40 protein-coding genes, 1 tRNA gene and 2 rRNA genes (2 of these 43 cut by a window edge) are annotated in these 52,772 nt (G+C 54.0%); 25 read left to right on the plus strand and 18 right to left on the minus strand.

All coding sequences use genetic code 11. The features are described 5' to 3' along the window. Window positions 1-23: the beginning of a pyridoxamine 5'-phosphate oxidase gene (gene pdxH / locus WJU22_RS03915; protein ID WP_341841966.1), read on the minus strand. It extends 625 nt beyond the left edge of the window; 23 of the gene's 648 nt are visible here — the first part of the coding sequence; it begins with the start codon at window positions 21-23; its stop codon lies off the left edge, out of view. A gap of 100 nt (window positions 24-123) precedes the next feature. Here pdxH and WJU22_RS03920 point away from each other — a divergent pair, with 100 nt between their 5' ends. The 9 genes from WJU22_RS03920 to WJU22_RS03960 all read left to right on the plus strand — a co-directional run bounded on the left by WJU22_RS03920 (window position 124) and on the right by WJU22_RS03960 (window position 12,919). Next, window positions 124-1,233, plus strand: a complete 1,110-nt coding sequence (locus WJU22_RS03920; RefSeq protein WP_341841967.1) for a DUF3298 and DUF4163 domain-containing protein — start codon at window positions 124-126, stop codon at window positions 1,231-1,233. Window positions 1,234-1,281: 48 nt separating this feature from the next. Further along, window positions 1,282-2,424 (plus strand): DUF3298 and DUF4163 domain-containing protein, encoded by a 1,143-nt coding sequence (locus tag WJU22_RS03925; RefSeq protein ID WP_341841968.1) that lies wholly within the window; start codon window positions 1,282-1,284, stop codon window positions 2,422-2,424. Beyond that, window positions 2,421-5,579 (plus strand): ATP-dependent DNA helicase, encoded by a 3,159-nt coding sequence (locus tag WJU22_RS03930; protein ID WP_341841969.1) that lies wholly within the window; start codon window positions 2,421-2,423, stop codon window positions 5,577-5,579. The genes WJU22_RS03925 and WJU22_RS03930 overlap by 4 nt, the downstream gene beginning before the upstream one ends. A gap of 56 nt (window positions 5,580-5,635) precedes the next feature. After that, the gene (locus WJU22_RS03935) at window positions 5,636-7,105 is read left to right on the plus strand and encodes an Ig-like domain-containing domain (protein ID WP_341841970.1); all 1,470 of its coding nucleotides are present in this window, start codon (window positions 5,636-5,638) and stop codon (window positions 7,103-7,105) included. Between the two features lie 22 nt (window positions 7,106-7,127). Beyond that, a complete protein-coding gene (gene recR / locus WJU22_RS03940; protein ID WP_341841971.1) occupies window positions 7,128-7,751 on the plus strand; it encodes a recombination mediator RecR in 624 nt (207 codons plus the stop codon). Between the two features lie 80 nt (window positions 7,752-7,831). Beyond that, window positions 7,832-8,356, plus strand: a complete 525-nt coding sequence (locus tag WJU22_RS03945) for a glutathione peroxidase (protein ID WP_341841972.1) — start codon at window positions 7,832-7,834, stop codon at window positions 8,354-8,356. Window positions 8,357-8,381: 25 nt separating this feature from the next. Continuing rightward, on the plus strand, window positions 8,382-9,518 hold the full coding sequence (locus WJU22_RS03950; RefSeq protein WP_341841973.1) for a hypothetical protein: 1,137 nt from the start codon (window positions 8,382-8,384) through the stop codon (window positions 9,516-9,518). 254 nt (window positions 9,519-9,772) lie between these two features. After that, window positions 9,773-11,398 (plus strand): regulatory iron-sulfur-containing complex subunit RicT, encoded by a 1,626-nt coding sequence (gene ricT / locus WJU22_RS03955; protein ID WP_341841974.1) that lies wholly within the window; start codon window positions 9,773-9,775, stop codon window positions 11,396-11,398. 60 nt (window positions 11,399-11,458) lie between these two features. Continuing rightward, entirely contained in the window at window positions 11,459-12,919 is a 1,461-nt protein-coding gene (locus WJU22_RS03960; protein WP_341841975.1) for a rhomboid family intramembrane serine protease, read from the plus strand. Window positions 12,920-12,922: 3 nt separating this feature from the next. Here the strand turns inward: WJU22_RS03960 and WJU22_RS03965 are convergent, their stop codons facing one another. Then, window positions 12,923-13,972, minus strand: a complete 1,050-nt coding sequence (locus tag WJU22_RS03965; protein WP_341841976.1) for a nucleoid-associated protein — start codon at window positions 13,970-13,972, stop codon at window positions 12,923-12,925. Between the two features lie 57 nt (window positions 13,973-14,029). On the opposite strand from WJU22_RS03965, the gene WJU22_RS03970 reads away from it, so the two are divergent. Further along, entirely contained in the window at window positions 14,030-14,914 is an 885-nt protein-coding gene (locus WJU22_RS03970) for an SMP-30/gluconolactonase/LRE family protein (protein ID WP_341841977.1), read from the plus strand. Here WJU22_RS03970 and WJU22_RS03975 read toward each other — a convergent pair. The 5 genes from WJU22_RS03975 to lptB all read right to left on the minus strand — a co-directional run bounded on the left by WJU22_RS03975 (window position 14,909) and on the right by lptB (window position 21,295). Beyond that, the gene (locus tag WJU22_RS03975; protein ID WP_341841978.1) at window positions 14,909-16,438 is read right to left on the minus strand and encodes a sulfatase; all 1,530 of its coding nucleotides are present in this window, start codon (window positions 16,436-16,438) and stop codon (window positions 14,909-14,911) included. The two genes, WJU22_RS03970 and WJU22_RS03975, sit on opposite strands and share 6 nt — an antisense overlap. Before the next feature lie 7 nt (window positions 16,439-16,445). Next, entirely contained in the window at window positions 16,446-17,969 is a 1,524-nt protein-coding gene (locus WJU22_RS03980; RefSeq protein WP_341841979.1) for a sulfatase, read from the minus strand. 191 nt (window positions 17,970-18,160) lie between these two features. Then, window positions 18,161-18,910, minus strand: coding sequence for a 3-oxoacyl-[acyl-carrier-protein] reductase (gene fabG, locus WJU22_RS03985; RefSeq protein ID WP_341841980.1), 750 nt, complete (start codon window positions 18,908-18,910; stop codon window positions 18,161-18,163). A gap of 64 nt (window positions 18,911-18,974) precedes the next feature. Continuing rightward, window positions 18,975-20,498 (minus strand): GH3 auxin-responsive promoter family protein, encoded by a 1,524-nt coding sequence (locus WJU22_RS03990; RefSeq protein ID WP_341841981.1) that lies wholly within the window; start codon window positions 20,496-20,498, stop codon window positions 18,975-18,977. Window positions 20,499-20,527: 29 nt separating this feature from the next. After that, window positions 20,528-21,295 carry an LPS export ABC transporter ATP-binding protein gene (gene lptB / locus WJU22_RS03995; RefSeq protein WP_341841982.1) on the minus strand — a complete coding sequence of 256 codons (768 nt, stop codon included), beginning with the start codon at window positions 21,293-21,295 and terminating at the stop codon, window positions 20,528-20,530. Between the two features lie 149 nt (window positions 21,296-21,444). On the opposite strand from lptB, the gene metF reads away from it, so the two are divergent. Beyond that, the gene (gene metF / locus WJU22_RS04000) at window positions 21,445-22,398 is read left to right on the plus strand and encodes a methylenetetrahydrofolate reductase [NAD(P)H] (RefSeq protein WP_341841983.1); all 954 of its coding nucleotides are present in this window, start codon (window positions 21,445-21,447) and stop codon (window positions 22,396-22,398) included. A gap of 203 nt (window positions 22,399-22,601) precedes the next feature. Here metF and WJU22_RS04005 read toward each other — a convergent pair whose 3' ends face one another. The 5 genes from WJU22_RS04005 to WJU22_RS04025 all read right to left on the minus strand — a co-directional run bounded on the left by WJU22_RS04005 (window position 22,602) and on the right by WJU22_RS04025 (window position 26,517). Beyond that, window positions 22,602-23,303, minus strand: a complete 702-nt coding sequence (locus tag WJU22_RS04005) for a porin family protein (protein WP_341841984.1) — start codon at window positions 23,301-23,303, stop codon at window positions 22,602-22,604. Between the two features lie 319 nt (window positions 23,304-23,622). Beyond that, window positions 23,623-24,237, minus strand: a complete 615-nt coding sequence (locus WJU22_RS04010) for a porin family protein (protein WP_341841985.1) — start codon at window positions 24,235-24,237, stop codon at window positions 23,623-23,625. Between the two features lie 81 nt (window positions 24,238-24,318). Continuing rightward, window positions 24,319-25,017 (minus strand): porin family protein, encoded by a 699-nt coding sequence (locus tag WJU22_RS04015; protein ID WP_341841986.1) that lies wholly within the window; start codon window positions 25,015-25,017, stop codon window positions 24,319-24,321. Between the two features lie 94 nt (window positions 25,018-25,111). Then, window positions 25,112-25,873 (minus strand): TlpA disulfide reductase family protein, encoded by a 762-nt coding sequence (locus WJU22_RS04020; RefSeq protein ID WP_341841987.1) that lies wholly within the window; start codon window positions 25,871-25,873, stop codon window positions 25,112-25,114. Continuing rightward, complete coding sequence (locus WJU22_RS04025) at window positions 25,774-26,517, minus strand: DUF4369 domain-containing protein (RefSeq protein WP_341841988.1); 744 nt, start codon at window positions 26,515-26,517, stop codon at window positions 25,774-25,776. Before WJU22_RS04025 ends, WJU22_RS04020 begins: the two co-directional genes overlap by 100 nt. A gap of 71 nt (window positions 26,518-26,588) precedes the next feature. On the opposite strand from WJU22_RS04025, the gene rlmD reads away from it, so the two are divergent. The 8 genes from rlmD (at window position 26,589) to WJU22_RS04065 (ending at window position 34,427) form a co-directional block, all read left to right on the plus strand. Further along, window positions 26,589-27,965, plus strand: coding sequence for a 23S rRNA (uracil(1939)-C(5))-methyltransferase RlmD (rlmD, locus tag WJU22_RS04030; protein WP_341841989.1), 1,377 nt, complete (start codon window positions 26,589-26,591; stop codon window positions 27,963-27,965). Between the two features lie 59 nt (window positions 27,966-28,024). Beyond that, the gene (locus WJU22_RS04035) at window positions 28,025-28,849 is read left to right on the plus strand and encodes a rhomboid family intramembrane serine protease (RefSeq protein ID WP_341841990.1); all 825 of its coding nucleotides are present in this window, start codon (window positions 28,025-28,027) and stop codon (window positions 28,847-28,849) included. A gap of 42 nt (window positions 28,850-28,891) precedes the next feature. Next, window positions 28,892-29,653: a rhomboid family intramembrane serine protease gene (locus WJU22_RS04040; RefSeq protein ID WP_341841991.1), complete on the plus strand. Its 762-nt coding sequence runs from the start codon at window positions 28,892-28,894 to the stop codon at window positions 29,651-29,653. Next, window positions 29,637-29,834: a DUF6576 domain-containing protein gene (locus WJU22_RS04045; protein WP_341841992.1), complete on the plus strand. Its 198-nt coding sequence runs from the start codon at window positions 29,637-29,639 to the stop codon at window positions 29,832-29,834. The genes WJU22_RS04040 and WJU22_RS04045 overlap by 17 nt, the downstream gene beginning before the upstream one ends. A 73-nt stretch (window positions 29,835-29,907) precedes the next feature. Further along, a complete protein-coding gene (locus WJU22_RS04050; protein ID WP_341841993.1) occupies window positions 29,908-30,978 on the plus strand; it encodes an endonuclease/exonuclease/phosphatase family protein in 1,071 nt (356 codons plus the stop codon). Between the two features lie 125 nt (window positions 30,979-31,103). Beyond that, window positions 31,104-32,225, plus strand: coding sequence for an endonuclease/exonuclease/phosphatase family protein (locus tag WJU22_RS04055; RefSeq protein WP_341841994.1), 1,122 nt, complete (start codon window positions 31,104-31,106; stop codon window positions 32,223-32,225). Between the two features lie 175 nt (window positions 32,226-32,400). Beyond that, window positions 32,401-33,807 (plus strand): cysteine--tRNA ligase, encoded by a 1,407-nt coding sequence (gene cysS / locus WJU22_RS04060; RefSeq protein WP_341841995.1) that lies wholly within the window; start codon window positions 32,401-32,403, stop codon window positions 33,805-33,807. An 11-nt stretch (window positions 33,808-33,818) separates the two neighbouring features. Then, the gene (locus tag WJU22_RS04065) at window positions 33,819-34,427 is read left to right on the plus strand and encodes a DNA-3-methyladenine glycosylase 2 family protein (RefSeq protein ID WP_341841996.1); all 609 of its coding nucleotides are present in this window, start codon (window positions 33,819-33,821) and stop codon (window positions 34,425-34,427) included. An 11-nt stretch (window positions 34,428-34,438) separates the two neighbouring features. Here WJU22_RS04065 and WJU22_RS04070 read toward each other — a convergent pair whose 3' ends face one another. Beyond that, on the minus strand, window positions 34,439-35,077 hold the full coding sequence (locus WJU22_RS04070) for a hypothetical protein (RefSeq protein WP_341841997.1): 639 nt from the start codon (window positions 35,075-35,077) through the stop codon (window positions 34,439-34,441). A gap of 575 nt (window positions 35,078-35,652) precedes the next feature. Here WJU22_RS04070 and WJU22_RS04075 point away from each other — a divergent pair. The 3 genes from WJU22_RS04075 (at window position 35,653) to WJU22_RS04085 (ending at window position 41,402) form a co-directional block, all read left to right on the plus strand. Next, window positions 35,653-38,742 carry a TonB-dependent receptor gene (locus WJU22_RS04075; protein ID WP_341841998.1) on the plus strand — a complete coding sequence of 1,030 codons (3,090 nt, stop codon included), beginning with the start codon at window positions 35,653-35,655 and terminating at the stop codon, window positions 38,740-38,742. Window positions 38,743-38,752: 10 nt separating this feature from the next. Further along, window positions 38,753-40,534 carry a RagB/SusD family nutrient uptake outer membrane protein gene (locus WJU22_RS04080; RefSeq protein WP_341841999.1) on the plus strand — a complete coding sequence of 594 codons (1,782 nt, stop codon included), beginning with the start codon at window positions 38,753-38,755 and terminating at the stop codon, window positions 40,532-40,534. A gap of 400 nt (window positions 40,535-40,934) precedes the next feature. After that, window positions 40,935-41,402 (plus strand): hypothetical protein, encoded by a 468-nt coding sequence (locus tag WJU22_RS04085; RefSeq protein WP_341842000.1) that lies wholly within the window; start codon window positions 40,935-40,937, stop codon window positions 41,400-41,402. Window positions 41,403-41,541: 139 nt separating this feature from the next. On the opposite strand, the gene WJU22_RS04090 is transcribed toward WJU22_RS04085, so the two are convergent. Further along, window positions 41,542-44,532: a glycoside hydrolase family 3 N-terminal domain-containing protein gene (locus WJU22_RS04090; RefSeq protein ID WP_341842001.1), complete on the minus strand. Its 2,991-nt coding sequence runs from the start codon at window positions 44,530-44,532 to the stop codon at window positions 41,542-41,544. 360 nt (window positions 44,533-44,892) lie between these two features. Here WJU22_RS04090 and WJU22_RS04095 point away from each other — a divergent pair, with 360 nt between their 5' ends. The 3 genes from WJU22_RS04095 to WJU22_RS04105 all read left to right on the plus strand — a co-directional run bounded on the left by WJU22_RS04095 (window position 44,893) and on the right by WJU22_RS04105 (window position 46,785). Continuing rightward, the gene (locus WJU22_RS04095) at window positions 44,893-45,480 is read left to right on the plus strand and encodes an adenylate kinase (protein WP_341842002.1); all 588 of its coding nucleotides are present in this window, start codon (window positions 44,893-44,895) and stop codon (window positions 45,478-45,480) included. A 114-nt stretch (window positions 45,481-45,594) separates the two neighbouring features. Then, complete coding sequence (obgE, locus tag WJU22_RS04100; RefSeq protein WP_341842003.1) at window positions 45,595-46,650, plus strand: GTPase ObgE; 1,056 nt, start codon at window positions 45,595-45,597, stop codon at window positions 46,648-46,650. Window positions 46,651-46,711: 61 nt separating this feature from the next. Beyond that, window positions 46,712-46,785 (plus strand) — tRNA-Thr (locus WJU22_RS04105). Here WJU22_RS04105 and WJU22_RS04110 read toward each other — a convergent pair. The 4 genes from WJU22_RS04110 to WJU22_RS04125 all read right to left on the minus strand — a co-directional run. Next, window positions 46,785-47,924, minus strand: a complete 1,140-nt coding sequence (locus WJU22_RS04110) for a J domain-containing protein (RefSeq protein ID WP_341842004.1) — start codon at window positions 47,922-47,924, stop codon at window positions 46,785-46,787. The genes WJU22_RS04105 and WJU22_RS04110 overlap by 1 nt on opposite strands. A 9-nt stretch (window positions 47,925-47,933) precedes the next feature. Then, entirely contained in the window at window positions 47,934-49,058 is a 1,125-nt protein-coding gene (locus WJU22_RS04115) for a J domain-containing protein (RefSeq protein ID WP_341842005.1), read from the minus strand. A gap of 1,595 nt (window positions 49,059-50,653) precedes the next feature. Continuing rightward, window positions 50,654-50,765, minus strand: a 5S ribosomal RNA gene (rrf, locus tag WJU22_RS04120). 116 nt (window positions 50,766-50,881) lie between these two features. Beyond that, window positions 50,882-52,772, minus strand: a 23S ribosomal RNA gene (locus WJU22_RS04125) (it continues 992 nt past the right edge of the window).

The raw sequence follows: 52,772 nt of genomic DNA on the forward strand, positions 1-52,772 counted from the left end.
TCTGCTATCTTCTGATTGATCATTTTCGGCTTCTTTTTTGCAAAATTACGGGATATTGAACCTTCGGAGACTGACGATTGTCTCTATTACTGGTAATTTCCATCAATCCGAAAAAAATACACCATGCATAAACGCCTCTTCATTCCCGCCGCGCTGCTCACCCTGGCCGCCTGCCAATCTGCCCCTAAAAAGGACGGAAACGCCGACAGCACCGCCGTTCCCGCTTCCACCGAACTGCCCGCCACCTGGGCTAAACGCTTCAAAGGCACGCTGGCCGGACAAAACATCACGCTCCTGCTCCAAAAAGCCGGTCAAAACGATTTCCGCGGATGGTACGCCTATGATTCCCATGGCGAGCCCATCGCTTTACGGCCGTTTTACGGCGAAAAAAGGACGGACGACAGCGTGATCGTCAACGAAGGCTACACGGAAACCGACGGTATTTTCCGCGGTACCGTGAGCGCCGACGGGCATTTCAAGGGGAAATGGGTGAACGTGAAAAATACTTTCGACTTCGACCTGGCCGAAAATAACGACAGCGCCGTGATCTTCTCCGTGATCGCCTACGCCGATTCCACCCGGCTGCAGGCCGACAAGCCGAACTCCCCCGTAGCCACGGCTTCCACCTACACCGTCTGGCCCACCGGCGGCGGCGAAAGCGTAGTCGCGTTTTTACAGAAAGCCCTCGGCCCCGGGGTCCCGCAGGGTTCCACACCGGCCTCCCTGCTCAAAAACGGCGTAGACACGTTCTTCACCAATTATAAAAGCAACGCCAAAGACTTCGATTCCACCAGCATGGGCCCCTCCTGGAACTGGAGCACCGAATCGGGCTCGGTAGTAGCCTGGAACCAGTGGCCACTGCTCGCCATCGAAGACTGGACCTACGAATTCACCGGCGGGGCACACGGGAACGGTGGGTCGAACTTCTCCGCCTACGACCTCGCCAAACAGAAAAAACTTACCCTGGCAGACGTTTTCAAACCCAATTACAAACCTGTCGTATCTGCCGCGCTCGGCAAATCGTACTTGAAAAAATACCAGGTGAAATCGCTCGAAGAAGCCGGGCTTTTCGTGAAAAAAATCGAGCCGAACGATAACTTCTTCCTCACTTCCCACGGCGTGGTATTCAGTTATACGCCCTACGAGATCGCCGCCTATGCGATGGGACAAATCACCCTGTTCGTTCCCTGGGCCGACATCAAAACGGTTGTGCAGGAAGGCTACGCACGATAGCTTCCGTTTCGCGGTTTTGTGGTAATTTCGTCCGTAATCTCCGGCATCATGAGAATGTTGATCTGTATGCTTACGGCGCTGGCGCCCCTGTGCGCGTGCCAGTCCGGGCAAAAGAAGCCTGCCGCTTTGGATAGCACCGCCGCCGCCACCGTTGCGGCGGTAAAAGTACCCGTCGCCCATTCCTTTTACAAACAGCTCAAAGGCACATTGGCCGGCCAGCCGGTTACGATGCAGCTCGTCAAATATGCGCCCGGCGATTATGAAGCCTGGTACCTTTATGATAAGGAAGGCGAGCCCATCGGCCTTTCGCTTTCCCGCGAAACGGCAGACAGCCTCATTTTCGCGGAATTCGCAGGGCCGAACGACGAGAACATCTTTCGCGGAACTTTCGACGGATCACAATTCCGCGGCGTCTGGACGGGCAACGAAAAGTCGTTCGAATTCGGGCTGCAGGAAGATATGGACAGCGCCGTTACGTTCGAAACGTATACTTTGTGGGATTCGGCGAAGTTGCGCCCGCACGATGCCTCCTCCCCCATGGCGCAATTCAGTGCGGAGATCGTCTGGCCTTCGGGCGGGGCGGACGCGGCCATCATCACGTTTCTCCGCAAGGCGATGCAGCCGGGTATGAAACCGGGGGACATGCCTTTGCAGGCGTTGAAGGCTTCCGCGCTGGGGTACCTTTCCGGTTACCAGGACAATTCGGAAACCATCGACTCATCCGAGCTCGTAGCCGGATCGGGGGCTACCTGGAACTGGGAGTCGCAGGAGTCGCAAAGCGTGGTATGGAATAAATACCCCTTGCTGGTGATCGCCAATTTCAGTTACGATTACAGCGGCGGCGCGCACGGGAACTACGGCACTACTTTTGACGCATACGACCTCGCCGCGAAGAAAAAGCTCACTGCGAAAGACGTTTTCAAGCCGGGATATAAACCCGTAGTGGGCGCTGCGCTGGAAAAAGCCTTCCGCAAACAGTTCCGCGTGCCGGCAGGGGAACCGCTGGACAAGGGGTTCCTCTTCGAACCGCACATCGTGCCGAACGAAAATTTTTACCCGACCGGTAAGGGGGTCGTTTTTAACTTTATCCCTTACGAAATCGCCGCGTACGCAGTGGGCCAAATCTCGCTGTTCGTACCCTGGAGCGACATCCGCTCCGTCGTACAACCGGCATATTTACCAAAAACATGATCAATCCGCAACAGGAACAATATAATCAACGGTACGAGGAAGTATACGCCCGCCTCAACAGCGCGCAGCGCGAAGCGGTGGACAATACCGAAGGGCCCGTAATGGTGATCGCCGGGCCGGGAACGGGCAAAACCCAGATCCTGGCGTCGCGCATCGGCAAAATCCTCCGCGACACCGACTTCCTTCCCCACAACATTCTCTGCCTCACCTACACCGACGCCGGCACCGTGGCCATGCGCAAGCGGCTCACCGACTTCATCGGGCCAGACGCCTATCGTGTCAACATCCATACTTTCCACTCGTTCTGCAACGAAGTGATCCAGGACAACCTGTCGCTTTTTGAAAAGAACGTGCTCGATCCGATCTCCGATCTCGAAAAGATCCAGCTCCTCAAAACCCTCATCGACGGCTTCTCCAAAGACAATCCGCTCAAACGTTACCGCGGCGACGTGTACTTCGATATGCGCAACCTGGCGAGCCTTTTCTCCACGATGAAACGCGAGGGCTGGACGGTCCCTTTCATCCGCGAACGCGTGGAAGCCTATGTGGAATCCCTGCCCGAACGCACCGAATACATCTATCAACGCAACTCCGGCCGCTTCAAAAAAGGCGACCTGAAGCAAGACAAACTGAACGGGGAACGGGAAAAAATGGCCCGGCTCCTCGCGGCCGTGGAGCAATTCGACGTGTTCCAGCAACTCATGCACAAAGCGAACCGGTACGATTTCGACGACATGATCAACTGGGTGATCCGCGCATTCCGCGAGCATCCCAACCTCCTGCTCGACTATAAAGAACGGTTTCAATATATACTGGTGGACGAATACCAGGATACCAGCGGTACCCAGAACATGCTCATCGGCCTGCTCACTTCCGGCGAGGAAAAGCCGAACGTGTTCGTGGTGGGCGACGACGACCAATCGATCTACCGCTTCCAGGGTGCCAACGTGGAAAACATGGAACAATTCGCCAATGATCACCTCGCGCACGATCTGCGGACGGTGGTGCTGACGCAGAATTACCGTTCCGTGCAGAACATCCTGGACGTGTCGATGTCAGTGATCGCGCATAACGAGGGCTCGCGGCTGGTAGACAAGTTGCCGGGCCTCAGCAAGCAGCTGAAAGCATCCAACGACAAACTGACGCCGCTCAACCTGCCGCCCGTGATCCGCCGGTACAACACCCCCCGCGACGAGATGGCCCACATCACCCTCGAAGTGGAGCGCCTCCTGGGCCGCGGCGTGAACCCGGGGAAAATCGCCGTCATATATAAAGAGAACCGGTACGGCGAAGAACTGGCGCAGTATTTCCGGCTGAAAGGCGTGCCTTTCTTCTCGAAACGCAACCAGAACCTCTTCGAGATCCCTTTCGCCAAAAAAGTTTTACAGATCGTGCGGTACATTGCGCGCGAGCTGGAAACGCCGTACAGCGGAGACGATATCCTCTTCGAGCTCCTGCATTACGATTTTTATAAAGTGCCGCCCATCGAAACGGCGCGCATCAGCATAGAAGTAGCGGAAAAAGGGTACGCAGAAAAATCCTCCATCCGCAAATACCTCCAGGAATGGGTGAACACCCGCAACCCCACGCTGTTTTCGCTCGCCCCGCACGACGAGGCCCTGCGGCTGGGGCGCCTCCTCGAAAAATGGATCGGCGACGCCCATAACATCACCCTGCAACAGCTGTTCTCGTCCATCATCAGCGACGGCGGCATCCTCCAATACATCCTCGCCAGCCCGGAAAAAATCTGGCTCATGAAAGTGCTCCAGGCGCTGTTCGACTTCGTGAAAGACGAAACGCGCCGCCGGCCCGAAATGAACGTGGTAAAACTCATGGAAACCATCGACCTGATGGAATCCAACGGACTGTCGATCCCCCTGATACAAGTCTCAGGCAACGAAAAGGGCGTCAATTTACTGACCGCCCACGGCTCGAAAGGCCTAGAATTCGAATATGTGTTCATCGCCGGGGTGACGTCCAACATCTGGGAAGACAAGAAAAAGATGTCGGGCGGGTTCTCTTTCCCCGACACCGTTTTCACCACCGAAGCCACTTCCACCGACCAGCAGGAGCTGCGCCGGTTGTTTTACGTGGCCATCACCCGCGCCGAAAAACATCTCTATATCAGCTATCCGGAATATAAACAGGACGGCAAACCATTGGTACCCAGTGTGTTCGTGGCCGAAATCCAGCAGGTGCATCAACTCGATGTGGTACCGGTTATCATGGACGATGAAACCATGTTCCATTTCGAGATCCTGCAATACGGCAAGGAACAGGCGCCCGAGATCGAAAAGGTTGACCAGCTGTTTATCGACACGCTGCTGAGCGGGTTTACGATGAACGTGACGGCGTTGAATAATTATCTTCATTGTCCGCTGGCGTTTTTCTACCAGAACCTGCTCCGCGTGCCTTCCGGGCGGTCGGAGAACACGGAATTCGGCTCCGCGGTGCACTTTGCGCTGGAGAAGCTTTTCCAGAAGATGCAGGAAAAGAAGAACGAGTTCCCGCCGAAAGAGGAGTTCGTCAAAGATTTCCGGTACAGCATGCTCCGCAGCCGGGAAGCCTTTACCAAAGAGGCTTTCAACCGGCGGATGGAATACGGGGAAGAGATCCTTTCCAATTATTATGACAAATACCTCCCCGTCTGGAACCGCATCGTGAGCATCGAACGGAATATCCGGAACGTGGTGGTGAACGGCGTTCCGCTGAAAGGGAAGATCGACAAGCTCGAATTCGACGGCAGCAACGTGAACGTGGTCGACTACAAAACCGGGGATTACGAGAAAACGAAGAAGGACTACAAGAAATTCGACCGGCCCAACGATCGCAATCCCAACGGGGGCGACTATTGGCGGCAGGCGGTTTTCTATAAAATCCTCCTCGATAACTATAAGCAGAAGAACTGGCATGTGGTGAGCACCGAGTTCGATTTCGTGGAGCCGAACAAGCAGAAGGAGTATTTCAAGGAGAAGATCGACATCCTCCCCGAAGATATGACGACGGTGAGCCAGCAGATCCGCGACACCTGGGTCCGCATCCAGAACAAGGAGTTTTATACCGGCTGCGGGAAAGACGACTGCAAATGGTGCAACTTCGTGAAAGACAACAAGCTGGAGGTGGCGTTGCACACCCTGGTGGAGGAGGAAGAATAATTAATGGCCAACAAACAGTAAGTTTGCAAATCATAAAAATTCAGCGAAAAGGAATCATGAATCATATAATGCGTGGCTTTTGGATCGTACTCTTGGCTTGCGGCTATCTTTTTTCCGGCTGCGCCAACATCGTGCCGCCCGGCGGCGGGCCGCGGGATACGCTGGCGCCGAGGGTCCTGTCCGTTTCCCCGCCCGATTCCACTCTCAATTTCAATGAACAGCGCGTTACGTTCCGGTTCGATGAATATGTGGAGCTGGACAATGTGCTGGAAAAGCTCATCGTGTCGCCCACGCTGAAGCGCACGCCCGTGATCACCGCCAAGCTGCGCACGGTGACCATGGTGATCAAGGATTCCCTCCAACCCAATACCACTTACACCTTCAACCTGGGAGACGCCGTGAAGGACGTGAACGAGCGCAACCCGATCGAAGATTTCCAGTACGTGGTGTCTACCGGCGATTACCTCGACTCCATCACCCTGTCGGGCACCATCCTCATCGCCGAAACCGGCAAGCCAGACAGTAACGTGGCCGTGATGCTGTATTCCAATATCACGGAAGACTCCGTGGTGTCTAAGGAAAAACCCCTGTACCTGGCCAAAACCAAAGGCAACGGTACGTTCCGGTTCAAGAACCTCAAGCCGGGCACTTACAGGATTTTCGCCCTGAAAGAAGAAAACCGCGATTTCCAATATACGGAAGCCGACGAGCTCATCGCCTATTACGATGCGCCGCTCGACCTGTCGGAAAATATGGCGGACGTGAATATGTCGCTCTTCAAGGAGCCGGATTCGCTCCGGCCGAAATACGATGACCTGACAGTGCCGGAAGAAGCACAGCCGCAACAGGAAGAAAAGAAGAAAGACGACAAGAAGAAACCCAAACTGATCGCGAGCGCCGAGCTCAGCGGCGGGCGCCAGGAACTGGGCGACAGTCTTACCCTGTCTTTCAACTTCCCCATCCGCAGCCTCGATTCTTCCGCCATTTCGCTGCTGGAAGATACGACCCTCCAGCGCGTGCGCTTCGGGCTGACCGTGGCCGATACTACCATGAAGCAGTTCAAAATGTCGTATAACTGGAAACCCGGCAAGCCTTACCAGCTGATCCTCCCCGCCGGTTTCGCCACTGATACCACCGGGCTGCAAACGGCGAAGGCGGATACCGTCCGTTTCGAAGCCAAGCAGCTGGACGATTACGGCACCGTGACCGTGAACCTCAGCGTGAGCGACAGCGCCCGCCACATCCTCCCTGAAAGCGACAGCGGTTACCAGTTCGTGGTGCAGCTGGTGCAGGGCGGAAAGGAAGTGAAATATACCGGCGTGGTGAAAAACGGTAAATGGGAACGCGGGCTCATCCAGCCCGGGGAGTACGAAATCCGCGTGATCGTGGACCGGAACTTCAACGGGCGCTGGGATACGGGCATTTATTACCGCAACCCGAAAAAGCAGCCCGAAACGGTGTTTACCTTTAAAGATCCCATCAACGTTAAAAAGAACTGGACGGTCCCCACTAACGTCAAACTATAGTCAATATCCGTAATTTTGCCGTATGATCTTCTCTTCCGCATTGATAGAAAATGCAGTCAGCGAGTTTGCGCGGCTGCCGGGCGTGGGCAAGAAAACGGCTTTACGGCTGGTGCTGCACCTGCTGAAGCAGGATACGGCCCAGGTGGAACTGTTTGCGGAGGCCATCGCCAAAATGCGCCGGCAGATCAAGTTCTGCACAACCTGCCATAACGTTTCCGACGAAGATACCTGTACCATTTGCGCCAACGCTTCCCGCAACCATAAAGTAGTGTGCGTCGTGGAATCCATCCGCGATGTGATCGCTATTGAAAATACCCAGCAATTCAACGGTGTGTACCATGTGCTGGGGGGCATTATTTCGCCGATCGACGGGATAGGGCCAGACCAGTTGCAGATCCATTCCCTCGTGGAGCGGGTGCAGCGGGACGGGGTGGAAGAGGTCATTATGGCCCTGAGCCCTACCATCGAAGGGGATACGACCATCTATTACTTATCGAAAAAGTTGAAGGATTATCCCGTGAAAGTGACCACCATCGCCCGGGGGATCGCTTTCGGCGGTGAACTGGAATATGCCGACGAAATGACGCTCGCCCGGTCGCTCACCAACCGCCTCCCGCTCGACAACTACCTGCAGCAAGGTAAATAGGGCTTGATTTTTGTGCGTTGAAACGTATATTTGGATAGACAACACCGAGTTTTTAAACCATCCCTCAAAACTGTCTGAACATGTTCAAGATATTTCTGCTTTCCGCACTTTTCCCCTTCCTTTTCGGGAATGTGTATGATTTTAAGGTAGACGCCATCGAAGGCGGCAAGATCGATTTCTCGAAATACAAGGGTAAAAAGATCCTGATCGTCAACACCGCGTCGGCATGCGGGAATACGCCGCAATATGCCGAGCTGGAAAAGCTGTACAAGCAATACCACGGCAAACTGGTGATCGTGGGCTTCCCCGCCAACAACTTCGGCGGCCAGGAACCCGGCTCTAACGCCGAGATCAAGGCATTCTGCACGAAGGAATACGCCGTAACCTTCCCCATGGCGGCGAAAATTTCCGTAAAGGGGTCAGACATCCACCCGATCTACAAATGGCTGACGGAAGAAGCGAAAGCCAAACAGCTCGCCCCGGAAGAGGTGACCTGGAACTTCCAGAAGTACCTGCTGAACGAAAAGGGGGAACTGATCGCCGTTTTCAAACCGCGTACTTCGGTTTTTAGTCCGGAAGTGACCGCCGCGATCGAAGGGAAATAACCAATTATCCCGTATTTTTACCGCCATGTTTTTCGCGGATATCATCGGACAGGAAGCCACGCGCGACCAGATTTTGCATGCGGTTGAGAACAACCGGCTCAGCCACGCCATGATCATGCTGGCCCCCGAAGGTGCGGGCGGGCTGCCCATGGGCCTGGCCTTTGCGCAATACCTCGTATGTGAGGACCGCCAGGGGCACGATTCCTGCGGCCAGTGTTCCGCCTGTGTGAAAGCACGGAAGTATATCCATCCCGACATTCATTTCTCCTACCCCGTCATCCCCCGCAAATCGGGCGACAAACCGGTCAGCACCGATTACGCCGCCGAGTGGCGCGAATTTGTGGCGCAACAGCCGTATGGCAACGCGTACGACTGGTTGCAGTTCATCGGGGCGGAGAACAAACAGGGCAATATTACGGCCCACGAATGCCAGGACATCATCCGGAAACTGAACCTGAAAAGCTTCGAAAGCCCTTTCAAGATATTGCTCATGTGGATGCCGGAATACCTCGGGAACGAGGGCAACCGCCTGCTGAAGCTCATCGAGGAACCGCCGGCCAATACGGTTTTCATCCTCGTGGCGGAAAACCAGGAGCAGATTTTGGCGACCATCCTGTCGAGAACGCAGCTCATCAAGATCAATCCGCTGCCGAAAGAAGAGATCGTGAAAGCCCTCACTCAGCGGAACGCCGTTCCCGAAACGCGCGCCCGCCAGATCGCCACGATCGCGTCGGGGAATTATCGCGAAGCGGTGCAATTGCTCAACCATTCCGACAACGACTACCACGAACTTTTGCGTAACTGGCTGAATGCCATCTTCATGCAAAACAGGGCGGGGCTCCAGGAGTGGGTAGACAATATGGCCAGCGCCAAAATGGGCCGCGAAAACCAGAAGCAGTTCATCCGGTACTTCATCAACGTGCTGGAGCACAGTCTCCGCGTTCAATATATGGACCCCTCGCAGCTCGCTTTCACACAGGAAGAGATCGATTTCGCGGAAAAACTGAAAAAACTGGCCAACCTCGGGCAAATGGGCCAGATTATGGAAGAACTGGACAATGCGTACTATCACATCGAGCGGAATGCTAACGGGAAAATCCTGTTCCACGCGCTCTCCATCAGGCTTCAATACGTCTTTAAGGGCCGTCCGCTGCCTGTTTAGCTGTCAACTATTTAACGTACCTTTGTCCGGCTATTTCCCTATACGCCCTTTTGAATCTGGAAGTTAATATGTACTTTTAGTGACCTGGGGTACCAGGGATCAACATTTTTTAAATTAATAAACCGAATAATATGGCTTGTGCCGGATGTGGTACGGGTGCAGAGGGGAAGCCGACGGGATGCAAGAGCAATGGAGGCTGTAGCAGTGGCGGATGTAACCGCCTCAACGTCTTCGACTGGCTTTCCAATATTCCCTTGAGTGATAGTTTAGCACCATTCGATATTTTAGAAGTAAGTTTTAATAACGGTAGTCGCAAAGATTTCTTCAGAAATTCCACCAAACAACAGTTCGAGAAGGGCGAAATGGTGGCAGTGGAAGGGATCAGCGGTTTTGACGTAGGCATGGTCAACCTCACCGGCGAACTGGTGAAGTTGCAGATGAAGAAGAGACGGGTCGAAGATACGCCCGAAGTGAAAAAGGTACTCCGCCGCGCGTCTAACGACGATATGCACCGCATGTCTGAGAACAAAAACCGTGAGCGGGACGCGCTGATCAAGGCACGCGCCATCGCCCGCAACCTCGGCCTGGAAATGAAGCTCGCAGAAGTGGAAATCCAGGCAGATGGCCGGAAAGCGACGTTCTTCTACACGGCAGACGACCGTGTCGATTTCCGTGAACTTATTAAAGTGTATGCCTCCGAATTCCGTGTGAAGGTGGAAATGCGCCAGATCGGCGCCCGCCAGGAAGCAGGGAAAGTAGGTGGTATCGGCTCTTGCGGCCGCGAATTGTGCTGCTCCACCTGGCTGACCGATTTCAAATCGGTGAACACGACTGCAGCCCGTTACCAAAACCTCTCCATCAACCAGGCGAAGCTTTCCGGCCAGTGCGGCCGTCTGAAATGCTGCCTCAACTACGAACTGGATACCTACCTCGACGCCCTGAAAGATTTCCCCGACGATTGCGATGTGATCGAAACCTCCACAGGCAAAGCCTCGCTGCAGAAAAGGGACATCTTCAAGAACCTGATGTGGTACTCCTATGACAACAGCAACAAACAATACCCCCTCACCATCACCCGTGTGAAGGAAATCCGCCAGCTCAATACCCAGGGCATCCGTCCGGATGAGCTGAAGGCGGTGGAAGTGGTATCGTCCAAGCCGAATAAGGAAGCCGATCTCGGGTTTGCCGACGTGGTAGGCCAGATCAGTCTCCGCTCCCTCGAAAAAGCGTCCCAGAAGCGCAAGGCCAAAAGCCGCGAAAAGCAGAAGGAACAGCAGCAGCAGAAGGAGAACAAAGGCAAGGGTGGCGATCAGAAACCCCGTGAACAACGGCCCGACAATCGCGGCGGAGACCAAAAGCCACGCGAAAACCGCGGAGACCAGAAACCCCGCGAGCCCAGGCCGGACAACCGCGGCGGCGATCAGAAACCCCGTGAACAACGGCCCGATAACCGCGGCGGCGACCAAAAGCCACGCGAAAACCGCGGTGATCAGAAACCTCGCGAACAACGGCCCGACAATCGCGGCGGCGATCAAAAACCCAGGGAACCCCGTGAGCCCCGCGAAAACCGTGGCGACCAGAAACCCAGGGAACCCCGCGAAAACCGCGGCGGCGATCAAAAACCCCGCGAACCTCGTGAGCCCCGTGGCGACCAAAAGCCAAGAGAACCCCGCGAAAACCGCGGCGGAGACCAAAAGCCCGGGGAGCCCCGCGGCGATCAAAAGCCCCGTGAGCCCCGCGAAAACCGCGGTGGGGAACAAAAACCCCGCGAACCGCGCGAGCCCCGTGGCGACCAAAAGCCAAGAGAGCCCCGCGAAAACCGTGGCGGCGATCAAAAGCCCAGGGAACCCCGCGAGCCGAGGCCCGAAAACAATCAATAATTTTCGAGTAACTTCGTATACAAGAGAGACGCATTCCGGTGCGTCTCTCTTTATTGTACCATGATCGGATTCCCACCCCGATATAGCACCTACGCTTCTCTCTCCCACCGCAGCACGGAGGAACGGCTCGTCCTTTTCTGGCTCGCCGCCGAAAGCCTCGAATGGGAAGTAGGCACCGCTACCCCCGATAGCCTCACCGCTTTCACCCACTTCAGCCTTAAATCGTGGAACGAACAGGTCAGCATCGACTTCTCCCAGGAAGAGATCGAACTGTTCAGCGTATCTACCGGCGTGCAGGTCCTCGATTTCGGGCGCAACCGCCAGAACGTGATCCGCCTGCTGAGGGCGCTCCATTCCATCGACGCCGCCATTGCACCGGAAGAACTGGAAGCAGCGATCCTCGAGCGCCGGCACCTCATCCGTCCGGAAGGGGAAACGGTCCACCTCACGCGGAGCCGAAGGGTCGTGAACGGTTTCACGCAGGTGTTCAAGCCGGTGAAAGGCTATTTCGTGACACCGATCCTCATCGTCCTCAACGCCCTCATCTTCCTCATTACCACCAACAAATGGCTGTTCCCGCAAAGCAGCGGCTGGACGCCCGCCGGCGAAGCACTCAACGCCGTGGGCGCCAACTACAAGCCGCTCACGCTCTTCGGTGAGCCATGGAGGCTGGTTTCGGCCGGGTTCCTCCATGCCAACGGCTTCCATCTGTTCTTTAATATGTACGCGGTGATGATGTGCGGCATTTACCTGGAGCCCCTCCTCGGAAGGGCCCGGTTCGCCCTCGTTTATCTCCTCACCGGCATCGGCGGCGCCCTCGCCGGGCTTTGGTGGTACGATATCACGCCTTCCCTCGGCGCATCCGCTTCCGTTTTCGGGCTGTTCGGGTTCATCCTCGCCCTGCTGCTGCATAAATTCATCGAGCCGCGCGAGCGGAAAGCCCTGCTCGTCAGCATCGGGATTTATCTCGTCATGAACCTCGCTTCCATCTTCTTTTCCACCAATTACGACCATGCCGCGCATTTCGGCGGACTGTTCTGCGGATTGCTCATGGGACTTTTATGGCTTCCCGGCCTGCGCCCCACCGCTTCCGCGAACCGGAAAACGGGCTTCACCGTGCTGGGACTGGCCGTTTGCGGGGCCATCTTCTCCGCCGCGTATTTCCTTGCCCCGCGCGATGTGAATGTTTACCTGGAAAAAAGGACCAAAATGGACGAGAATTACCTCATGGCTTCCGGCGCCTATACCGCCCGCACCAACGAGGAAAGGATGAAATGGCTGAAGAATTACGCCATTTATTATATGGACGAAAACCTGCGCATTATGGACGAGGTCGACAAACTCCACCTGGCACAGGATTCCCGCAGGCAGAACCGCATCCTGCGCAAGATTTACACCACGCAGAAACAATTGTTCGTCTGGAATTATAAAACGCTGTCTGAAGGAAAAAACCCCTACGACACGGAGATCCTCCGCGCGCTCAAGCAACTCGACAGCCTCCAGCAGCAGCTGGATTACTAGCGATTACTTCTCTTCCTCGAAATACAATTTGTAGTAATTCATGCTCCGCTCTTCGTCGTAGCCCCGCTCGATCATTTCGCGGTTGCCGTGCACATACACGTGAAAGTTGCGGTCGAGCTTGAGGATGCTTTTGAAGAATTTCTGGCCTTTTTTGAAAGCCGGGTTGCTGATCTCGAATTCGTCGGGCACGTCGAGCTTGTATTCGTCGCGGTAATGATCGCGGTACTCGCGGAAGGCGTCTACGGCATCGGGGTGGCCAAGCACTTCCTCCGCAAATTCCTCCATTTTGAATTCTTCCTTCTCTTTGAAATAGGTGGCGGATTTTTTCAGTAGCTCGATCTGGTCGATCCGGTTCATTTCGAACTCTTCCGGCAGTTTTTTCTGGATGAACTGCTGGCAAAGGTCAACCATCGTTTCGGTTTGATGGTAGCTGTCTGCGCGGCGCTCCACCTGCAGGAACGCGTCTTTCCAGTACACGGCCTCCTGTTTGCTGTTGCTGTCTACGATGCTGACCTTGAACCCTTCTTCCGACTCGATATTGAAAACGAGGCAGCCTTTATCGAGTTTGTTGATGTTGATACCGTCGTCGTAATTCAGTTGGTAGTTTTCGTCGTTGAGGAACACTTTCAGGTAGGTATCGCGGGTTTCCGACTTGAAAATCCCGATCGCTTCCACCTCTTCGCCGTCTACCTGGCATTTCGAGAAATGGGTGATGTACAGTTCCCCGCCCTTGATTTTGGGGTGGGTGGAATGTTTGTAGAGGTGTTTGGCGATGTTGACGGACTGTTCCTGGAAGTTGTCTTTATTTTCGAAGATGAGGCTGCAGTATTTGTACACTTCATTGAGCTGGATATCGGCTTCGTGGGTGAAGCGGAAATATTCGGCCATGTTGGCGAATGGCTGGATGAAGTAGCTGAGGAGCAGGGTGCCGATGGTTTCGTCCTGCAGTTCGAGCGGTTGCTGCGAAAGCACGAGGGGCTCGTCGTTATTGCCGTTGCCCACCTTATGGATCGTGAGCAGTTCCAGGTCTTTGATATCCGATACGTGAATCATACGGGCTGCAAATTAGGGGCATTTCCCATTTTCCGTCAAAAAAATTAATTTACCGGTATGAAACGCCTGATCACTGCGCTATTGACACTGTCTGCCACCGTGGCCCTCGGCCAGAAAGCCCAGATCCCCTACGTTGCCCGCGACCTTACGAAGGAAAACATGTTTTCCACCAATATCGAAGGCCCGAATTTCGACGCCCGTGGCCAGCTGTACGTGGTGAATTTCAAGCACGACGGCACCGTGGGCCTCATCAGCACCGTTACGGGCCGCGGCAATGTGTTCGTGACCCTGCCAGACAGCAGCATCGCCAACAGCATCGTTTTCGACAAGTCCGGGAATATGCTGCTGGCCGACTTTATCGGTCATAACATATTGAAAGTGAACATGAAAACCCGGAATATCAGCGTTTTCTGCCATTCAGACCGTTTCAACCAGCCCAACGATTTCTGCATCAACGGGAAAGGACAACTCTTCGCCTCCGATCCCAACTGGAAAGCCGGTACCGGCCAGATCTGGCGCATCGATACCGATGGCACCCCCACCCTGCTCGATGGCAACATGGGCACTACCAACGGCATCTGCCTGAGTCCCGACGAAAAAACGCTCTACGTCAACGAAAGCGTGCAGCGCAAAATCTGGCAATTCGATATCAGCGCCGAAGGCAATATTTCCAACAAACGCCTTTTCGCCGAGTTCCCCGATTTCGGGTTCGACGGGATGAAGACCGACCGGGAAGGCAATCTTTACGTAACCCGCTACGGCAAAGGCACGATCGTCATGATCACGCCGGAGGGCGAAATCTACCGGGAAATTCCCCTGAAAGGAAAATCCTGCAGCAATCTCGTATTCGGCGGGCACGATGGCCGTACCGTGTACGTGACGCTGCAGGATCGCAAATGCATGGAATACTTCCGTGCGGAGATTCCCGGCAAAGGCTTATAAACCTTTCCGCATGATGGCCATGGCATCTGTATCGCCATAGTGGCCGATCTCGTTTTGAAGCTCGGCCACCAGTTTCGCCTGGATTTTCTGGTATTTCTTCTGACCGTAAAGGTTCTTCATTTCTGAGGGGTCTTTCTTCAGATCGTACAATTCCCAGCTTTCCACACGCTTGTAGAACCGGATGAGCTTGTACCGCTCCGTGCGCACCCCGAAGTGCGGAGACACCGCGTGCTCGCCGTTTTCATAATAATGGTAATACATCGCCCTGCGGGATTTCCCTTTCCCCGAAAGCCTCGGCAGGAAAGATGCGCCCTGCATATCCACGGGAATTTTCGCGCCGGCGGCCTGCAATAACGTAGGCGCAATGTCGAGGTTCATGACGAAATCGTTGTTGACGGAACCGGGCTTCGCGGCGCCGGGGTAACGCATCACCATGGGCGTGCGGAAAGACTCTTCGTACATGAACCGCTTGTCGAACCAGCCGTGCTCCCCGAGATAGAAACCCTGGTCGGACATATAAATCACGATGGTGTTATCCGTAAGCCCGTGGCGGTCGAGGTAAGCGAGCGTGCGGCCGATGTTGCGGTCGAGCGAAAGCGCGGTGCTCATGTAATCGCGCATGTACCGCTGGAATTTCCACTGTGCGAAACCTTCTTCGGTAAAACGGACGGTTTTGAGCCCGTCGGAAATGGGGCCGTAGAAAGCGTCGAACTTCGCGCGCTGTGCGGGGTTCATGCGTTTGATGTTGCCGTCGCGGCTGGCTTCGGCGCTGTCTCCGAACATTTTGAGATCGTAGCCCATGATCATGGATTTCGATACGCTCATTTCCTGAACGGCAGCGGCTTTCCGGCCTTCATATTTATCGGAGAAATTCGCAGGGAGGTTGAACGTCGTGTTTTCGTAGGCGCCCATGTCGGTGGTGTCGGGGATCCAGGTGCGATGGGTGGCTTTGTGGCCGATAACCAAACAGAAAGGCTGTGTGGTATCGCGCCTGTCGAGCCATTTTTCGGCTTCGTCTTCGATGACGTTGGTGACATATCCGTCGAATCTTTTCTTCGATCCGTCCATCATAAGGAAATCCGGGTTGTAATAGGACCCTTGCCCGGGGAGCACCTGCCAGTACGAGAACCCCTGTGGCTGGGTTTCCAGGTGCCACTTCCCGATCCACGCGGTATTGTAGCCGATTTTGCCGAGCTCTTTGATGAAAGTGTTCTGGCTGCCGTCGAACCGGGAATGCTCGTTATCCTTAAACCCGTTGCGGTGGCTGTGCTTGCCCGTCAGGATTACCGCGCGGCTGGGCCCGCAGATGGAATTGGTGACGTAGGCGCGGTTGAATTTCACGCCTTCCCGCGCGATGCGGTCGATGTTGGGCGTTCGTGCATCCTGCCCACCGTAGGCGCCGATGGCCTGGAAGGCGTGGTCGTCGGAAACGATGAGGATGATGTTGGGCTTGCGCTGCGCCATTGCCGTGCCGGAAAGCCCCAGCAACAGGGCCGCAGCGGCAGCCAGTCGTTGTATCTGCATATTCGAGTTATTCGGTTTCGTCGGGGAAAGGCGCGGCTTTCCCGGAGTTTTTCAGCGGCGGCATCTGCGCTTTCCATTCGCGCAGCCGGTCAGACAGCAATGCGGAAAGGGCTTTCACCTTTGCGGGGTTGGCGGCGGAAAGATCGTTCGATTCGCGAAGATCGGCTTCGATGTCGTACAATTCCTTTTTTCCGTCGCGCATGTTGTAGATCATTTTCCAGCGGCCCTGGCGCACGGCGGATTTGTAATTGATCCCCGGCCCGTCCTGCGGCTGCCATTTGTTCGGAAAATGCCACACCAGTGTTCGCGTGGAGTCGGCGGAACGGGGGTTTTGCAGTACGTTCACGAAACTCTTTCCGTCTACCGGCTGCACCGTTTTATACTGCCGAACGCCGGCCATGGCGAGTATCGTCGGGAAAAAATCTTCGATCATCACATATTGCTTCGTCATCGATCCGGCTTGGGTCACGCCCGGCCATTTCACGATCATCGGCTCGCGGATGCCGCCTTCGTACATAGACCCTTTCCCGGCTTTCAGGGGCAGGTTTTGCGTATGCGAAGGACCGCCGCGCGGGGGCGAATAGCTGAGGCCGCCGTTGTCGCTCATAAAAATAATCACCGTTTGCTTGTCGATGTTCTTTTTCCGGAGATAATCCATGATATCGCCCAAACTTTTGTCCATTCCTTCCAACAGCGACGCATATCGCGCCTCGATCGTATCCAGCCCGGCGTCGAGGTAACGCTGCAGGAAACGCTTATCGCCCTGGATGGGGTCGTGAACGGCGTAATGGCCGAGGTGGAGGAAGAAAGGCTGTTTGGTTTTGACGGGCGTTTCGATGGATTTGATCGCTTCCACCGTGAGGGCTTCCGTGAGGAAAGTTTCCGTGCCCCAATATTCCTCGAGGTCCGGAACGGCCTGTGCGCTCGCTTTGCCGGGGAGGTTCCCGTAATTTTCCCTACCCTGGTAACTCTGCGGATGCCCCGCCGCATGGCCGCCCACATTCACGGTAAAACCAAAGTTATACGGATTGGCGCCGGGCGTGCCCTGCGAGCCCCAGTGCGCTTTGCCGATGTGCACCGTGAAATATCCCGCATCGCGGAGCAGCTGCGGCAACGGTGTGGCATACACGGAACCGGGAATCCCCGCCACAGGGCTGCAACCGTTGATGTTCCAGTCCAGCGGCCCGAACTGATCGTCTGGCCGGTCCGTCGGCCGGTCTTTCACCGGCGATGTCCAGTTGGTGACACGGTGCCGCGCGGCGTTCATGCCGGTCATGAGGCTTACGCGCGTGGGCGTGCATACCGGCGTGGCGTATGCCTGGGAGAATTTCATCCCGTCGGCCGCCAGCCTTTCCATATTCGGTGTGTGGTAACGTTTATTCAGCGGATAAGTGCTGTCGCCCAAAGGGAGCGACGTATCCATCCAGCCCATATCATCGACGAGGAATACGATGATGTTCGGCCGTTGTTGCGCCTGCGCCATCGCCGGGAGCAGCAGTCCGGCGAGGAGGGTGATATTCAATAGTTTCATGGTTCGTTCTTAAGGATTCGCTATCTCATACATACAATATCTGTCCGCGGGATGTCTGGCACCAGCGGATTTCCGTCCACCAATATAATCCCTGTTCCCGCAATTTTCCTCATTTTCTGCCGCATTCATCTGCCGACAAAAAAAGCGGACCCTTCCGGATCCGCCTTCATCATATTTCAAATGATTGATTATCAGGTATTAAGACCGCCGCAAACGCTCAAGGTCTGGCCGGTTACGTAGGCGCTCATGTCGGAAGCGAGGAAGAGGCAAACGTTGGCGATATCTTCGGTGGAGCCGAATTTACCCAGGGGAATTTTGTCGAGGTAAGCTTTGGCGCCTTCGCCGTCTTTCAGGTAATGGGTCATATCGGTTTCGATGAAGCCCGGTGCCACGGAGTTTACGCGAACGTTGCGGCTGCCCAGCTCCTGCGCGATGGATTTCGAGAAACCGATGATCCCTGCTTTGGAAGCCGCGTAGCTGCTCTGGCCCGCGTTGCCTTTGATACCGATGATGGAGCTCATGTTGATGATGCTGCCTTTTTTGGCTTTCATCATCGGGCGCACCACCAGCTTCGTCATATTGAATACGCTTTTCAGGTTTACGTCCATCACCTCGTCCCACTGCTCGGGGCTCATGCGGAGGATCAGGTTGTCTTTGGATATACCGGCGTTGTTCACGCAAATATCAACAGTGCCGAACTCTTTCACCACATCGTTTACCAGCGCTTCGCATTCTTCGAACACGCCGGCGTTGCTTTTGTATGCTTTTGCTTTCACGCCGAGCGCCTGCAGCTTGGCTTCGAGCGCTTTGGCTTTTTCATCGGAGCTTACATACGTAAAGGCGACATGTGCGCCCTGTTCGGCGAACTTCAGCGCGATCGCTTCACCGATCCCACGGCTGGCACCTGTAACGATGGCTACTTTGTTGTCCAGTAATTTCATTGTAACTGTGTAGTTTTAACTTTAGTCTGATGATGAGTGAAGGTATTGAAAATTACACCTTTCCCTATTGTTTTTCAATAAACCGGAGAATTTCTTCCAGCACATTCCTTTCGTTGTTGAGGCGTGGCACTTTGTGCTGTCCGCCCAGTTTGCCCTTGCTTTTCAGCCATTCCGTGAAGGTCCCCGGCTTGAGGGCGTGCATCGTGGGCCGGCGCAGCGCCATGTCTTTATGCCGTTTGGCTTCGTAATCGGAATTGATGGTTTTAAGGGAGCGGTCGAGGATGTCGATAAACGCGTCGAGGCTTTCGGGCTGCTGCTCGAACTCGACGAGCCATTCGTGCCCACCGCAATCGCCGTCACTGAAATAGATCGGCGCAGCCGTATAATCGTTCACCACGGCGCCTGTTGCGGCGGCCGCTTCGGCGATGGCCTTGTCCGAATTGTCGACGATCAGTTCTTCCCCGAATGCATTGATAAAAGACTTCGTGCGCCCGCTCACCCTGATGCGGTAGGGCGCGAGGGATACGAACTGCACGGTATCGCCCACCAGGTAGCGCCAGAGGCCGCCATTGGTGCTGATCACGAGCGCATAGTTCTTGCCCAGTTCCACTTCGTGCAGCTGCAGGGTGTGAGGGAATTCCTTTCCCAGCTCTTCCATCGGCATGAATTCGTAGAAAATGCCATGCTGGAGGAACAGGAGCAGCCCTTCCTGCCCGATCACGTCCTGCGCGGCGAAGAAGCCCTCCGAAGCGTTGTACGATTCCAGGTAGCTCATATCCGGCTTGCGGATGAGTTTTTTGAACTGCTCGCGGTACGGTGTGAAGCTCACGCCGCCATGCATGTACACTTCCAGGTTCGGCCATACGTCGGCCAGGTTGTCTGTCCCGGTCAGCTCGAAGATCCGTTTGATGAGCACGATCGTCCAGGTTGGTACCCCGGCGATGTTGGTGACATTTTCGTGGATCACGGTGCTGGCCATCCGTTCGATCTTTTCTTCCCATTCGTCCATAAGGGCGATGGAGAGGTCGGGCGTGCGGAGGAGGTTGCCGTAAAAGGGCATATTCTGGAGCATAACGGCGCTCAGGTCGCCGTAATAGCTGTCGGAATCGGGGGAAAGTTTGTTGACCTGGTGGCTGCCGCCGATCACGAGCGATTTGCCGGTGAGCACGTCGGAGTCCGGGTAATTGTTGTAATAGAGCGAGAACACGTCGCGGCCGGAGCGGTAATGGCATTCGTCGAGGCTTTCGACGGATACGGGGATGAATTTGCTTTTATCGGCGGTGGTCCCGGAGGATTTGGCGAACCATTTGATGGGCGTGTTCCAGATGACGTTCTGTTCTCCTTCCATGACGCGCTGGATGTAGGGCTTCATGGTTTCGTAGGAATGAACGGGCACTCTTTGCTTGAACTCTTCGACTTTATATATTTTGGAGAATCCGTACTGTTTGCCGAACTCGGTGTACTGCGCGGCGCTCAGCAGGCTCTGGAAGACCTGCTGCTGAACCTGCAGGGGGTACTGCATAAAGTGCTCTATGCGCCCCATCCGTAGTCTGGCCAATTGCGACAGGGCTGGACTTAATATCTTCATACCGGTTTATAGCAGGGTTTTGTTATAGGTTATTCTACTTGTTTTGCTGCTTCGTCGAGGTAATCTTTCCTTCGGAGCACGAAATTCTGGCCAAGATACACTTTTCTTACCTGTTCATCTTCCGCGAGTTCTTCGGCAGACCCGGCTTTGAGGATTTTGCCTTCGAAAAGGAGGTATGCGCGGTCGGTGATGGAAAGTGTTTCCTGTACGTTGTGATCGGTGATCAGGATGCCGATGTTGCGGTATTTGAGTTTGGCCACGATGCCCTGGATATCTTCCACGGCGATGGGGTCGATGCCGGCGAAGGGCTCATCGAGGAGGATGAACTTGGGGTCTACGGCCAGCGCCCTTGCGATCTCGGTACGGCGCCGCTCGCCGCCGGAAAGAACATCACCGGGGCTTTTGCGGACGTGCTGGAGGCGGAACTCGCTGAGGAGGCTTTCCAGTTTCTCTTTCTGCTGCGCCCGGGTCAGCTTCGTCATTTCCAGGACGGCGGAAATATTGTCTTCCACGCTGAGCTTGCGGAAAACGCTGGCTTCCTGCGGCAGGTACCCGATGCCCATCTGGGCCCGTTTGTACATGGGCAGTTTGGTAATGTTCAGATCGTTGAGGAATACCTCGCCCTCGTCCGGCTTGATCAAACCCACTACCATATAGAAAGTAGTGGTCTTGCCCGCACCGTTGGGGCCCAGCAGCCCTACGATCTCGCCCTGCGTCACCTCCACGGAAACGTGGTTCACCACCGTTCTGCTGCGGTAGCGTTTCACCAATTGCTGGGTATGTATCCTTAATGCCATAGTTAGAATCTCGGCAAAAATAATAAAATCAGCGAATGGACAAGGGTTTTACGCCAATCAGATGAAGGATTTTAACCATTTATTGGCTATTAGCTATTTATTGGGGGATATATTATTTTTGCGGGGCTTCAAAAAAGCAAAGACCAACAATGAAAGTCACCGAACATATCGCCCAGGCGAAAGACACCCTGATCTCCTTCGAGATCCTGCCGCCGCTGAAAGGGAAAAGCATCGACTCCATCTGGGACCACCTGGACCCGCTGATGGAGTTCAAGCCGGCATATATCAATGTCACTTACCATCGCAGCGAGCATATGTTCAAGAAGCGGGCGGACGGGAGTTTCGACAAGGTAGAGATCCGCAAGCGCCCCGGCACCGTGGGCATCTGCGCCGCGCTCATGAACCATTATAAGGTAGACGCCGTGCCCCACCTCATCTGCGGCGGCTTCTCCAAGGAAGAGACGGAAAACGCCCTGATCGACCTGAACTTCCTCGGGATCGACAATGTGCTCGTGCTCCGGGGAGACGCGCCCAAGAACGAAACCTTCTTCGAAGCCCATCCCAACGGCCACCGCTACGCCCTCGAACTGCTCGAGCAGGTGGTTCAGATGAATAATGGCATGTACCTCGAAGAAGACCTCCAGGGAGGCATCAAAACCAAATTCTGCATCGGCGTGGCCGGCTATCCCGAAAAACATTTCGAAGCCCCCAACCTGCAGACCGACATGAACTACCTGAAGAAAAAAGTAGACGGCGGGGCCGATTATATCGTTACCCAGATGTTCTTCGACAATAAAAAATTCTTCGATTTCGTGGCCAAATGCCGCGAAAACGGCATCAATGTGCCCATCATCCCCGGTCTCAAGCCCCTCACCTCCAAAAAACAACTGACCGTGCTCCCGCGCATCTTCCACGTGGATATGCCCGACGAGTTCGCCAACGAGGTGGTGAAATGCAAAACCGATAAGGACGTAGAACTGGTAGGCACCGAATGGCTCATCCAGCAGTCGAAAGAACTGAAGGCCGCCGGCATCCCCGTGCTGCATTATTACACGCTCGGCAAACCCAAAGTGGTACAGGCGGTGGTTTCGGCCATCCAGTAAAAATGGAAAAACCATTGCGTGGATACGCAATGGCTGTGTTTCCCTATAACTGTCACACCTTTGTTTAGAAAACTTATTGGTGATGTATTGCTTGGTATTATGACGCCTGCCATTCACCTTACCCCTACCCGGGGATAAAAAATAAAAGAGGAGGGACCACCGCACGGTGGTTCCTCCTCTTTTTATCTGGTATCGATAATCCCTTAATAATCTTCCCGGTTGAACAGGAAACCCACGCTAAGCCCCACGTACTGGTTGCGGCTACGGGTAAAACCACTGCGGTCCACATCTTTCATCCCGATATTGCAGTTGGCCGCGATGGTCAGCGAGCTGAAAAACTCGTACCCTACGGAAAAATGCGCACCGGCGTCCCAACGGTTCATCCGGATAACGTCCACATCGTCCCCGCCACCCGAAAACCGTATTTTCCGGTATTCATGGCTCTGCACCTCCCCGTCGCGCGTGATCTGGTAAGTGTACCTGCCGCTGAGGCCATAACCCAGGTAGGGGCCCAGCCCGCCGGTGAGGTAACCTTTTCCTACGGGCAATTTATACACAATGTTCAACGGTAATTCAAGATAATTCAGTTCCATCCGCCGGCCTTTGGAAACCAGCGTCCCCGGAACATCGGGTTTCAGCCAGGGCTGATCGCGAATGGTAGCGCCTTTCCGGATGTAGCGGAAATACGGCTGCAGGTAAATCCTGTTCGCTAACGGGATGTTCAGCATCAGGTCGGCATGCCAGCCATAGAGCGGGTCCATGTAACCTTTGCCGATAATGTCGGCGGCATCTCCGCTGAATTCAATGTTGGATGCGTTCATCCCTCCTCTCACGCCTATACTAACCTGTCCAAATACAACGGGGGTTACATACATGAGCATGCACACGATTAAAGCTCTCTTCATGGATATAGTTTTAGGGGGCCCGACGATCCTAAGGCTGGCATAATCGAAAAAATTGGAGCGTAATTCGGTTAGGGGTCCTATAATCGTCGTCTACTGTCCTTTGTAATGCGGTCGCAAGCTACTACAAAGAAGATTGAGTTTCATTGTATAAACATCCGTAATAACCAATTGTTAACTTAAATTCCCGTTTTCGTGTCCCAAAGCGCCGTTTTAGCCGCTGAACCGTTGATAGTGAATGCATAGGCGACAAAAAAAGCCAGGCATGGATCCGGTCCACGCCTGACTTTTCAAATATTGAGTGTTGCGATGAAAGCTCCGTTTAACGGCCCGCGAACTTGTAACCTACGGTCACGCCGAAGGAAGTGTTGCGGCGGGAATTGTCGCTGTTACCGTTCTGCTGGATATTCACCAGGCCCAGGTCTGCATACAGCCCGAAGTTCAGGCCCTGGGGCAATTCGTACCCGAACTGGAGGTTGGCACCCGCGTCGAAGCGCTTGATGTCATTGTCCCAGTCGATGTCGCGGCTGCCCGTGATGCCAAATGCCTGACCTTCCAGTTTACCACCCAGGCCCATAGCGAAGTAAGGGCCGGCACCGAGATACAGGTTACCCGATCCTACTTCCGGCTTGAACATGAAGTTGACAGGCAGCTGCAGGTAGTGGATGCGCATCTTACCCTCGAAATTCCCGTTCTTCTCCTTACCGCCCTTGCCGGAATACAGCAGGCTCGGCTGGATAACAAATTCGTCGGCCAGCGGAAGATCTACCGTTACACCGCCACGAAGACCGGTCAATAAATCGCTGGTTTCCTTGTTGCCGTTCAATTTATACGTCTGGCTGGAAAACTGCGGTCCTGCCACCACCCCGAATTTAACCTGGGCAAATGTGGCGCCTGCCATCAGCATGGCTGCAACGGACAAGAGAACTTTTTTCATGATATGTTTTTGTTGTTTTAGGAAAATGTTGCTTTACGGATGTAAGTGTTGACTAATAAACTGCCATCCCGATCAAATTGTTTACTTGCTGCGGCCGAGCATATAGCCGACGGAAAAGCTCCAGACCCGGTTTTTACCCTTATCGTCGGAACTGTTGTCTGTCCCGGAAAGGATTTTACCGAAGCCGAGGCCGTACTGGGCAGACAGCAGGAAATTCTTGTATTCGATACCGGCGAGGAGGTTACCGCCATAGTCGAACCGTTTGAATTTGTCGTATCCCTTGTTGGGGTCGCCGTCGTTGAACGGGGTATCGTCGTCCCACTTGATATTGCTTTCGCCGGAAGTTTTGATACCGGCCACGGTGGCTTCCCATTTGTTTTTACCGCCTACACCGAATGCCGCATACGGGCCGGCGCCGAGGAAAACGCGGGTGTCTTGCCCAACGGGGATTTTACCTACGAAGTTTACGGGAACTTCTATGTAACGGGGGCCGGTCGTTGTTTTGAAGTAGTTGAGGCCGTCAGACTCGCCACGTTCGAGTTTTGTGCCCTTGCCGGTGTAAAATACGCCCGGCTGCAAAGAGAGGACGGGAGAAAGCGGAAGGTCCGCGATCGCGCCGATGTGGAATGAATTCAGGGAACGGCTTTTATCGACCGAACCGCTGTTTGCGTCTGAAACGTTTGCCACGTTCCAACCGCCTTTTACACCTACTCTTACCTGGGCCATTGCAGCAACCGACATGCCGATCGCTACACACGTTAACATCATCTTTTTCGTCATAACCATTAGTTTTGGTGATGACAGGTAAATTCCAAAGAACGTGCCAAAGCCTGCGAATGCCGTTCCAACTTTTTGAAAATCAACACCATATGGTCTACTGCTTTCGTTTATCGCCTCCCGTCTCCCGTTTCAGAAAATCATCTAATTGGGATACTCCGAGGCGTTTGGCCAGGATTTTTTTCCGCTCATCGAGCAGGTAGACAACCGGTGTGGCATATACGTCGTAGAATTTACGGTAGTTGGTTTTGTATTCGGGGTCCCAGGCGTGGACCCAACCGGTCATTTTGTTGTCGCGGATGAATTTGGTCCATTCTTCTCGCGTGCCGTCTGTCCGCACCCCCAGCATCGTAACCCCTTTATCTTTCCAGCTGGCCTTCCAGGCGGAGTCGAGCTTCGGCACTTCGGTGACGCAGTGGCCGCAGGTGGGGTCCCAGAAAACGATCACGGTGTATTTGGATTTGATGTCGTACAGGCTGGTTTTCCGCGCGGAAGTGTCCTTCAATTCCAGCGGCGCCGCCTGTTGCCCGATGAGGTTCGGTGCGATGGTATAGGCGCGGCTGATGATCTTGTCGCGCAGCTCGTCGCTCAGCCAGAACGCTTCCCCGGTCACGTAATATTTTTCCACGAGGTGAACGAAAACCGCGTCCATCCCCATGACCGGGCTCGTTTCATAGGTATGTGTCAGCCACCATACCACAAACTTGAAAGATTCCTTGTCTTTCCGTGTTTTGGCGACGATTTTGTCTGCCTCCAGGATCACGGAATCGGGCACTGGCGCCACGAGCTGCTTGAAATAGCGATCGAGGCGGGCTTCGAGGATGGGCGTGCGCACGAGGCGCCCGTCTCCCAGGTCCACATCGTCCCAATAATGTCCTTTATAATAGAAATACGGATAGGTGGAATCGGCCGTTCCGTCGGCGCGCCGGGGAACGGGGGTATCTGCGGTTCGCGCATGGCTTTGAAAATAGCGGCCAGCAGCGACGCGGGATGTTTCGAAATGACGTTGGCCCGGTAATCCTGGAGCTGCTTCCCGAAGGCGTCTGACAGGGGGCGGAGCGCCGCGGAGTCTGCCGCGGTGCGGGCGGCCGAGGCTTTGGCCTGCAGCTCGCGGCTATTCTGGAGGATGAATTTGTTGTAGTCGGAGAACATGGCATTGTCCGGGCTGCCGGTAAAAACCGTGTTGGCCAGGAGGTCGGCCGTGTCTGCCTGGATGGAGAACTGCTGCTTTTTATCGAGTAAAATCTCGAAATACTTTTGCTTTCCGGGCAATACGATGAGGTAAATGCCGCCGGGAAGGGCTTCCTTGCCCTGGAGCACGGCGGTGCCCTGATCGTTGATCTTCGCAGAATCCATTACATAAGTGGTTTTGCCCATATAATGGCCGAGGTACAAGGTGCCCGATGGCAGGTTCCGGAAACTGACGGTGATCTGGTAGCCCTGCGCATGAAGGGATAAAGTGCTGCAAAGGCAGCCGAGCAGGAGAGTTAGCAGTTTTTGCATAGGAGGAATAAAAGTAAATAAAACCGTCCTACCTTTGCACCCGTGAGGAAAAAAATGTAGTACTTGAAAATGTGCCCGTAACCGGCTATGCCGCGGAAGGCAAAGCCCTTGCCCGGGTAGACGGCAAGGTGATCTTCATCGAGGGCGGTGTGGTGCCCGGCGATGTGGTGGACGTAAGGCTGTCGAAAAGCAAAAAAGACTGGGCCGAAGGCAAAGCCACCCACATCCGGAGCTATTCCGATCAACGAACGGAGCCTTTCTGTGAACATTTCGGCATTTGCGGAGGTTGTAAATGGCAGATGTTGCCCTACGATCAGCAAATGGCTTACAAACAGCAACAGGTGGAAGACAATCTCAAACGCATCGGCCACCTCGAATTCCCGCCCCTGGAACCGATCCTGGGCGCGGAACACATCCGCCGTTACCGGAACAAGCTGGAATTCACCTTTTCCAACAAGGCGTACCTGACCGATGCGGAAATGCCGGCCAAAGGGGAAGAAATCCCCCGCCGCAACGCCATCGGCTTCCATATTCCGCGCCTTTTCGATAAAGTGCTGGATATCAAGACCTGCCACCTCATGGAAGAACCGGCGAACCTTATCAAGAACACCATCCGGGCTTATGCCGAAAAGCATGACCTGTCTTATTACGACATCCGCCAGCAAACCGGATGGCTGCGCAACCTCGTACTGCGCATCTGCTCCACCGGCGAAGTAATGGCCAACCTCGTGGTCCATCATGAAGACGAAGCCCTGAAAGGCCTCCTCGATCACCTGCTGGAACAGGTTCCCGCCATCACCACCCTGCTTTACACCATCAACCCGAAGAAAAACGACAGTATCTTCGATCTCGAGCCGAAAACCTGGTTTGGCAAAGGATATGTGGAAGAGAAACTGGAGGATTTTACCTTCAAGATCGGGCCGAAATCGTTTTTCCAGACCAATACGTTCCAGGGCGAAGCCCTGTATAAAGTGACGCGCGAATTTGCGGGACTGACCGGTAAGGAAACGGTGTACGATTTGTACTGCGGTACCGGCAGCATCGGGATTTTCGTGTCGCGGCAGGCGGGCAAGGTAGTGGGCATCGAGCTCATCCCCGAAGCCATCGCCGATGCGAAAGAGAATGCGGCCATGAATAACGTGACGAATGCGGAATTTTTCGCGGGAGATGTGATCGACATTGCCGACGATGCGTTTTTTGCCGCCCATGGCGCGCCGGACGTGATCATTACCGACCCTCCGCGCGCAGGCATGCACGAAAAACTGACGGCCAAACTGCTCGAAGTAGCGGCGCCGCGCATCGTATACGTATCCTGCAACCCCGCCACGCAAGCGCGCGACCTCGCCCTGCTGGCCGAAAAATATACCATCGAACGGGTGAGACCGGTAGATATGTTCCCGCACACCCACCACATCGAGAACGTAGTGCTGCTGCAGCGCAGATATTAATATTGCAGCGTGAAGAGGTAACAGAGATTGACAGTAACCATCACGAATAAGTAACGGTCATGAGTGAGATGAGACCCGGAAAATTCCAGTATTTACCACTGGTCATCAAGTATTTGTTAATCATCAACGTCGTTGTCTGGCTGGCCCAGGTGGCGCTGTTGCAGATGTACGGCTTCAAGCTGAGCGATTATCTCGGGCTGCGGTATTGGGGGAGCGAATACTTCCGGCCGCACCAGTTCATCACCCATCTTTTCCTGCACGACGAAAGCAATTTCCTCCATGTTTTCTCGAACATGTTCGCCCTCTGGATGTTCGGCTCCACGCTCGAAAACCGCTGGGGGCCGAAGCGTTTCCTGAATTTCTATCTCATTTGCGGCCTCGGCGCGGCGCTTTGCCATGAATCCGTGCTCACGTATGAGAACATGCAGCTCTCCAAACTCGCACAGGCATTTTACGATCATCCGACGCTCGATAATTTCCGGGTTATCGTCGACAAATACGGGATCGACGAGATGCAGAGCTTCGTGGATGCATGGCAGCGGCTGCCCGCAGATTCAGACCAACTGGTCTGGCAAACCAAACATTTCGTGTCCGTTTTCGTGGAACAAATCAAAAATATTCCCACGGTAGGGGCATCCGGTGCGGTTTTTGGGGTATTGCTGGCTTTCGGGTACCTGTACCCCAACCAACAACTGTTCATCATTCCCATTCCTTTCCCGATCCGGGTTAAATATTTCATCGGCGGGTACATCCTGTGGGAATTGTATGTCGGTTTCAAGAACCAGGCGGGGGATAACGTAGCGCATTTCGCGCACCTGGGCGGTGCGCTTTTCGCCTACATCCTGCTGAAGATATGGGGCGAGCGAAGCGATCCCCGCAGTTAAAAACCTTTTAAAATCGTATTTTTGCATACAAACACCAGTGCCATGGAAGTAGCAGAAAAAGAGCGGACCCCGGGCCTGTCCCTCGGAGAAGAAAAGAACATGGTAACCCAGCTTCTGCTAGTGAACATTACCGTATTCATCCTCCTGTACTTCATCAAGATCATTTTCTTCATGGAAGGGTACCAGGAGCCGCATTTCGTTCGTGATATCATGACCAACACCATGGTGTCTGCCTCACCGGGGACCCTGCTTGTCAAGCCGTGGACCCTGCTCACGGCGATGTTCGCGCATCTCGAATTCTGGGATATTTTCAGCAATATGGTCTGGCTCTTTGTGTTCGGCACCATCCTGCAACAACGCGCCGGATACAAACAGATACCCGTCGTTTACGTGCTCGGCAGCTTCGCCGGATACGCCACTTATATGGCCGCCGTTAATTTACTGCCCGGCGTTTTCCCGCCCGTAACCGCAGGTTCCGGCATCATGGGCGCGCACGCCGGCGTGATGGCCATGGCCGCCGGTATCACCTTCCTTTCTCCGGGGCTCCGCGTGTTCCCTCAGCTCTGGCGCGGCGGGGTGCCCGTATGGATCTTCTTCGGGATTTTCCTCGTGGTGCACATCGCTTCCGTGTCGCTGGGAGATGGCAGCATGACCAACCTGGCTTATATGGCCGGAGGCGCCATCGCCGGCGCTGTTATCGCATTGGCGCTGCGGAACGGCAGCCGCTTCGGCGACAGATCTTTCGACCTCTTCTACAACATCACCCATATTTTCGATCCAAAAAAAGTTGAGCCGCAAAGCTGAGGAAAGCGCCACTTTCCCCGAGCCGCCTTCCCGCACCACGCCCCTGCCCTACGTAAAAGTGGGCCAGGTCCCGGAACACCGCATCAACGAAATCCTCGACAAGATCAACGATCAGGGCATGGAAAGCCTCTCGCCCGAAGATCGCGAAATCCTCATCCGCGCCAGCCGCGACGAAGAATAACACGGATTTTACAGAAAATGCGCGGCAGCTTTATTATTTTAGCTGTTCAACATCCCATGCCCCATCGCCTGTTATGAAGTTATCCCGACTCCTCAACATTCGCATTGCGACTTACGTCATTTCACTGATGCTTGTTGCCTCCGCCTGGCTGCCGCTCCTCAGGCCGAGAAATTATATGCCCTTTGGCTTCGCCGGCCTCGCATTTCCCGTTCTCTGGGTCATCGTTATCATATTGATGGCCGTGTTGTGGAAAAAGCAACGCCCGTACTGGCGCATCCCGCTGCTGGCGCTGGTTTTGTCTATCCGCGGCATCATCCCCTATTTCGCATTCGGCGGCATCCGGGGCGATGTGGACGCCTCCGCGAAATCGTTCACCATCATGACCTTCAACTCCTCCAGCATGGGGTTGAAAAATTATAAAACCGACTCGCCCATCGTCCGCAAAATCGATGAAGTACTCCGCGAAGCTTCGCCAGACATCCTTTGCATGGAGGAGTTTTACACCAATTCCCGGCCCGACCGCGACCGGCACCTCCAGCGCATCCGCGAAGCCGGCAATTATCCTTACCATTACTTCGCCCCGCATTTCGTGAACTGGAAAACCTGGCATTACGGCACCATCGTCTTTTCCCGCTTCCCCATTATCGACTCCGCCCGCGTCCCGTTCAAAGGTGGTTATGGCCGCGATGAAGACCTGCTGCGGCTGCGGCTCCTCGTGCATGGCGATACGGTAGGCCTGCTGGTGGCGCACTTCGCGTCGTACCAGCTCAACAGCGACCAGTACAATTTCCGCAGGGCCATCCTGCCCTTCAGCGGGAGAAGGCTCACCAAAAGGCTCATCGCCCATCAGGCCAATATCCTGAAAGATGAAATGGAAAAAATACCAGAACCGGTCATCGTGACGGGCGATTTCAACGACGTTCCCCTGTCTTACACCTACCACACGGTTCGCGGCAACCGGCTGCAGGACGCCTGGCTGGAACGGGGATTCGGGCTGGGGAGGACTTTCTCCTCCATCTCGCCCACCTTGCGGATCGATTACGTGCTGCCCGACGAGCGATTCCAGGTGGAAGATGTGAAAGTATACCGGAGCCGCCTGCTGCAACATTTTCCCCTTTCAGCGCGTTTATCTTTGCGCCGGTAAAGCGGGCCCGTCACACAATAAAGAGAATTTGCATACGAAACCGGCTGTTCCACAACCTGGCATTACATTTATTAACGTATTGTCAATTAATGATTTAAATTTATAGCAGCCAAACATTTGACCTGTTGAAATTTTTACGACTTTTTACAAAAGGGTTTTTCCTGACGGTGAACATCCTTGTTGTTGTTTTTTTCCTTCTTGCCTGCCTGGTCCCCTTCATTTCCCCGGTACGGTTTTGGCCGATCAGTTTCCTGACCCTCGGGTTTCCTTTTCTGCTGGCCATCCTGGGGCTTTTTCTCATTTTCTGGCTCATCTTTCATCCCAAATACGCGCTCATCCCGCTGGTAGCGATATTGCTCGGCTGGAAGTCGGTTTCCTCCTTCGTGGCGATCCGCTGGCCGCAGAACTGGGATACGGCCGACCGGCCAGACGGGAGTTTTAATGTCATGAGCTTCAACGTGGCGCTGTTCGGGCTGTATAGCACGAAGAACAGCAAGCCCGTACGCGATTCCATTTTCAGGCTGATAGCGCGGTATGAACCGGATGTGCTGTGCCTGCAGGATTTTTATACTTCCGAAAAAAAGAACGATTTCAATAACCGGGAAGATATTTCGCGGGAACTGGATATGCCCCACCGTTTCTTTTCGAGCGATTTCAACCGGAACGGCACCCAGCACTGGGGGAGCATCATCTTCTCGAAATTCCCCATCATCCTTTCCGACAAAGTGAAATTATCGAGCGGGCCGCTGGGCGAAAGCCTCATTTTCGCAGACATCGTTAAGGGCGACGACACGGTCCGCGTCATCAACATGCACCTCGAATCTTTCCGGTTCAACAAGGAAGATTACCAGTCTATCAACAAGGTGAAAGCCCAGAAAGACACGGGGCTCGTGGCCACGCGCGGCATCCTCTACAAAATGCGCGACGCGTACGTCCGCCGCAGCCGCCAGGCCGTGATCGTAGCCGATTTCATCCGGACGAGCCCGCACCCCGTGGTGGTTTGCGGCGATTTCAACGACACCCCGGCCAGTTATACCTATTATACCATCCGCGGCAACCTGCAAGACGCGTTCCTGCAAAAAGGCAGCGGTGTCGGCAGAACTTTCTCCGGCATTTCGCCCACCCTGCGCATCGATTACATCTTCGCAGACCCCACGTTTACCGTCCACGGCTTCCGCACCATCCCCACCGACCTCAGCGACCATTACCCCGTGATCACGAATTTGCGGTTCGGGGAGGATGAATAAGCTTCATAAGTTTGTCTTCGGCTTTTGGCTAAAAAATTCGAAATTAGGGTGATAAAATGCGAAATTCGCCCCTCGAACCTTTTGATATGTCAGAACAGCTTAAACTACACAATACCCTAAGCCGACAAAAAGAAGTATTCACACCGTTGTATCCCGGTCACGTGGGCATGTACGTGTGCGGACCCACCGTTTCGGGGAGTCCCACCTCGGCCATGCACGCCCGTTCATCACGTTCGACGTGCTGTACCGGTACCTCCTGCACCTGGGCTACAGAGTGAGATACGTCCGCAATATCACCGACGCCGGGCACTTTGAGGAAGAAGGAAGGGACGCGGAAGACAAGATCGCCAAAGGCGCGCTCCTGGAAAAACTGGAGCCCATGGAACTGGTGCAGAAATACACCAACCTCTTCCACTGGGCCATGGAACAGTTCAACAACCTCCAGCCCAGCATCGAGCCCACCGCCACCGGCCACATCGTGGAACAGATCGAAATGATCAAAAAGATCATTGACGACGGGTTCGCATACGAAGCCAACGGCTCCGTGTACTTCGACGTCAAGAAATATTCCGAACAACATCATTACGGTATCCTCAGCGGCCGCGTCATCGAAGACCAGCTGGAAACCACCCGCGAACTGGATAACCAGGACGAAAAGCGGAACAAGGTCGACTTCGCCCTGTGGAAAAAAGCACCGCCCGAGCACCTCATGCGCTGGCCCAGCCCCTGGGGCGACGGCTTCCCCGGATGGCACATCGAGTGCTCCGCCATGAGCGGCAAATACCTCGGCAAACAGTTCGATATTCACGGCGGCGGGATGGACCTCCAGTTCCCGCACCACGAATGCGAAATCGCCCAGAGCACCGTTGCACATGGAGACATGATGGCCCGCTATTGGGTCCATAACAACATGATCACCATCAACGGGAAAAAGATGGGCAAAAGCTACGGCAACGTCATCCGCCTCACAGACCTCTTCGCCGGCACGCACCCGCTGCTGGAAAAGGCTTACAGCCCCATGACCATCCGTTTCTTCATCCTCCAGACCCATTACCGCTCCACGCTCGACTTCTCCAACGAAGCCCTGCAGGCCGCGGAAAAAGGGCTGGCGCGCCTCTGGTCTGCCTTTGAAACGCTTCAGAAACTGGAATACGCCGGCAACGGAAGCCCCATCAACGATGAGCTGGATAAACAAGTGCGTGAATTCTGCGACGATTGCGCCGCCGCCATGAGCGACGATATCAGCACCGCCCGCGTGCTCGCCAATCTCTTCGAACTGGCGCCCATCGTAAATTCGCTCCGCGGCGGACAGATAAAAATGCACGAGCTCAGCGAATCCACGTTCGCCTTGCTCAAAACCACCTGGCAAACGTTCCTGGTAGACATCCTCGGCATGCGCTCCGAAGAAACCGCCGACACCGGCAAGCTCGACGGCGTGCTCCAGCTGCTGATCGACATCCGGAAAGAAGCCAAGGGCCGCAAGGATTACGCCACGTCAGACAAAATCCGGAACCAGCTCCAGGCCATCGGCATCCAGCTGAAAGACGAAAAAGACGGGACCGTTTCCTACGCCATCGATTAACCGACATCAACATGACACCGCACGAAGTTTACATTCAACATCTTCGTAAGGATAAAAAACTGCAAAAGATCGTCTCCGCCCCGCTGGAAGTACTGCCGGTGCGGAAAAACATCGCGCTGAAGCTTGTGGGCTCTATCATGAGCCAACAGTTGTCGGTCCGCGTGGCGGAGGTGATCTACGGCAGATTCCTGGCGCTTTACGGTGGTAAGGAACCCAAGCCCCAACAAATCCTCGATACGCCGCCCGAAACCCTCCGCGCCATCGGGCTTTCCAACGCCAAAGTCTCCTACGTCCACAACGTGGCCCGCTTCGTGATCGAAGAAAAACTGACCGACGCCCGCCTCCACAAAATGAGCGACGACGAAGTGATCGCCTACCTCACCCGCATCAAGGGCGTGGGCCGGTGGACCGTCGAAATGCTGCTCATGTTCTACCTCGGCCGGGAAGACATCTTTTCTCCCGACGATCTCGGCATCCAGCAAGCCATGACCCGGCTGTACAAGCTCGACCACTCCGACAAAAAGCTGCACCGCGCACGGTTGCTGGAACTGTCCGCCAAATGGGCGCCCTACCGTTCACACGCGTGCCGGTACCTCTGGGCCTGGAAGGATGGTGAATAAAAAATTGAAAATCAAGGGAAAACGTACGAAGTAATGTACGTCGTATCCGTCGGGCTTTCCAGCTGGATGAGCCCTACCCCTTTTGCGTAGAAATTCGTGAATATTTCCTGTGCGGGATAGACCGGGGGAACGGAAGCTTCCGTCCTGACGCCGATCACATCGTCGAAAGTCTGCCCCTGTTTCGTTGTTTTGGGCGCTCCTTTTTGGATGATGGTGTGCGTAACGGTGACGTTGACCTTCCCGAGAATGGGAATATCGACGAGTACGGATTCCGTCCACGACCCGCCGGGCGGCAGGTTATCGCGGAGGTAAACAGTGTGGAATTTATCTGCCTGCGCACCGGGGATGTCCGAAAAATCGGCCATGGTTTCATATTCACCGCCACCGCAGCGGAAAAGGGATTTATCGCCCATGTCCACATCTTCGAGCACACGCCAGGGCTGGCCACTGATCATGGAATCGCCTTTTACGAGGAGCGTGTAGCGCAGCGTATCGGTAGACCCGTCTACCATATTATAGGAAAACGTAGCGCCTGTGAAGTAGGGCGCATAATCGCAGGTTGTACCCTTAATAGGCGTTTCCTTGCTTTTTTCCTTTGTGCAGGCCGAGAAGGCCAATACGGCCACAGCCAGTAAGAGTCTCGCTTTCATGAATATGCAGTGTCAGGACTAAGTTACCGGATATTTTCTAAACTTTATTATGTCCATCTTACACTTATTTAGAAAATATTTAAAGAAAAACTTGATAACTTAACTCCCGAAATCTGAATCGAACCCGTTAATCTATTTATTGAACGAAACCCGACACGTTATGCGAAACTTTCCACGTTACGGCTGTGCCATACTTTTGGCCATGCCATCAACTTTCCGGGAGGCCAGTCCGCCTCCGCGTTTTTCCCGACAAGCAGCCAGACCCGTTTGCGTGTAGCCCGATTTGTTGCCCGGTTGTATGATATGGAATTATTAACAGTGAATTATTGCATCGGTAATTAGAAGGATCTGAATCGAGCCAGTTGCCATTTTTTTGAACAACCTAAACAGAACAATTATGCTAAACATTCCACGTTGTGGCAAAGCCATGCCCATGGCTATGCTTCAGGCTTCCCACTACATTTCGACTATTGGTTGATACGACACAGTGAATATATCATTGACGAATTGCATCGGTAATTATTGAATCGATACCCGTTACTATTTTTTTGAACGAAACCTAACACGTTACAGTTATGCGAAGAATTCCACGTTATGGCGGAGCCATGCTCATGGCTGTGCTCGCCGTCTTTTCAGGAGACATGCCCGTCTCCCACGCCCAATCTGTCCAGCAAACTACCCAGCAAACGGTCAGGGGAAAAATCAGGGATGGCAAGAACGTCTCCCTCCCCGGTGTAACGGTAGTATTGAAAGGCACTACCAAAGGGACAGTTACAGATGAAAAAGGGAACTTCACGCTGACCGGCGTGGAGCCCAATTCCGTGCTCGTGATCCAGTTTATCGGGTACGAAACCCAGGAGCATCCGCTCAACGGCGCCACCTCCGTCACCATCACCCTCAAGGAAACGGAAAGTCAGCTCGACGAGTACGTGGTAACCGGGTATGGCGTCACTAAGAAAGTGACCAAAACCGGTTCGGTGAGCACGGTGAAGGGGGAAGAAATCAAGCAGGCGCCCACGGTGAACGTATCTAACGCGCTGGTGGGCCGCGTTTCCGGGCTGATGGCCCTCAACAACAGCGGTGAGCCCGGCTACGACGGTTCCCGCATCCTCATTCGCGGCCGAAGCACCTTCAACAACTCCGACCCGCTCGTGGTGATCGACGGAATTCCCCGCGACGGGTTCCAGCGGCTCAACCCGAACGACATCGAGAACATTTCGGTGCTCAAAGACGCATCCGCCGCCATCTTCGGCTCCCGCGCGGCCAACGGCGTTATCCTCATCACCACCAAGCGCGGTAAAACGGGCAAGCCTACACTGAGTTACAGCTTCAACCAGGCCTTCACCCAACCCACGCGCATTCCCGAAATGGCCGACGCGCCTACGTATGCCAAAATCGTGAATGAAATCAACGTGAACGCCGGCGGAGCGGCGCCCTTCACCGAGCAGGACATCCAGAAGTTCGCTTCCGGCTCCGACCCCTGGACGCATCCCAACACCGATTGGGTCGGCGAAGTGGTGAAGCCCCTTAGCAGCCAGAACCGTCACGATCTCTCGCTGCGCGGCGGGTCAGACAAGTTCATTTACTTCGTTTCCCTCGGAACGCTTTTCCAGGACGGGATTTTCAAGGAAAGCGCCACCAAATACCGGCAGCATAATGTCCGCATCAACCTCGACGCGAACGTCAACAAATACTTCACCGTTCGCCTCGACGTGGCTGGCCGGCTCGAAGACAGGAACTTCCCGCCCAGGAGCGCCGGTTCCATCTTCCGCGCACTCCTCCGCGGACGGCCCACCGAAGCCGCCGTCTGGCCCAACGGACTGCCCGGCCCCGACATCGAGTACGGTGATAACCCCGTGGTAACCAGCACCAACGCCATCGGGTATCAGAAAGACAAAACCTACATCCTCAACAGCAACCTCGGCGCGGTGCTTTACATCCCGCAGGTGGAAGGCCTCTTCCTCGACGCCAATTTCGCGCTGGACCAGTCTTTCAACTTCAACAAACGCTTCATCAAGCCCTGGACGCTGTATTCCTTCAACGGTTTCGATCAAAACGGCCAGCCGAAAGTGTCTGGCTCCAACCGCGGCGTGTCTGCCCCCGAGCTGGAGGAATGGTTCAACCAGGGCCAGAACATTACGCTGAACGGTAAGATCAACTATATCCGCGCATTCGGCAAACACAACGTGGGCGGCCTTGTGGCCATAGAACGCAGCGAGCAGCGCGGCGATGCGGCCTGGCTGAGGAGGAAATATTATCTCTCCGGTTCCGTTGACCAGATCAACGCCGGCTCCAACGACGAGAAAGACAACAGCGGCAGCGGGTTCGAATACGCCCGCCTGAACTATTTCGGCCGTTTCTCGTACAATTACTCGGAAAAATACCTGTTCGATTTCAACTGGCGGTACGATGGATCGCAGAATTTCCCCGAAGGCCGCCGGTTCGGCTTCTTCCCCGGCGTTTCGGCCGGTTGGGTGCTGAGCAGCGAACCGTTCTGGAAATCGACGTTCGGTTCCACGATGGATTATTTCAAGATCCGCGCGTCTTACGGACAAATGGGGAACGATCTCATCAAGGCATTCCAGTACGTACAGACTTACAACATCATCGCCAACGGGCCCGTTTTCGGCGGCACGCCCAACAGCGCCATCAACCCGTCTACCATTCCCAACCCGTTCATCACCTGGGAGCGGTCCAACAACACCGACATCGCGTTGGAAACGAAGCTGTTCAATGGTTTGATCGGGCTGGAAGCGGAGTTCTTCTTCACACACCGTAAAGACATCCTCGCGCCCCGCCAGGCTTCCATCCCGCTGTATACCGGCATGACGCTGCCGGATGAAAATATTGGCGAAGTGAAGAACAAAGGCGTGGATCTCCACATCACCCACAAACGCACCGTGAACAAGTTCACCTACGAAATCGTGGCGAACATTTCCCACGCCAAAAACAAGATCGTGAACTGGGACGAAGCGCCGAACACGCCCGAATGGCAGAAAGTGACCGGCAAACAGATCGGCGCACCGCTCTATTACCGCGCTATCGGCATCTTCCGCGACGCCGATCACGTAAACAGCTATCCACACGTGGGCGGCGCGCGGCCCGGCGACATCATCTTCGAAGACCTGCCCACCAAAGACGGCAAGGGAGACGGGGTGATCAACGACCTCGACCGTATGCGCATCGACCGTTCGGAATACCCGACCTGGAACTACGGGCTGACGCTGGCGGCCAATTATCGCAATTTCGACGTGACGATGCTGTGGCAGGGCGCCACCGGATCGAGCCAGTACATCCGGACGGAATCCGGCCTCATCGGGAACTTCCCCATGAAGATCGCAAACGACCGCTGGACGACCGACAACATCGACGCATCCATGCCGCGGCCGTACGACCGTGACCGTGAGTACTGGGTGAGCCGTCCGAACTCGTTCTGGTTCTGGAACACCGATTATCTGCGGCTGAAGACGGTGGAACTGGGGTACACCATCCCCGAGCGCCTCCGGAAACGCGCGGGCATCGAAGACCTGCGGATTTACGTGAGCGGACAGAACCTCATTACGTTCGACAAGGTGAAGATCTTTGACCCGGAATCTCCCTCCGGCAGCGGACAATTCTATCCGCAAACGCGCATCTTCAACGTTGGCCTGAACCTCACCTTATAAAACAAGCGTCATGAAAAGAACAATTCAACACCTTACATATATGCTTCTTGCGGCGATGACGTTGTTTTCTGCTGCCTGCAACAAAGACATACTGAATAAAAAGCCGCTGAACGATTACAGCGACGAAGACGTCTGGAAAGATCCTCCGCTGGTGGTGGCTTACGTCAACAATCTGTACCTGCAGATGCGGCATGGCTTTAACGAAGTGATGCTCAGTTCGGTATCAGACGAAAGCCGGTTCATCCACAACTATGGTACCCAAACGGCGGTAACCGATGCGCTTTCGCCCGACGACCTCGGCGCGTTCAACGACAGGTACGGCGAGTGGGAGAAATATTACCGCGCCATCCGTAACTGCAATATTTTCTTCGAGATGATCGGGAAAGTGCCGTTTACGGACGAAGCCCAGCGGCAGCGGCTCATCGGGGAAGTGCATTATCTCCGCGCATTCTTTTATCACACCCTCGTGCGATATTGGGGCGGCGTTCCACTGGTGAAGAAACCATATTCGCTCGAAAACCGGGATGAAATGCTCATCGCCCGCGGATCGTTCGAGGAATGCGTGAATTTCATCGTGGAAGATTGCGACAAGGCCGCAGGCATCCTCCCGCCGAAGCACGAACAGCCCGGCCGTGCCACCAAATATGCCGCCATGGCCCTGAAATCCCGCATCCTCACGTTCGCCGCCAGCGACCTGTTCAACCAGCCGAACATTCCGGCCGACCAGGCTTACCGCGGATATGTGAACGCTACCCCGGCCACGCAGGACCAACGCTACCAGAAAGCCCTCGACGCTGCCAAAGCGATCATCGACCTGAATGTTTTCTCCATCTACAAACCCACGTCCAACCCCACCGACAACTATACCCGCGTGTTTTTGGACAAGGATAATTCGGAGATCATTTTCGCGCGGTATTTCAACCGCCAGTTCCAAGGCACTTCGCACGATCTGTACAACGGGCCGAACGGGTACCACAACTGGGGCGGCAACGTTCCCCTGGAAAACTTCGTGTCCGGTTTCCAGATGGCAGACGGTTCCGAGTTCAGCTGGGCCAATCCCGCGCATGCGGCAAACCCTTACGCAAACCGTGATCCGCGCTTCTACGCAACGATTTTGTATAACGGCGCGAAATGGAAGAAACGCCCGGCCGATGCCATCGCCCTCGATCCTGTCGGCGAAATCCAGACCGGTAAATTCGAAAAGAAAAATGCGCAGGGCGCGATCGTTGTGCAAAACGGCCTCGACACGCGCGCCAGTGCGATCGAGAACTGGAACGGCACCTACACCGGGTATTACATCCGCAAGTTCATGGACCTTACGCTCGACGCGCAATTCTTCCGGGGCGACCAGGCCTGGCCATGGTTCCGTTATTCCGAGATTTTGCTGAACGCGGCCGAGGCGCTGATTGAGCTGAACAGGTTCGACGAAGCGCGCCCGCTGATCAATCAAATCCGCACCCGTGGCGGGATGCCGGCTTTGGCCAATACGGTTGCCGGCGATGCGCTCCGGGATGCGATGCGCTACGAGCGCCGCTACGATCTTTCGTTCGAAGATCACCGCTACTACGACGCCCGCCGCTGGATGATCGCCAAAACCGTGTTCACCGGCCCTGCAAACGGGATCGAGATCTTCGGGAAACTGAACCCCGACGGCACCACTTATACCTGGACGTACAAAGTGGTGAACAGCGGGCAAGACCGCGTCTTCTCCGACAAGCATTACTTCGTCCCCATCATGGCGGCGGAGATCCGGAGGAACGATAAAATCAAACAAAACCCCGGTTATAATTAACAAGCCGTTATCAATTAAAAGACAATAGCGAACGAACGCCGCCGGCCGGAGAGGCCAGGCGGCGTTCGTGTATTTAGTACGCTATCCTTACGAAAAAAATTCCCCCGTTTTGATTTTTGAATAGGGTTTAATCGTACTTTCGTCTTCCTGATTAACAGACGATTAACAACTTTAGCGCGTCAGCAGCTTACAGACAGTTCCGATACCCCGTTCCAAAACAATCTACCGTTCGAGCAATTTACCAAGACAATTACCTATTGATAACAAAAAGTCAACGATCTGCTCACATTTACTTAATGCCCGCTTAATGATGGCTTAACGACAAGGCTGGACCTTTGTGATGTCAAAAACAACGACAATTACGAAGCCAGAGAAAGTTAACTATTAAAATATCCAAGAAATGAAAAAGACATTTGTTGCAGCTCCAAAACGATTTATCACGGCAGTTTTGCTGATCATCGGCATCTCGATGCAAACCCTCGCGCAGGAAAGCACTTTCGCCTACGCCGCTGAGCCGGCCAACCGCGAAACCCGCGCAGAGAAAGCCCCTGAAGACGCCAACTATATGGTGAAAAGAGGATGCAAGATCGACATCGCACAGGAAGGCGTACGCGGCCTGAAATTCATCGTGCAGATCGACAATCCCATGCAAGACAAACTGACCCTTTACATCAAAGACGGGAACAACAATACGCTTCACAAAGAAGCGCTCGACCTGAATTCATCCCGGTTTGTTGGCCGCTACAACCTCGAGAAGCTGGAAGACGGCGACTATACCTTTGAAATCAGAAATGGAAAAAATAAACTGGAAAAATCCGTTGTTATCAAAACGCAGTACATGGTAAACCGCGCCGTGTCTGTCGAATAATAACCCTCCGGCTCTTCCAGCCCCATGTTCCCCACAGGCAGCCCGTGACCCCGCTCACCGGCTGCCTGTTTCGTTAACACCAAAAACAACGGGGCCGGCGTAATTGCCGGCCCCGTCTCTATTTCGAAATGCTTTTTTTCTACAACATCGCCTGGTACAACGTCTCCATCATATTCTCCCGCACTTTCAGGCTCGACAACTTGTAATTCGTTCCCCCGTTCGGGCAAACCCGGTTGCTTAAAAAGATGAAACCCAGGTTCTTCGCCGGGTCTATCCATACGCAGGTCCCTGTAAACCCGGTATGGCCGTAGGTTTGCGGGGAGCAAGACTTGCAGGGATAAGGCTCCCTCCGTGTGGCATTGTCTTTCTCGGGCTTGTCCCACCCCAGCCCGCGGCGGCTGATCCCGGAATGATACCCGGTAAACATCTGGATCGTGGCGGGACGGATGAACTGCGTCCCGTTGTACGCGCCGCCGTTCAGCAGCATCTGTACCAGTACGCCCAGGTCGCCGGCGCTGGAGAACAGCCCTGCATGCCCGGCCACGCCGCCGAACATCGCGGCACCGGGGTCATGCACATCCCCGCGGATCCATTGCACCCTGAAATTGGACTCGAATTCCGTAGGCACCAAACGGCTCAGCGCCAGCCGGCTCCTCGGCTCGAAACCTGTGGTCTGCAGGCCGAGGGGCTCGTAGAAAGTTTCGCGCACGTAATGGTCGAGATGCTGGCCGGTAAGGGCTTCCACGATCTTGCCGAGGAAAATGAAATCATTGTCGCTGTAGATATACTGGCGGCCCGAAGGCAGCAATTTGCTGTCGAGTATCCGGCGGAACATGGTGTCTTCGTACCGGCGTTCCATATACAGGTTTTCCGCGACCCGCACGGTGTGCAGGGAATCCTGCTGGGGGGCGAACAGCACGGTATCGGGCCAGCCGTTGGGCATAAGCGTTTCCTTGTAAAAGGGAATGTACGCCACGAGGCCCGCCTGGTGCAGGAGCACGTCGCGGATCGTGAGCCTGGCCTTGTCTGTCCCGCGCACCCAGGGCAGGTAATCACCCAAGGTGGCATCGAGCCGCAACTTGCCTTCGTCGTACAAGCGCATGACAGACAATGTAGTAGCGCAGATTTTTGTGACGGAAGCCAGGTCGTACACGGAACTGTCGGTCACTTTTTCGCGCTGGCTATAATCGTAAAAACCGAAATTTTTATGGTAGACGAGTTTCCCGTCTTTCACGGCCAGCACCTGGCATCCGGGAGCCGCGCCCTGGGCGATCATGTCGTACGCCAGCGAGTCGATCCTTTGCAGGATGGCGCTTTTCATGCCCACGCTTTCCGGGTCGATGGTTGTTACCGTTACGGCCGGGGTTTCGGGGACAAGGCTGGTCAGCCCGGTACCGAAGGGGAAATTCTCGCACACGGTCACGGGCAGCTTGCCTTTCGGCTGCAATTTGCCGAAGATCACGTCTGCCGCCGCGCGATGGGTAATGCTATCGTCTTCATATCCCGCGATGATCGTGGGTGCGTCGCAGAAGTAACGGATGGCGTACGGGTTGCCGAATGCGACCGTCACGGCGGGCATTTCTTCCTGGATCTGGTTGATGACGGCCCTTTCCGCCCGGGTGATGCCGTAATTGTTCGCCGGCCTGCGGCTATAGTCCTGCAGCGCGATGATCACGGCATCGTAGTCCCTTTTCAGCACTTTGACCATTCCGGCCACCTGCGCTTCGGTTTGCCTGGGGCTGAACACGTATCCCGCCACATCGGGACGGTGGGCGCGCACGGCGGAAAGGAAGGTGTTGTTGCCACCGTCTACCCCCACGGCTACCACGGCTATTTTCTGCTGGCCGGGAACGGAGGATACGGGCAGGAGGTGATTATCGTTGCGGAGAACGGTGATGGCTTCTTCGGAAATCCGCCGGCGGAGGGGGAGCACCGGTGCGTTGAGGTCTGCAGCGATGTTCCGGGGGTCGATGGGTTGGAGTTGCGCCAATCCTGCGTCGTATTTGGAGCGCAGCACTTTCTTCACGCGGCGGTATACTTCTTCCCGGCTGATCTGTCCCTTCCGGATGGCCGTTGCGATGGCCTGCACGCTCCCGCGCGCCGTGGAAGGCAGTTCCATGAGGTCGTTCCCGGCCAGAAGGCTCTGCAGCGATTCCTGACCGTTGCTGTAATATTTGCGGATGCCCTGCATTTCCAGCGCATCGGTCACTACGATCCCGTCGAAGCCCATGTCTTTTTTCAACATGTCCGTAACGGTTTTGTAGGAGATGGAAGTGGGCGTGTTGGGCTTGTCGTCGATCGCCGGAACGTTCAGATGGGCGATCATCACCGAAGCTACGCCGGCCTCGATGGCGCGGCGGAAGGGATACAGCTCCAGGGAATCGAGGCTGGCGAGCGATTTCCGGATCACCGGCAGATCGTGGTGCGAATCCACATCGGTATCGCCATGCCCGGGGAAGTGCTTGGCGCAGGCCATAACGCCCACATCCTGCATCCCCTTGATGATGGCCACGCCGAGGCGCGCCACCTGGTATTTGTCTTCCCCGAAAGAACGGTCGTTGATCACGGGGTTTTCGGGATTGTTATTGACATCGAGGACGGGCGCGAAGTTGTATTGGATGCCCATCCGCCGGCATTGTTCGCCGATCGCCTTACCTACTTCGTAAATGAGCGCACTGTCTTGCACAGCCCCCAGCATGAGGTTCCGCGGGAAAGCGATGACGCTGTCCACGAACCGCATTCCCAGTCCCCATTCACCGTCTACCGCCACGAGCAGCGGTGTTTGGCTGGCTGCCTGCAGTCTGTTGACGAGGAGGGCCTGCCGTCCCGGTCCGCCCTGGAAGGTCACGATCCCACCCACTTTCACGTTGCGGATATCGCTGAGAACGGCGGCGACGTGGTCTGCCCCGAGGTTGGAATGTACGCGGATCATGATCAGCTGCGCGATCCGTTCTTCATGACTGAGGGAATTGAATACGCTGTCTACCCAGCGTTCGGCCGGCCCGGGGCCGGGGCGCGCCTGCATGGTATTGTCCGTAAGGATGGATGGTTTCTCGAGCATGCTTTCCGGCCGGGCGGAAGCGGCCATGAGCAATCCGCTCAGCCCTGCTACCGTTAATAATCTCATCATGTCATAAACATAACAAAAATCCTGTGCATCCACCAGCGGGAATTGACTGACGGCGAACGCATTGCATTATTCGAATATATCTTTGGGACGGATGGTCAATTTGGGACGGATTGATTTAATCATCGTCTACCTTTTTCCTTCTTTTATTGAATTATCTTTATTAATTTGGCTGATACATTCGCCAGAATTCAGTAATTACAATATTAATTACCAACTCATTCAATTTCTTATTATATTTGCACCTTACGGCCCGTTGATGGATGAACCTTTTTAGGGCGCAGACTGTAAGAAGAAGCATCGCGAACGAACCTGTAAACAAGCGCAAGCCTATTGCTTGCGGTCAATTATTATCAGCAACACATGGTCAATTTAATTCTATTTGGCCCTCCCGGCAGCGGGAAAGGAACGCAGAGTGCCAACATTATCGAAAAGTACGGATTGATTCACCTGTCTACCGGCGACCTGTTGCGCTCCGAGATTGCGGCAAAAACGCCGCTCGGCCTGGAAGCGCAGAAGGTGATGGACCAGGGCTTACTGGTGCCCGACGAGGTGGTGATCGGCATGATCTCCTCCAAGCTGGACGCCAATCCTGAAGCCCGCGGCTTCATTTTCGACGGTTTTCCGCGCACTACCGCCCAGGCGGAAGCGTTAGACAAGCTGCTGACCCTCAAGAAAACGGCCATTTCCGCCGTGCTGAGCCTCGAAGTACCTGAAGATGAGCTGGTACGCCGCCTCCTGGAGCGCGGTCACACCTCCGGCCGTTCTGACGACGCCAGCGAGGATGTGGTGAAAAAACGCATCGTGGAGTATCATAACAAAACCGCTCCCGTTGCCGATCACTACGCCAAATTCGGCAAATTGAAGAAAATCAAAGGCGAAGGCACCATCGAAAACATTTTCGATTCGCTCAGCAAAGAAATCGACGATCTGATGGGCGTGCGCGTGTAGCCAGCCCGTTTTGCATCATATTTACAACGCAAAGATCAGGTAAAGCCAAACTTTACGATCTTTGCGTTTTGCTTTTTGCTCCCGGCCAACCCCGGTGCAGGCAAATTTTGAATCATGGAGAATTTTGTAGACTATATCAGGGTATTCTGTAAATCCGGCCACGGTGGCGCCGGCAGCAGGCACTTTATGCGCACCAAATTCAAGGCGCTCGCCGGCCCCGATGGGGGCGACGGCGGCCGCGGCGGGCACCTCATCCTCCGCGGAAACTCCCAGCTGTGGACGCTGCTGCACCTTCGCTGGTACAAAAACGTGCTCGCCGAAAACGGCGGGAACGGTAGCGGCGACAATTGCACCGGCCACAACGGGAAAGATATCGTGATCGAAGTGCCCCTCGGTACCATCGTTCGCGACGAAGAAACCGGCGAAGTGGAAGCAGAAGTGATGAAAGACGGGGAAGAGATCATCTTCATGCCCGGCGGCCAGGGCGGCCGCGGCAATGCCTATTTCAAAAGCGCCACCAACCAGGCTCCCGAATACGCCCAACCGGGCCAACCCGGACTCGAAGGATGGAAAGTACTGGAACTCAAAGTGTTGGCAGACGTCGGGCTCGTGGGTTTCCCCAACGCCGGCAAATCCACCCTCCTGTCCAGCATCACTGCCGCCAGGCCAAAAATCGCGAATTACGCCTTCACCACCCTCACGCCCCAGCTCGGCATGGTGCATTACCGCGACGATCGCTCGTTTTGCATGGCCGATCTTCCGGGAATCATCGAAGGTGCGCACGAAGGCAAAGGCCTCGGCCACCGGTTCCTCCGCCACATCGAGCGGAACGCCGTGCTGCTGTTCGTTATCCCCGCCGATAGCCCCGATCACAAAAAGGAATTCGACATCCTGGTCAACGAGCTGGAACAATACAATCCCGAGCTCCTCGATAAACAATTCCTCATTGCCATCTCCAAAAGCGATATGCTCGACGAAGAGCTCCAGGAAGCCATCTCCGCCGAACTGCCCGCCGATGTGCCGCACGTTTTCATCTCTTCCGTTACGCAAGCTGGTTTGCAGCAGTTGAAAGACATCCTGTGGGAGGCGCTTTCCGTTGAAGCAGATAACGTTCGCGAAGCGATGCTGGAAGACGATGAGGAAGAGGAGGAGGAAAACGACGAGGAATAAATAAAGATTTTTTGGTGCGATGGTAATTTATTTCGTTCCGGACATTATTTTTGCACCACCTGCCACCCTAGCTCAGCTGGTTAGAGCGGTTGTTTCGTAAATAACAGGTCGTCGGTTCGATTCCGATGGGTGGCTCAGATAGCCTTCGACTGCAGCAATGCAATATCGAAGGCTATTTTGTTTTCATAATCTTTTATGAGCCCGGCGATTTCATCCCAGGCTTTATCCACGTCCGGCCTTGTGTAATATTCCCTGAAAACCCCTTCAGCAGAGGCTTCCGTGCGATGCAGGAAATGCCATGTCAGCATTTGGCGGAGAAATTGTCGCTGCAGCCCACCCGGCCCGAAATCCACCACATCCGCATTGGCGGCCAGCCATTCCAGGTTCTGGCGGAGCTTTCTTTCATGGCGCTGGGTTGTATTTTCAAAGCGGTAGCCTTCCGTTAATTCGCGGAGGAAGATTCCGGTGATCCCGGGATTGGGGAGGTCTTCCGCTTCACAATCGCCGCAACTGGCCGGTTCCACATCCCTTCCGAAGAAAAGCTGGACAAGCGTTCCGTTTTTATAGGTGCCGCCATGGTAGCGGAACACCTGCCGGAAGGTGCCTTCCCGATCTTCCAGGAAAACGAAATCGCAATAGGTATGCCGGTCCGGCGTGAAATAAATGGTGACAAACAGCGCTGGCGTCGCGTACGCGCCGAATGATTGCCAGGATTCGATGAAGGTGTGGCTCGAGATGGATGCGTGCCATTCGCCGTATGTGGCGGTATCGCCGTTGGTAAACAGGACGCGCTGTTCCGGGGAGACGCCTTTGGGAAGTTTCCCCACGTTCTGCGGGATGTATTCGATTTCCGGGGGATTCGCCGCTTTGGTTTTTGGGCCGCAATTGTACAGTCCTACGAAAAGTAATATCAAGGCGCCCAGCACGATGCCCATGAATTTTAGGGGCATGGGGCGCGGTGGTGGTGCGGCGGGAGGTGGTGGAGCAGGGTTCCGGTATGCGCCTGCGTGTTGCTGTTTAGTCTGCTTCGTTTGCGTGGCTGGGGGCGCTGGGGGCACGCGGCTCCAGGCCAGCTGGCGGTCGTAGCGGAGGCGGTCGTCGGGTTCGGAAAGGATGCGGTATGCTTCGAGGATTTCACGGAAACGGGCCTCCGCGGCGGGATTGCCGGGATTGCGGTCCGGATGGTATTGCATGGACAACTTCCGGAAGGCACTTTTGATGAACGCGGGCGTCGCATTTTCCGGGACGCCCAAAACCTGGTATAGTGTCGGCATGATGGTAGTCTACAGGCCCTCGTCTTTTATTAAAGTCATATTGTCAGCCATCATCGTTTCGTATTGATGGATGTAGCCGGTGATGGTTGACCACATTTCCTTGCTGTCCGGATAACGATAATGGGTGTTGAATAATTGTAAGGTCGATTGGAAGTCGGCGTGGAGGAAGTGCCAGGTCAGCAATTGTCGCAAGTATTCTTTTCGGAGACCGTTGTCGGAATGGGTTGTCGGCATTTCTGCATCGTGTGAGGCAAGATGGGCGAGGTTTTGGCGGATGAGATGGCTCAGTCCGTCGTCCTTTGTTGCTTTTACCAGGCGAAACGCTTTTTGTCCGTAGACCAGATAGATGCCGGCGATATCCGGATGCGGCAGGTCGGCAACGTTACAAACGCGGCAACTGCGGAAGGTATCCACATCAATCCCGAAATTCAACTGCAACTGAAAGGTTTTCAATGCGATATCGCCGTTATGATGCAGTACTTCCTCCATTCCTTTCTGTGGATCTTTCCTGAAAAGCCAGCCTTCCGATCTGTTCGCGTCCTGCTTGTGGGCGGAAACATACAGCAATGGGGCGTCATCTCTGGCCAAAATCATCCATCCTCTTTTCATATCCGCTTTTCCGGCAAACTTATTATTTTCCCGATCGAGGTAATTGAGCGTGTCTCCATTCCGAAGTACTACTTTTTCATCGGCGAGCGAATCCAGTTCTGCTGGTTGCTGGGGTTGCGTAAATCTGTATGTGTCCGTTTTCAAATCGGGCGCGTCGTCGCTGCTGCAGGCTTTCGCGAGCAACTTGACGATCAGGATCAATCCAATGACCACAATGATCCGGGTTTCGGTCTTTCTGCTCTTTTCTTTCCGATAGCGTTCATAGGTATCCTGTTCCGGTTCGTTTGGGAATCCGTATTCTTCTTTATCGGCGATAAAATTGCGTTGGATGTCGTACCGGGCGCGTTCATCCGGGTCAGACAGTACCCGGTAAGCATCGAGGATTTCCCGGAAACGAGCCTCCGCAGCGGGATTTCCGGGGTTCCTGTCGGGGTGGAATTCCATCGACAGTTTTCTGAAAGCTTGCTTGATATCTGAGGGGGTCGCATCTTCAGAGACGCCCAAAACTTGGTAAAGGGTCTGCATGAGCTAATGAGTAAAAGTAACGGCGATAGCGGAAATCCGGGTTTCTGTACGCGTTAATAGGTTGTAAGCGACTGCTCCTCTTGTTAAAGTAATAATTCAGGCATAATGTAAAGATAGAAAAACCAGTAATCATCTGGTATCGGAGACATACTTGATGAATGCTTCACTGGATAGATGATACATCATTGGAAGAGAAGTATTTGTGTGGGAAAAACGGTGCTTATTATGTTTGAAATGGGAAATGAGGTGGATTGTTTGTATGCTGCTCAAATATGAATAATAAACTTTTTGATGGTTAAGCTTTAAAGGTAGCTCCTGTACTGTGGAAGATAGTAATGGAGTATTGCTCAGGACGTTGGGTTGACGGGAAAGAGGGGTAAATACGGCTAGGAAAATTGCAATTGGGGAATGGGAGTTGAGTTATGAAAAAAAGGACGGGGTTGGAATCCAATATATGTAATCCTTTATACACTTTATTGAATTGAATATTACCCAAGGCGTTTGGTTGGCGGAACGAGGAATAAGTAAGTGTAGGAAAATCCTGTACTGGTGCGGATGGGAAAGAGGAGTAATTAAGGGTAGGTAAATCCGGTAGTGGTGACGATAGGAATGGAGCATTATTCAGGGCGATTGGTTGAGGTGAAAGAAGAGTATTTAAGAGTAGTAAAATTCTGCACTCGTGACAATAGGAATTGAATTTGGCTCAGGACGTTGGGCTGATGGGAAAGAGGAGTAAGTAAATGTAAGAAAATCTCGTACTGGTGAGGATAAGAATGGAATATTGTTCAGGACGTTTCGTTGATGGGAATGAAGAGTAATTAAAAGGAGGAAAATCCTGTACTGGTGAGAATGAGAATGGAATATTGTTTAGGACGTTGGGTTGAAGGGAAAGAGGAGTAAGTAAATGTAAGAAAATCCAGTCCTTGTGAGGATAAGAATGGAATATTGTTCAGGACGTTGGGTTGACTGGAAAGAAGGAGTAAATAGATGTAGGAAAATTGCAACCGGGGATGGGAGTTCAGGTATGGAGAAAACGGGGTGGGTTGGAATCCAATGTATGGAACCCTCTATCCATTCTATGAAATAGACTATTGCTCAGGACGTGGGGTTGATGGAAAATAAGAGTAAGTAATTGTCGGAGAATCTCGTACTAGTGACGATAGGAATGAAATATTGCTCAGGGCGTATGGATTGAAGGGAAAAAGGTTTAATTAAGAGTAGGAAAATTGCACCCGGGGATGGGAGCTCAGGTATGGAGAAAACGAGCTGGGTTGGAATCCAATGTATGCAGCCATCCATCCATTTTACTAAATAGAATATTGTTCGGGACGTTCGGTCTATGGGGAAGAGGAGTAATTAACTGCAAGAAAACTGCAAATGGGGATGGGAGTCGAGTTATGAGGAGCACGCGCAGGGTTGGAATTTAATATATGCAAACGTCCATCCATTAGTAAGTGTAGTAAAATTGCAATCGGGGATGGGAAGCGGGGGCTATTTTGCCCGGAAGTAGTGCAATCTATGGTTGCATTCCGGGATTCGGTGATGGGTATAAATAAAAAAAGGTCCAGGATTGCTCCTGAACCTTCTTTCAATAAATATGGCAGCTACCTACTCTCCCGCATGATAGTGCAGTACCATCGGCCATGAGGGGCTTAACTTCTCTGTTCGGAATGGGAAGAGGTGAACACCCTCGGAAAAACCACCATAAGATCTTTAAGTATCTTACTACTAATAAATTTACATATCGGGAAGTTGTAAAACACGCTCTTTACTTTCAGGTTTCCTTGCGGATACCTTCAGCTTCGATAAAGAGCGTAAAAATAAAATTAAAGCTTACGGGCAATTAGTACTACTCGGCTTTGATGTTACCACCTGTACACCTGTAGCCTATCAACGTCGTCGTCTTCGACGGCCCTTAAAAGTAAACTCATCTTGAGGTAAGTTTCACGCTTAGATGCTTTCAGCGTTTATCTTGCCCGTACATAGCTACTCTGCACTGCACCTGGCGGCACAACAGATACACCAGCGGTACGTACGACCCGGTCCTCTCGTACTAAGGTCATGTCCTCTCAATTTACTAACGATCACAACAGATAGGGACCGAACTGTCTTGCGACGTTCTGAACCCAGTTCACGTGCCACTTTAATCGGCGAACAGCCGAACCCTTGGGACCTTCTCCAGCCCCAGGATGTGACGAACCGACATCGAGGTGCCAAACCTCCCCGTCGATATGAGCTCTTGGGGGAGATCAGCCTGTTATCCCCGGAGTACCTTTTATCCTTTGAGCGATGGCCCTTCCATACAGAACCACCGGATCACTTTAGCCTGCTTTCGCACCTGCTCGGCTTGTCTGCCTCACAGTCAAGCACCCTTTTACTAATGCGCTCTGCGTACGATTACCAACCGTACTGAGGGTACCTTTGCGAGCCTCCGTTACTTTTTAGGAGGCGACCACCCCAGTCAAACTACCCACCAAACAATGTCCCCATTTTCACGGGTTAGACTCTAAGTAACAGAAGGTTGGTATTTCAACGTTGACTCCACGACTCCTGGCGAAGCCGCTTCATAGTCTCCCAACTATCCTACACATCTGGCACTCAAAATCAATGTTAAGTTGTAGTGAAGGTTCACGGGGTCTTTCCGTCCCGTTGCGATTAACCGGCATCTTCACCGATACTACAATTTCACCGAGCTCATGGTAGAGACAGTGTCCAACTCATTAGACCATTCGTGCAGGTCGGAACTTACCCGACAAGGAATTTCGCTACCTTAGGACCGTTATAGTTACGGCCGCCGTTTACTGGGGCTTCAGTCAGGAGCTTTGTATTGCTACGAACACCCTTCCTTAACCTTCCAGCACCGGGCAGGTATCAGGCTCTATACTTCATCTTTCGATTTTGCAGGGCCCTGTGTTTTTGTTAAACAGTTGGTTGGACCATTTTACTGAGACCACATCACTGTGGTACGCCTTATCCCGAAGTTACAGCGTCAATTTGCCTAGTTCCTTTACCATGGATCACTCGAGCGCCTTAGGATATTCTCCTCGACTACCTGTGTCGGTTTACGGTACGGGCTGCTATAACCTAACCTTAGAGGTTTTTCTTGGAAGTCTGATTAGGGACATTATCACTTCAGCCGAAGCTTCTGTGTACTATCAGGTTCAGCACCAACTGCGGATTTTCCTACAATCGGTATACCTACACCCTTTAACGCACTATTCCGTAAGTGCGCAGTCCTTTCACTACTCCGTTACCCCATCGAAATTATAGCAGGTACTGGAATATTCACCAGTTTGCCATCAGCTACGCCTCTCGGCTTTGCCTAAGGACCCGACTAACCCTGATCCGATTAGCGTTGATCAGGAACCCTTAGTCTTACGGCGAAAAGATTTTTCATCTTTTTTATCGTTACTTATGCCTACATTTTCTTTTCTGTACGCTCCAGCATACCTCGCGGTACACCTTCGATGCAGTACAGAATGCTCCCCTACCGATCACCCGCCTAGCGGGGATCCTAAAGCTTCGGTAGTATGTTTGATGCCCGATTATTTTCCGTGCCCAAACCCTCGACCAGTGAGCTGTTACGCACTCTTTAAATGAATGGCTGCTTCCAAGCCAACATCCTGGCTGTTTTAGGGTTTGAACTGCGTTTGTTCAACTTAACATACACTTAGGGACCTTAGCTGTTAATCTGGGTTATTTCCCTCTCGGCCA

The organism is Chitinophaga caseinilytica, assembly GCF_038396765.1.
Taxonomy (GTDB): domain Bacteria; phylum Bacteroidota; class Bacteroidia; order Chitinophagales; family Chitinophagaceae; genus Chitinophaga; species Chitinophaga caseinilytica.

Coding starts and splice junctions, on each gene's coding strand:
- WJU22_RS04035 (WP_341841990.1), top strand. CDS start 28,025: ATGAGTGAGATGAGACCCGGAAAATTCCAGTATTTACCACTGGTCATC.
- WJU22_RS03925 (WP_341841968.1), top strand. CDS start 1,282: ATGAGAATGTTGATCTGTATGCTTACGGCGCTGGCGCCCCTGTGCGCG.
- fabG (WP_341841980.1), bottom strand. CDS start 18,910: ATGAAATTACTGGACAACAAAGTAGCCATCGTTACAGGTGCCAGCCGT.
- recR (WP_341841971.1), top strand. CDS start 7,128: ATGATCTTCTCTTCCGCATTGATAGAAAATGCAGTCAGCGAGTTTGCG.
- WJU22_RS04095 (WP_341842002.1), top strand. CDS start 44,893: ATGGTCAATTTAATTCTATTTGGCCCTCCCGGCAGCGGGAAAGGAACG.
- WJU22_RS03920 (WP_341841967.1), top strand. CDS start 124: ATGCATAAACGCCTCTTCATTCCCGCCGCGCTGCTCACCCTGGCCGCC.
- WJU22_RS03970 (WP_341841977.1), top strand. CDS start 14,030: ATGAAACGCCTGATCACTGCGCTATTGACACTGTCTGCCACCGTGGCC.
- WJU22_RS03965 (WP_341841976.1), bottom strand. CDS start 13,972: ATGATTCACGTATCGGATATCAAAGACCTGGAACTGCTCACGATCCAT.
- WJU22_RS03930 (WP_341841969.1), top strand. CDS start 2,421: ATGATCAATCCGCAACAGGAACAATATAATCAACGGTACGAGGAAGTA.
- WJU22_RS03935 (WP_341841970.1), top strand. CDS start 5,636: ATGAATCATATAATGCGTGGCTTTTGGATCGTACTCTTGGCTTGCGGC.
- metF (WP_341841983.1), top strand. CDS start 21,445: ATGAAAGTCACCGAACATATCGCCCAGGCGAAAGACACCCTGATCTCC.
- WJU22_RS03950 (WP_341841973.1), top strand. CDS start 8,382: ATGTTTTTCGCGGATATCATCGGACAGGAAGCCACGCGCGACCAGATT.
- WJU22_RS03960 (WP_341841975.1), top strand. CDS start 11,459: ATGATCGGATTCCCACCCCGATATAGCACCTACGCTTCTCTCTCCCAC.
- WJU22_RS04010 (WP_341841985.1), bottom strand. CDS start 24,237: ATGAAAAAAGTTCTCTTGTCCGTTGCAGCCATGCTGATGGCAGGCGCC.
- WJU22_RS04025 (WP_341841988.1), bottom strand. CDS start 26,517: ATGCAAAAACTGCTAACTCTCCTGCTCGGCTGCCTTTGCAGCACTTTA.
- WJU22_RS04110 (WP_341842004.1), bottom strand. CDS start 47,924: ATGCCGACACTATACCAGGTTTTGGGCGTCCCGGAAAATGCGACGCCC.
- WJU22_RS04065 (WP_341841996.1), top strand. CDS start 33,819: ATGACACCGCACGAAGTTTACATTCAACATCTTCGTAAGGATAAAAAA.
- WJU22_RS04115 (WP_341842005.1), bottom strand. CDS start 49,058: ATGCAGACCCTTTACCAAGTTTTGGGCGTCTCTGAAGATGCGACCCCC.
- WJU22_RS04085 (WP_341842000.1), top strand. CDS start 40,935: ATGAAAAAGACATTTGTTGCAGCTCCAAAACGATTTATCACGGCAGTT.
- WJU22_RS04005 (WP_341841984.1), bottom strand. CDS start 23,303: ATGAAGAGAGCTTTAATCGTGTGCATGCTCATGTATGTAACCCCCGTT.
- obgE (WP_341842003.1), top strand. CDS start 45,595: ATGGAGAATTTTGTAGACTATATCAGGGTATTCTGTAAATCCGGCCAC.
- WJU22_RS04080 (WP_341841999.1), top strand. CDS start 38,753: ATGAAAAGAACAATTCAACACCTTACATATATGCTTCTTGCGGCGATG.
- WJU22_RS03945 (WP_341841972.1), top strand. CDS start 7,832: ATGTTCAAGATATTTCTGCTTTCCGCACTTTTCCCCTTCCTTTTCGGG.
- WJU22_RS03975 (WP_341841978.1), bottom strand. CDS start 16,438: ATGCAGATACAACGACTGGCTGCCGCTGCGGCCCTGTTGCTGGGGCTT.
- WJU22_RS04075 (WP_341841998.1), top strand. CDS start 35,653: ATGCGAAGAATTCCACGTTATGGCGGAGCCATGCTCATGGCTGTGCTC.
- WJU22_RS04040 (WP_341841991.1), top strand. CDS start 28,892: ATGGAAGTAGCAGAAAAAGAGCGGACCCCGGGCCTGTCCCTCGGAGAA.
- WJU22_RS04090 (WP_341842001.1), bottom strand. CDS start 44,532: ATGATGAGATTATTAACGGTAGCAGGGCTGAGCGGATTGCTCATGGCC.
- WJU22_RS03990 (WP_341841981.1), bottom strand. CDS start 20,498: ATGAAGATATTAAGTCCAGCCCTGTCGCAATTGGCCAGACTACGGATG.
- WJU22_RS03980 (WP_341841979.1), bottom strand. CDS start 17,969: ATGAAACTATTGAATATCACCCTCCTCGCCGGACTGCTGCTCCCGGCG.
- WJU22_RS04050 (WP_341841993.1), top strand. CDS start 29,908: ATGAAGTTATCCCGACTCCTCAACATTCGCATTGCGACTTACGTCATT.
- lptB (WP_341841982.1), bottom strand. CDS start 21,295: ATGGCATTAAGGATACATACCCAGCAATTGGTGAAACGCTACCGCAGC.
- WJU22_RS04015 (WP_341841986.1), bottom strand. CDS start 25,017: ATGACGAAAAAGATGATGTTAACGTGTGTAGCGATCGGCATGTCGGTT.
- WJU22_RS04070 (WP_341841997.1), bottom strand. CDS start 35,077: ATGAAAGCGAGACTCTTACTGGCTGTGGCCGTATTGGCCTTCTCGGCC.